The organism is Pandoraea norimbergensis (genome assembly GCF_001465545.3).
GTDB classification, from domain to species: Bacteria; Pseudomonadota; Gammaproteobacteria; order Burkholderiales; family Burkholderiaceae; genus Pandoraea; species Pandoraea norimbergensis.
The window spans coordinates 2,699,804-2,757,474 of sequence record NZ_CP013480.3; the positions used below are offsets into that span (position 1 = coordinate 2,699,804).

General features: G+C 62.2%; 54 protein-coding genes (2 of these 54 running past the window's edge). 37 read left to right on the forward strand and 17 right to left on the reverse strand.

All coding sequences use genetic code 11. From position 1 onward, the window contains the following. From AT302_RS11870 to AT302_RS11880, 3 genes are all read left to right on the forward strand, one after another. On the forward strand, positions 1–1,300 hold the final stretch of the coding sequence (locus tag AT302_RS11870) for a penicillin acylase family protein (protein WP_058378624.1). It extends 1,382 nt beyond the left edge of the window; 1,300 of the gene's 2,682 nt are visible here — the last part of the coding sequence; its start codon lies beyond the left edge, outside the window; its stop codon occupies positions 1,298–1,300. Between the two features lie 123 nt (positions 1,301–1,423). Beyond that, a complete protein-coding gene (locus AT302_RS11875) occupies positions 1,424–2,005 on the forward strand; it encodes a TetR/AcrR family transcriptional regulator (protein WP_058378625.1) in 582 nt (193 codons plus the stop codon). A 50-nt stretch (positions 2,006–2,055) separates the two neighbouring features. Beyond that, positions 2,056–3,012, forward strand: a complete 957-nt coding sequence (locus tag AT302_RS11880) for an alpha/beta hydrolase fold domain-containing protein (protein WP_237172132.1) — start codon at positions 2,056–2,058, stop codon at positions 3,010–3,012. A 16-nt stretch (positions 3,013–3,028) separates the two neighbouring features. On the opposite strand, the gene AT302_RS11885 is transcribed toward AT302_RS11880, so the two are convergent. After that, on the reverse strand, positions 3,029–3,700 hold the full coding sequence (locus AT302_RS11885; RefSeq protein ID WP_058378627.1) for a Crp/Fnr family transcriptional regulator: 672 nt from the start codon (positions 3,698–3,700) through the stop codon (positions 3,029–3,031). 302 nt (positions 3,701–4,002) lie between these two features. Between AT302_RS11885 and AT302_RS11890 the strand changes: the two genes are divergently transcribed. The 7 genes from AT302_RS11890 (at position 4,003) to AT302_RS11920 (ending at position 12,687) form a co-directional block, all read left to right on the forward strand. After that, positions 4,003–5,976, forward strand: a complete 1,974-nt coding sequence (locus AT302_RS11890) for an AMP-dependent synthetase/ligase (protein ID WP_058378628.1) — start codon at positions 4,003–4,005, stop codon at positions 5,974–5,976. Between the two features lie 110 nt (positions 5,977–6,086). After that, the gene (locus AT302_RS11895) at positions 6,087–6,893 is read left to right on the forward strand and encodes an ABC transporter ATP-binding protein (RefSeq protein WP_058378629.1); all 807 of its coding nucleotides are present in this window, start codon (positions 6,087–6,089) and stop codon (positions 6,891–6,893) included. 61 nt (positions 6,894–6,954) lie between these two features. Then, positions 6,955–7,869 (forward strand): branched-chain amino acid ABC transporter permease, encoded by a 915-nt coding sequence (locus tag AT302_RS11900; protein ID WP_058378630.1) that lies wholly within the window; start codon positions 6,955–6,957, stop codon positions 7,867–7,869. A 71-nt stretch (positions 7,870–7,940) separates the two neighbouring features. Next, positions 7,941–9,017: a branched-chain amino acid ABC transporter permease gene (locus AT302_RS11905; RefSeq protein ID WP_058378631.1), complete on the forward strand. Its 1,077-nt coding sequence runs from the start codon at positions 7,941–7,943 to the stop codon at positions 9,015–9,017. Positions 9,018–9,141: 124 nt separating this feature from the next. Further along, positions 9,142–10,437, forward strand: a complete 1,296-nt coding sequence (locus AT302_RS11910) for an ABC transporter substrate-binding protein (protein ID WP_237172183.1) — start codon at positions 9,142–9,144, stop codon at positions 10,435–10,437. A gap of 130 nt (positions 10,438–10,567) precedes the next feature. Then, entirely contained in the window at positions 10,568–11,380 is an 813-nt protein-coding gene (locus AT302_RS11915; protein ID WP_058378633.1) for an ABC transporter ATP-binding protein, read from the forward strand. Positions 11,381–11,448: 68 nt separating this feature from the next. After that, the gene (locus AT302_RS11920; protein WP_058378634.1) at positions 11,449–12,687 is read left to right on the forward strand and encodes a phenylacetate--CoA ligase family protein; all 1,239 of its coding nucleotides are present in this window, start codon (positions 11,449–11,451) and stop codon (positions 12,685–12,687) included. A 55-nt stretch (positions 12,688–12,742) separates the two neighbouring features. Here AT302_RS11920 and AT302_RS11925 read toward each other — a convergent pair whose 3' ends face one another. Further along, positions 12,743–14,083: an aminotransferase-like domain-containing protein gene (locus AT302_RS11925; protein WP_058378635.1), complete on the reverse strand. Its 1,341-nt coding sequence runs from the start codon at positions 14,081–14,083 to the stop codon at positions 12,743–12,745. 80 nt (positions 14,084–14,163) lie between these two features. Between AT302_RS11925 and AT302_RS11930 the strand changes: the two genes are divergently transcribed. The 15 genes from AT302_RS11930 to AT302_RS12000 all read left to right on the forward strand — a co-directional run bounded on the left by AT302_RS11930 (position 14,164) and on the right by AT302_RS12000 (position 29,688). Next, positions 14,164–14,667, forward strand: coding sequence for a PaaI family thioesterase (locus AT302_RS11930; protein WP_058378636.1), 504 nt, complete (start codon positions 14,164–14,166; stop codon positions 14,665–14,667). Between the two features lie 517 nt (positions 14,668–15,184). Further along, positions 15,185–16,690 carry an amidase gene (locus AT302_RS11935; protein WP_058378637.1) on the forward strand — a complete coding sequence of 502 codons (1,506 nt, stop codon included), beginning with the start codon at positions 15,185–15,187 and terminating at the stop codon, positions 16,688–16,690. 57 nt (positions 16,691–16,747) lie between these two features. Then, positions 16,748–18,067 (forward strand): MFS transporter, encoded by a 1,320-nt coding sequence (locus tag AT302_RS11940; RefSeq protein WP_064675074.1) that lies wholly within the window; start codon positions 16,748–16,750, stop codon positions 18,065–18,067. Positions 18,068–18,229: 162 nt separating this feature from the next. Then, positions 18,230–18,961 (forward strand): TenA family transcriptional regulator, encoded by a 732-nt coding sequence (locus AT302_RS11945; RefSeq protein WP_058378638.1) that lies wholly within the window; start codon positions 18,230–18,232, stop codon positions 18,959–18,961. Between the two features lie 67 nt (positions 18,962–19,028). Then, on the forward strand, positions 19,029–20,483 hold the full coding sequence (locus AT302_RS11950; protein WP_058378639.1) for an aldehyde dehydrogenase family protein: 1,455 nt from the start codon (positions 19,029–19,031) through the stop codon (positions 20,481–20,483). Positions 20,484–20,514: 31 nt separating this feature from the next. After that, positions 20,515–20,994, forward strand: coding sequence for a GlcG/HbpS family heme-binding protein (locus tag AT302_RS11955; protein WP_058378640.1), 480 nt, complete (start codon positions 20,515–20,517; stop codon positions 20,992–20,994). Between the two features lie 14 nt (positions 20,995–21,008). After that, positions 21,009–22,052: a 2Fe-2S iron-sulfur cluster-binding protein gene (locus AT302_RS11960; RefSeq protein ID WP_058380280.1), complete on the forward strand. Its 1,044-nt coding sequence runs from the start codon at positions 21,009–21,011 to the stop codon at positions 22,050–22,052. Positions 22,053–22,140: 88 nt separating this feature from the next. Continuing rightward, entirely contained in the window at positions 22,141–22,452 is a 312-nt protein-coding gene (locus AT302_RS11965; protein WP_058378641.1) for a 2Fe-2S iron-sulfur cluster-binding protein, read from the forward strand. A 357-nt stretch (positions 22,453–22,809) separates the two neighbouring features. Beyond that, positions 22,810–23,085: a 2Fe-2S iron-sulfur cluster-binding protein gene (locus tag AT302_RS11970; protein ID WP_058380281.1), complete on the forward strand. Its 276-nt coding sequence runs from the start codon at positions 22,810–22,812 to the stop codon at positions 23,083–23,085. 5 nt (positions 23,086–23,090) lie between these two features. Then, a complete protein-coding gene (locus tag AT302_RS11975; RefSeq protein ID WP_058380282.1) occupies positions 23,091–24,044 on the forward strand; it encodes an alpha/beta hydrolase in 954 nt (317 codons plus the stop codon). A 103-nt stretch (positions 24,045–24,147) separates the two neighbouring features. Next, positions 24,148–24,822 (forward strand): GntR family transcriptional regulator, encoded by a 675-nt coding sequence (locus AT302_RS11980; protein ID WP_058378642.1) that lies wholly within the window; start codon positions 24,148–24,150, stop codon positions 24,820–24,822. Between the two features lie 268 nt (positions 24,823–25,090). Further along, positions 25,091–27,982, forward strand: coding sequence for an autotransporter family protein (locus tag AT302_RS11985; protein ID WP_058378643.1), 2,892 nt, complete (start codon positions 25,091–25,093; stop codon positions 27,980–27,982). An 87-nt stretch (positions 27,983–28,069) separates the two neighbouring features. Continuing rightward, entirely contained in the window at positions 28,070–28,282 is a 213-nt protein-coding gene (locus tag AT302_RS11990) for a DUF4287 domain-containing protein (protein WP_058380283.1), read from the forward strand. Positions 28,283–28,335: 53 nt separating this feature from the next. Next, a complete protein-coding gene (locus tag AT302_RS11995; protein ID WP_058378644.1) occupies positions 28,336–28,818 on the forward strand; it encodes a RidA family protein in 483 nt (160 codons plus the stop codon). Between the two features lie 114 nt (positions 28,819–28,932). Then, positions 28,933–29,688: a sulfite exporter TauE/SafE family protein gene (locus AT302_RS12000; protein ID WP_058378645.1), complete on the forward strand. Its 756-nt coding sequence runs from the start codon at positions 28,933–28,935 to the stop codon at positions 29,686–29,688. Between the two features lie 109 nt (positions 29,689–29,797). Here the strand turns inward: AT302_RS12000 and AT302_RS12005 are convergent, their stop codons facing one another. Beyond that, positions 29,798–30,505 (reverse strand): XRE family transcriptional regulator, encoded by a 708-nt coding sequence (locus AT302_RS12005; RefSeq protein ID WP_058378646.1) that lies wholly within the window; start codon positions 30,503–30,505, stop codon positions 29,798–29,800. A 178-nt stretch (positions 30,506–30,683) separates the two neighbouring features. On the opposite strand from AT302_RS12005, the gene AT302_RS12010 reads away from it, so the two are divergent. The 4 genes from AT302_RS12010 (at position 30,684) to AT302_RS12025 (ending at position 35,023) form a co-directional block, all read left to right on the forward strand. Beyond that, positions 30,684–31,601 carry an ABC transporter substrate-binding protein gene (locus AT302_RS12010; protein ID WP_058378647.1) on the forward strand — a complete coding sequence of 306 codons (918 nt, stop codon included), beginning with the start codon at positions 30,684–30,686 and terminating at the stop codon, positions 31,599–31,601. Positions 31,602–31,633: 32 nt separating this feature from the next. Continuing rightward, entirely contained in the window at positions 31,634–32,782 is a 1,149-nt protein-coding gene (locus AT302_RS12015) for an LLM class flavin-dependent oxidoreductase (RefSeq protein ID WP_058378648.1), read from the forward strand. 33 nt (positions 32,783–32,815) lie between these two features. Beyond that, positions 32,816–33,820, forward strand: a complete 1,005-nt coding sequence (locus AT302_RS12020) for an aliphatic sulfonate ABC transporter substrate-binding protein (RefSeq protein ID WP_084656180.1) — start codon at positions 32,816–32,818, stop codon at positions 33,818–33,820. 102 nt (positions 33,821–33,922) lie between these two features. After that, the gene (locus AT302_RS12025; protein WP_058378649.1) at positions 33,923–35,023 is read left to right on the forward strand and encodes a porin; all 1,101 of its coding nucleotides are present in this window, start codon (positions 33,923–33,925) and stop codon (positions 35,021–35,023) included. Positions 35,024–35,122: 99 nt separating this feature from the next. On the opposite strand, the gene groL is transcribed toward AT302_RS12025, so the two are convergent. The 8 genes from groL to AT302_RS12065 all read right to left on the reverse strand — a co-directional run bounded on the left by groL (position 35,123) and on the right by AT302_RS12065 (position 43,300). Continuing rightward, positions 35,123–36,760 carry a chaperonin GroEL gene (gene groL, locus AT302_RS12030; protein ID WP_058378650.1) on the reverse strand — a complete coding sequence of 546 codons (1,638 nt, stop codon included), beginning with the start codon at positions 36,758–36,760 and terminating at the stop codon, positions 35,123–35,125. A 36-nt stretch (positions 36,761–36,796) separates the two neighbouring features. Continuing rightward, entirely contained in the window at positions 36,797–37,090 is a 294-nt protein-coding gene (locus AT302_RS12035; protein WP_058378651.1) for a co-chaperone GroES, read from the reverse strand. Positions 37,091–37,316: 226 nt separating this feature from the next. Next, a complete protein-coding gene (locus AT302_RS12040) occupies positions 37,317–38,162 on the reverse strand; it encodes a LysR family transcriptional regulator (RefSeq protein WP_058378652.1) in 846 nt (281 codons plus the stop codon). Positions 38,163–38,446: 284 nt separating this feature from the next. Beyond that, a complete protein-coding gene (locus AT302_RS12045; protein ID WP_058378653.1) occupies positions 38,447–40,807 on the reverse strand; it encodes an acetamidase/formamidase family protein in 2,361 nt (786 codons plus the stop codon). 91 nt (positions 40,808–40,898) lie between these two features. Then, a complete protein-coding gene (locus AT302_RS12050) occupies positions 40,899–41,090 on the reverse strand; it encodes a DUF1427 family protein (RefSeq protein WP_058378654.1) in 192 nt (63 codons plus the stop codon). Positions 41,091–41,100: 10 nt separating this feature from the next. After that, complete coding sequence (locus AT302_RS12055) at positions 41,101–41,340, reverse strand: XapX domain-containing protein (RefSeq protein WP_058378655.1); 240 nt, start codon at positions 41,338–41,340, stop codon at positions 41,101–41,103. 12 nt (positions 41,341–41,352) lie between these two features. Next, positions 41,353–42,423, reverse strand: a complete 1,071-nt coding sequence (locus AT302_RS12060; RefSeq protein WP_058378656.1) for an acetamidase/formamidase family protein — start codon at positions 42,421–42,423, stop codon at positions 41,353–41,355. Positions 42,424–42,601: 178 nt separating this feature from the next. Next, on the reverse strand, positions 42,602–43,300 hold the full coding sequence (locus tag AT302_RS12065) for an alpha/beta hydrolase (RefSeq protein WP_058378657.1): 699 nt from the start codon (positions 43,298–43,300) through the stop codon (positions 42,602–42,604). A 296-nt stretch (positions 43,301–43,596) separates the two neighbouring features. Here AT302_RS12065 and AT302_RS12070 point away from each other — a divergent pair, with 296 nt between their 5' ends. The 7 genes from AT302_RS12070 (at position 43,597) to AT302_RS12100 (ending at position 52,642) form a co-directional block, all read left to right on the forward strand. Continuing rightward, positions 43,597–43,926 (forward strand): DUF4148 domain-containing protein, encoded by a 330-nt coding sequence (locus AT302_RS12070; RefSeq protein WP_058378658.1) that lies wholly within the window; start codon positions 43,597–43,599, stop codon positions 43,924–43,926. A 4-nt stretch (positions 43,927–43,930) separates the two neighbouring features. Continuing rightward, entirely contained in the window at positions 43,931–44,461 is a 531-nt protein-coding gene (locus tag AT302_RS12075; RefSeq protein ID WP_058378659.1) for a DUF2846 domain-containing protein, read from the forward strand. A gap of 180 nt (positions 44,462–44,641) precedes the next feature. Continuing rightward, positions 44,642–45,943: a TolC family protein gene (locus AT302_RS12080; protein WP_058378660.1), complete on the forward strand. Its 1,302-nt coding sequence runs from the start codon at positions 44,642–44,644 to the stop codon at positions 45,941–45,943. Positions 45,944–45,952: 9 nt separating this feature from the next. After that, on the forward strand, positions 45,953–47,224 hold the full coding sequence (locus AT302_RS12085; protein ID WP_058378661.1) for an efflux RND transporter periplasmic adaptor subunit: 1,272 nt from the start codon (positions 45,953–45,955) through the stop codon (positions 47,222–47,224). A gap of 17 nt (positions 47,225–47,241) precedes the next feature. After that, positions 47,242–50,466 (forward strand): efflux RND transporter permease subunit, encoded by a 3,225-nt coding sequence (locus AT302_RS12090; protein WP_058378662.1) that lies wholly within the window; start codon positions 47,242–47,244, stop codon positions 50,464–50,466. Positions 50,467–50,492: 26 nt separating this feature from the next. Further along, on the forward strand, positions 50,493–51,176 hold the full coding sequence (locus AT302_RS12095; RefSeq protein ID WP_058378663.1) for a heavy metal response regulator transcription factor: 684 nt from the start codon (positions 50,493–50,495) through the stop codon (positions 51,174–51,176). Continuing rightward, complete coding sequence (locus AT302_RS12100; protein WP_058378664.1) at positions 51,173–52,642, forward strand: heavy metal sensor histidine kinase; 1,470 nt, start codon at positions 51,173–51,175, stop codon at positions 52,640–52,642. The genes AT302_RS12095 and AT302_RS12100 overlap by 4 nt, the downstream gene beginning before the upstream one ends. Here AT302_RS12100 and AT302_RS12105 read toward each other — a convergent pair. From AT302_RS12105 to AT302_RS12125, 5 genes are all read right to left on the reverse strand, one after another. Continuing rightward, positions 52,614–53,312, reverse strand: a complete 699-nt coding sequence (locus AT302_RS12105) for an anti-sigma factor (protein ID WP_058378665.1) — start codon at positions 53,310–53,312, stop codon at positions 52,614–52,616. The genes AT302_RS12100 and AT302_RS12105 overlap by 29 nt on opposite strands. Continuing rightward, on the reverse strand, positions 53,309–53,911 hold the full coding sequence (locus AT302_RS12110) for a sigma-70 family RNA polymerase sigma factor (protein ID WP_237172134.1): 603 nt from the start codon (positions 53,909–53,911) through the stop codon (positions 53,309–53,311). The genes AT302_RS12105 and AT302_RS12110 overlap by 4 nt, the downstream gene beginning before the upstream one ends. A gap of 52 nt (positions 53,912–53,963) precedes the next feature. Then, positions 53,964–54,509, reverse strand: a complete 546-nt coding sequence (locus AT302_RS12115; protein WP_058380285.1) for a DUF3455 domain-containing protein — start codon at positions 54,507–54,509, stop codon at positions 53,964–53,966. Between the two features lie 114 nt (positions 54,510–54,623). Further along, positions 54,624–55,187 carry a chalcone isomerase family protein gene (locus AT302_RS12120; protein WP_237172184.1) on the reverse strand — a complete coding sequence of 188 codons (564 nt, stop codon included), beginning with the start codon at positions 55,185–55,187 and terminating at the stop codon, positions 54,624–54,626. A gap of 6 nt (positions 55,188–55,193) precedes the next feature. Then, positions 55,194–55,790: a lipocalin family protein gene (locus AT302_RS12125; RefSeq protein ID WP_157125775.1), complete on the reverse strand. Its 597-nt coding sequence runs from the start codon at positions 55,788–55,790 to the stop codon at positions 55,194–55,196. Positions 55,791–56,036: 246 nt separating this feature from the next. Here AT302_RS12125 and AT302_RS12130 point away from each other — a divergent pair, with 246 nt between their 5' ends. After that, positions 56,037–56,951 carry an alpha/beta hydrolase gene (locus AT302_RS12130; protein WP_058378667.1) on the forward strand — a complete coding sequence of 305 codons (915 nt, stop codon included), beginning with the start codon at positions 56,037–56,039 and terminating at the stop codon, positions 56,949–56,951. A 67-nt stretch (positions 56,952–57,018) separates the two neighbouring features. Here AT302_RS12130 and AT302_RS12135 read toward each other — a convergent pair whose 3' ends face one another. Then, positions 57,019–57,671: the 3' portion of a DUF1254 domain-containing protein gene (locus tag AT302_RS12135; protein WP_237172135.1), read on the reverse strand. 847 nt of this gene lie beyond the right edge of the window; only the last 653 of its 1,500 coding nucleotides appear in the window; its start codon lies beyond the right edge, outside the window — the gene reads right to left on this strand; the stop codon is at positions 57,019–57,021.

Genomic DNA, 57,671 nt, shown 5'->3' on the forward strand with positions numbered 1-57,671 from the left:
CGACAAGCAACACATCGCCTACGCGAAAGCGCGCGCATGGGATGGCCTTGAAGTGCAGTCGCTGCTCGCGTGGACGCATCAGGCCGAGGCGAAGGACTGGAAGTCATGGACCGCGCAGGCCGCGCGTCATGCACTGACCATCAACTGGTACTACGCCGATACGGCCGGCAATATCGGTTACGTGCATACGGGCGCGTATCCGGACCGCCGCCCGGGCCATGATCCTCGTTTGCCGGTGCCGGGCACCGGGGAATGGGATTGGAAGGGATTGCTGCCGTTCTCGACCAACCCGAAGGTCTACAACCCGAAGCAGGGCTGGATCGCCAACTGGAACAATTCGCCGCAGAAGGGCTATCCGGCAAGCGATCTGTTTGCGTTCGTGTGGGGCGGTGCCGATCGTGTGGTCGAGATTGACGAGCGCATCAAGGCGCACGACAAGCTGAACGTCGACGACATGTGGCAGATCCTGAAGGAGACGAGTGCGGTCGACGTGAATCGTCGCCACTTTCTGCCGTTCATCGAGCGCGCGACGGCCAGCCTTCCCGCCACCGATGCCCGTCGTCAACTGGCTTTGCAATTGGCGAAGTGGGACGGCCTGAATCGTGATCCGCAACACACCGGGCACTACGATACGGCAGGCCCGGCAATCATGGACGCGTGGCTCTCCGCCATGCTCAAGCGCACGCTGGGCGAAGTGGTGCCTGCGCCGTACGACAAATGGTTCCTCGCCAGCGGCTATGCGACACCTCAGGACGGACCGACGGGTTCTGCCAACATCGGTAACGGCAGCAAGGTGCTGTACGAAGGGCTCCGGGGCGACAAGGCCGGTGTGCCGCAGACGTTCGATATCTTCGGCGGCAAGCGGCAGGACGACGTGATTCTCGCCGCGCTGGACGATACCGTCACCGCACTCAAGTCCCGGTTGGGTCCCGACATGACGATGTGGCGCGCGCCGACCGTGCCGTTGACCTTCCGCGCCAACAACTTCTTCGGCGTACCGCAGGCGAACGCCGGAGAAGCGGTTCGCACGCCCGTCTACATGAACCGTGGCACCGAGAACGATCTCATCGTGTTCGGCCCGAACGGCGCACGCGGCAAGATCGCGGCTTACGACGTGGTGGCACCGGGGCAGAGCGGCTTTGTCGCACCGGACGGCACGCCGTCGCCGCACTACGCCGATCAGGTGGAGATGTACACCACGTTCGGGCGCAAGCCGCTCTGGCACTACAACGCGGACGTGAATCGCACCACCAAGTCGGTCGAGCGCCTGCGCATCGTGCCCGAGACCGGTAGCCAGTAAGGCCGAAGTCGGTCGTGGCGATGGATCAAGGCGCCGACGTCGTTGGCGTCTTGATCCGGCACATGAAAACTAATATGATTAGGCAATTGTCTAAATTGGTTAGTTTTCAGTGCGAGAAATCCTATGGTCAGAGCCGGACTGACGGTCGAGCGGTTGGTGGAGGGCGGTGCCGAGCTGGCCGACGAGATTGGCTTCGAGCATTTGACCGGGGCGGCGTTGGCACGCAAGTTCGACGTGCGACTCGCCAGCCTCTATTCGCACGTCAGGAATCTTGACGACCTCAAGTGTCAGATCGCGTTGTTGGCGTTGCGGCAGTTGGCAGACGCCACAGCGCAAGCGATGGCGGGCCGCGCGGGCAAGGACGCCCTGTATGCGCTGGCGAACGCCCATCGTGACTACGCGCGCCGCCATCCGGGGCGCTTTGTTGCCGCTCGGCATCCGTTGCCGTCCGAGTTGGCCGCTGCGAGCGCCGGGCCGCAATTGACCCAACTGATCCGGGCGGTGCTGCATGGCTACGCGGTGCCCGAGGCAGAGCAGGTCCACGCCATTCGCTTTCTCGGCGGCTTCTTCATGGGCTACATCACGTTGGAAGCCGCGTCGGCGTTTGCGCACAGCACACCCGATGCCGACATCTCATGGCTACGCAGTCTTGATGCGCTCGATACGGCGCTCACGCACTGGCCGTCCACCCCCGACACTCATTAGTTCTATTACTCATGACGCATCCCATCGACGGGGTCCGGGTTCCGGCCCGTGTGATTCCTTTTCCCGACAGCATCAGCGCGCAGGCGCAGGCCGCGTTGCGCCGTCTGGTGACTGCCGATGGCGAGCCGTTCAACGCGATGTACACCGCGCCATCGCCCGACGACTTTGACGGCTGGATGCAATTCAAGGCTGATGCCGACGCCCAATACGGCGCGGCGATGGCACAGGTCGCAGGGTTGTTGAAGTCAACGGTGGAAACCGTAGCGATCGGTGACGCCACCGTCCACGTTGCGACGCCGGTCGATCTCGTGGCCGACGACGTCGTCTATATCGACTTGCACGGTGGCGGACTGGTGTTTGGCGGCGGCACCGTCTGCCGTATCGGCGCGCAAATGCAGGCCGACCAGTTGGGCCTGCGCTGCTGGGGCATCGACTATCGCATGCCTCCCGAGCATCCGTATCCCGCCGGATTGGACGACTGTCTGACGGTCTACCGTCGAGTGCTGGAGGCGTACCCAGCGAGTCACGTTGTCATTGGCGGGCGATCTGCTGGCGCGAATTTGGCAGCGGCGATGGTGTTGCGCGCACGCGATGAGGGGCTGCCGTTACCGGCGGCACTGGTGTTGTTATCGCCGGAAGTCGATCTCACGGAATCGGGCGACAGTTTCGAGCTGAATCAGCGCGTGGACGTGCTGCTGCCCAAGTCGCTGATGCCGAATAACGTGTTGTATGCGGGCGGTGCGGATCTCGCCGATCCGTATCTATCGCCACTGTTCGGCGACTTCTCGCAGGGCTTCGTGCCGACGTTCATTCAAAGCGGTACGCGCGATCTGTTCCTGTCGAACGCAGTGCGTATGCATCGCGCACTGCGCCGCGCTGACGTGCCGTGTGAGCTTCATGTGTTCGAAGCCATGCCGCATGGGGGATTCATGGGGGCGCCGGAAGACCGGGAATTGCGCGCCGAGGTGGCGCGATTCGTCCGCGCGCATTTGCCAGCCGCGCGGTAAGCCTTCAGGGCAAACGCTACATCCCGAATTCGCGCAAACCTTCGAGGTCGAGAATGGTCAGGACACCGTAATCGACCTTCACCAACCCGGCCTGTTCCAGCACCTTGAGTGCGAGATTGACGCGCTGGCGCGAGACGCCCGCGAGATAACTGAGTTCTTCCTGCGAAATCTGCACGGTCGTGTCGTCGCTCGGGTAGAGATCAGGATTGAACATCGACGACAGCGAGCGCGCAACACGGGCATCGGTATCGAGCAGACGCTCGTGTTCGACGGCGGCAATGAACTGACCAAGACGTTCGTTGAGTTGCAGCGTCAGGAAGCGATTGAACGGGATGCTCGTGTCGAGAAGCCAGTCGAACGTCGCAATCGGCATATGCGCGAGCACGGAGTCTCGCAAGGCCATCACGTCGTATTTGCGGATCTCGCGCTTCAGTAACGACCCTTCGCCGAACCACGCGCCCGAGGGCACGCCGGTAAAGGTCACCGACTTGCCGCTGGCCGAGGCGGTCGCAATCTTCACGAGCCCGTCGATCACGCCGAACCAGGCGTGCGACGGATCGCCCTTGCGGCAAACGTAGCCGCCACTCTCCACTGGCCGTACCTGAATCTCTGCCGTCACGCGCTCGCGCTGTGCCGGCGTGAGTCCTTGTGCCCATACGCTGCGCTGCAACAGGGTCTCTAACGACATATAGGGACTTTCCCTTGATTGTCATCCGGGTGACAAATCCGTCGTGGGTCATGGGGTATCTTCGCCTTGCCATGCGCAGGGTGAGACAAGCATCCACGGTGTTGCAACACGACGCCGAAGCACAAGTATAGAAGCTGCCTGCCGCGCGGCAAAGCGATCGTCACTGCACTACCCGCCAACGAATAAGCGTCGTGAAAAATGACGCGAGCAGGATGGCGTGCGCCATCGCGCACGCGCCGACCGAGCCACGCCACGCCCCCCCTCGACGGAAGTCGAAGCGTGGCGAGACACAGGAGACAGGCATGCAGGAGCGGACCACTTTCCCGCGTTTGTTGTTGGCACACGCCGCCACACGTGGCGCCAGCACAGCGTACCGGGAAAAAGATCTGGGTATCTGGCAAAGCTGGAGCTGGCAGGACGCTGCGCATGAAGTGCGCATGCTCGCCTGTGCGCTGGCCGCCGCCGGATTCTCACGCGGCGACAATCTCGCCATCATCGGTAATAACCGGGTGCGCCTGTACTGGGCCATGACGGCCGCGCAGGCACTGGGCGGTGTCGCGGTGCCGCTGTATCAGGACGCCGTCGCGGCGGAAATGATTCACGTGCTCGAAGACGCTGAAATCAATTTCGCCATCGTTGAAGATCAGGAGCAGGTCGACAAGCTGCTGGAGCTGCGTGAGAGCGTGCCGCATCTGGCGCACATCATTTACGAAGATCCGCGCGGCCTGCGCAACTACGATGCGCCCGGCCTGCAATCGTATGCCTCGATGGTGGCGCAGGGTCGTGAGTTCGACGCAAAACATCCGCGCTATTTCGACGATGCCGTTGCCGCAGTAGACGCCGACGATACGGCCACCATTCTTTACACCTCCGGCACGACCGGTAAGCCGAAAGGGGTTTGCCATTCTCACGCAGGTTTGATCGGTGCCGCGCATCATGGCAGCCAGTTCGACAAACTCTCGGCCGACGATGAAGTGCTGTCGTACCTGCCGATGGCTTGGGTGGGCGACCATCTGTTTTCCTATGCGCAGGCGCTGGTGACTGGCTTCACGGTGAATTGTCCGGAGTCGCCGGAGACCGTCGCCACCGACATGCGGGAGATCGGCCCGACGTATTACTTCGCGCCGCCGCGCGTGTATGAAAACGTGCTGACGCAGGTGATGATTCGCATGGAAGATGCGAGCGCGATCAAGCGAAAGATGTTCGCGCACTTCATGAATGTCGCGCAGCGTTGCGGCGCTGCCGTACTCGACGCTCAACCGGTGGCGCTGCTCGACCGGCTGCAATACGCACTGGGCAATCTTTGCATCTACGGCCCGCTGCGCAACACGCTCGGCATGAGCCGTATCCGCACGGCTTATACCGCCGGAGAAGCCATCGGGCCGGATCTGTTCCGGTTCTATCGCGCTATCGGTATCAATCTGAAGCAGTTCTACGGACAGACCGAGACGTGTGCCTACGTCTGTCTGCAACCGGACCGTCAGGTGCGCTTCGACAGCGTTGGCCCTGTCGCGCCGGGTATGGAAATCAAGATCGCGGAGAGCGGCGAAGTGCTGGTGCGCGGTGTCGGGTTGCTCAAGGAGTACTACAAGCGCCCTGACGCCACGCGTGAAGCCTTCGACGAGCACGGCTACTTCCGCACGGGCGACGCCGGCATCATCGACGCCGATGGGCACCTGCGTATCGTCGATCGCGCTAAAGACGTCGGCAAGCTGTCCTGCGGCTCGTTGTTCGCGCCCAAGTTCATCGAGAACAAGCTCAAGTTCTTCTCGTACATCAAGGAAGCCGTGGCGTTCGGCGATGGCCGCGACAACGTGTGCGCGTTCATCAACATCGATATGGATGCGGTGGGCAACTGGGCGGAGCGTCATAACCTGGCCTATGCCGGTTACGTCGATCTCGCGGGCAACGAACAGGTCGCCGAGTTGATTTTGGGCTGCATCGAGCAGGTGAACGCCGATCTGGCCAAGGAATCGGCCTTCGCCGCCGCGCAGATTCATCGCTTCATGATCCTGCACAAGGAACTGGACCCCGATGACGACGAGCTGACCCGCACGCGCAAGGTGCGCCGCACGTTCATTGCGCAAAAGTACGACGTGCTGATCGACGCCTTCTATTCGGGCAAGACGGCGCAGTTCATCGAAACCCGGGTGAAGTTCGAAGACGGGCGGGAGGGCAGCGTGAGTGCCACGCTGAAGATTCATCCCGCGCGCGTACTCGGCACCCGCGCGCCCGTCGATGACCCTGCGCCTGTCGGGTTGCGCTGCGCCGCTTAGATGTCGCACGAACGTTTGAACCCATGAATGTGATGTACGCCGCCACGACTACGAGTCGCCGCGTCACCCGACATCCGCCAGATTTCACCGGGCATTCCGCAGGAGCAGGCATGAACGACAAACGCAAGGCCGGCGATGTGTTGATCGATTTGCAGCACATCAGCCTGTCGTTCGGGGGCGTCAAGGCGCTTACCGATATTTCGTTCGACGTCCGCGAACACGAGATACGGGCCATCATCGGCCCGAACGGCGCGGGCAAGAGTTCGATGCTCAACGTCATCAATGGCGTCTATCACCCGCAACAGGGCACGATCGTCTTTCGCGGCCAAGTGCGCCAACGCATGCATCCCACGTCCGCCGCCCGGCAAGGCGTGGCGCGCACCTTCCAGAACATCGCCCTGTTCAAGGGCATGACGGTGCTCGACAACATCATGACGGGCCGCAACACCCGCATGCGCTCCGGCTTGCTGGCCAATGCGCTGTGGTGGGGACCGGCACGCCGTGAAGAGACGATTCATCGCGAGAAGGTCGAAGAGATCATCGACTTTCTCGAAATTCAACACATCCGCAAGACGCCCGTTGGCCGGTTGCCGTATGGCCTGCAAAAGCGTGTCGAGCTGGCGCGGGCGCTGGCGGCCGAGCCTGAGTTGCTGTTGCTCGATGAGCCCATGGCCGGCATGAATCTCGAAGAAAAGCGCGACATGTGCCGCTTCATTCTCGAAGTGAACGAAGAGTTCGGCACGACCATCGTGCTCATCGAACACGATATGGGGGTGGTGATGGACATTTCGGATCGCGTTGTCGTGCTCGACTACGGCAAGAAGATCGGCGACGGACCGCCAGCGGAAGTCAAGCAAGACCCGGAAGTCATCCGCGCCTATCTCGGATCGGCGCACGGCGAGCCCGTCGCGGCCTGAGCGGCACGCGGCCGCGCATCTGCGGATTGCGAATTATCGAATTGTCGAATTGGAGACATCGATGCAGTTCTTTCTGGAAATTCTGATCGGCGGGCTGCTCTCGGGCGTGATGTATTCGCTTGTGGCGCTGGGCTTCGTGCTGATCTTCAAAGCGTCCGGCGTATTCAACTTCGCGCAGGGTGCCATGGTGTACTTCGCGGCGCTGTCGGTCGTCGGACTGATGGAGCGAGGCTTGCCGCTGTGGGCGGCCGCCATCGGCGCATTCGGCGTCATGGTGCTGGTGGGCGCGGCCACTGAGCGGTTTGTGTTGCGCAAGCTGGTGAACCAGTCGCCCATCACGCTGTTCATGGCGACCATCGGTCTGTCGTTCTTTCTCGAAGGACTGGCACCGCTGCTGTGGGGCAATGAAGTTCGTCCGCTGTCGCTGGGCATCGTCGACGAGCCTATCGCTTCGATCATGGACTCGACCGGCCTGCTGGTGAGCAGCTTCGATCTGGCCGCGGCCGGCATTGCGGCAGTCCTCGTCGCGCTGCTCGCGTTGTTCTTCAAGGCCACGAGCATCGGCCGGGCCCTGCGTGCAGTGGCCGACGACCATCAGGCGGCGCTCTCGCTGGGCATTCCGTTACAGCGCATCTGGGTGGTGGTGTGGAGCGTGTCGGGCTTCGTCGCGCTGGTGGCGGGCATGCTCTGGGGCTCGCGCAACGGCGTGCAGTTCGCCCTGACGATGACGGCACTCAAGGCGTTGCCCGTACTGATTCTCGGTGGCTTCACATCGATTCCGGGCGCCATTGTCGGCGGCCTGATCATCGGCGCGGCGGAAAAACTTGCCGAGATCTACCTGCCGCAACTGCTGCAAAGCCAGTTTGGCGGCAACTTCGGGGGTATCGAAGGCTGGTTCCCCTATGTCTTTGCGTTGCTGTTCCTGCTCGTTCGCCCCGAGGGGTTGTTCGGCGAGCGTCATATCGACCGGGTCTAGGGCATGTTCCCCCTAGTCTGGCGATCGATGAACCAGCAAGCACGCACAAGCACTTAACGCAGAGGCCACACATGTTCTATCGCGAAGCGGGTCAGTTCAAGACATCGTACGTAGCCGACAGCCAGATATTCCCGATTCGGCAGGATCGTGTCGCAGTCAGCGCCGTGTTGGTGATCGCCTTCGGCGTGCTGCCGTGGATCGCCTCCGAGTACTGGCTTTCGGCCATTCTGGTGCCGTTCCTCGTATTCTCGCTGGCTGCGCTCGGCCTGAACATTCTGACGGGCTACGCCGGGCAGCTTTCACTGGGGACGGCGGCGTTCATGGCGGTTGGCGCCTATGCGTCGTACAACTTCCAGTTGCGCGTTGAAGGCATACCGATCTTGGCATCTTTCGCGATGGGCGGCGTTTGCGCGGCGCTGGTGGGCATTGCCTTTGGCCTGCCGTCGCTGCGCATCAAGGGCTTCTATCTCGCGGTGGCGACGTTGGCGGCGCAGTTCTTCGTGCTGTGGGTGCTGACCAAATTCCCTTGGCTGTCGAACAACAGTTCATCGGGCGTCATCACCGCACAGAAGATCACGATTCTCGGGCTCGACATTAACACGCCCGTGCGCAAGTACCTGTTTGTGCTCGGCGTCGTGTGCGTGATGGCGCTGGTAGCAAAGAACCTCGTGCGCTCGCACATCGGCCGCGCGTGGATGGCCGTGCGCGACATGGACGTGGCGGCCGAAGTGATCGGCATCCCGCTCATGCGTGTAAAGCTGCTGGCCTTCGCGGTGAGTTCGTTTTACTGCGGTGTGGCCGGGGCGCTTTATGCCTTCTGCTATCTCGGCTCGGTGGAGCCCGACGGCTTCTCCCTCGATCTGTCGTTCCGCATTCTGTTCATGATCATCATTGGCGGCGTGGGCAGCATTCTGGGCAGTTTTCTCGGTGCCGCATTCATTTTGCTGCTGCCGATTCTGCTCGACTACACGTTGCCGCCGATCGCCACGTTTCTCCACCTGCCGTTCACCAACGCGACCGTCTCGCATATCCAGTTGATGCTGTTCGGCGGCCTCATCATCTTTTTCCTGATTGTCGAGCCGCACGGTCTGGCGCGACTTTGGCAGATCACCAAGGAGAAGCTGCGCATCTGGCCGTTCCCGCACTGAGATTCGACTTGAGTTCGATGTATTGACGCACCGGTACACGGGCGTCGGCTGACCACGTATCGCTATCGACAAGACCACAAGGAGACACAGCATGAACACGAAACAACTGGCGGTATCGCTAGGCATGAGTCTGGTGCTCGGCATGGGCTCGGCAGGCACGGCGCTTGCACAGACCAACGATCAGTTCATTGCGCTGGCCGACTATCGCGTGGGGCCGTACGGGGCCAACGGGCAGTCGTTTTACGGCGGCTTCATCGACTATCTGCAATACGTGAACATGAAGAACGGCGGCGTGAACGGCGTCAAGCTGACGTGGGAAGAGTGCGAGACCGAATACAACACCTCCAAGGGCGTGGAGTGCTATGAGCGCCTGAAGGGCCGTAACCCGGTCACCAAGGGTACGGCGTACCACACCATGGCCACGGGCATTTCGTACGCGCTGATCGACAAGACCGCCACCGATCAGGTGCCGCTCGTGATGATGGGGTATGGCCGTACCGATGCCGTGGACGGCACCGTGTTCCCGTGGGCGTTCCCGCTCGTCACCACGTATCAGATGCAGGCCTCGGCCATCATCAAGTTCCTCGCCGACAAGAACGGCGGGTCGCTCAACGGCAAGAAGATCGTGTTCCTGTATCACGACTCGGCTTACGGTAAAGAGCCGATTGTCGCCATGCAGGCGGAATCGAAGATCAACAAGTTCAACCTGATCGAGATTCCGGTGGCACACCCCGGCAATGAGCAGGGCGCGCAATGGCTGCGCATTCGTCAGGAGAACCCCGATTACGTGGTGTTCTGGGGCTGGGGCGTCATGAACCAGACCGCCCTCAAGGCTGCGCAGAAGGTCGGCTATCCGCGCGAGAAGATCGTCGGCAGCTGGTGGGCCGGCTCAGAAGAAGACACCATCCCGGCGGGCCCGGCGGCCAAGGGCTACATGAGCGCGACGTGGAACGTGGCGGGCAAACAGGTGCCGCTGATCGCCGATATCGACAAGGTGGTGTACGGCGCGGGCAAGGGCAACATGCAAGACCCGTCGAAGGTGGGCTCCGTGCTCTATAACCGCGGCGTGTCGGCGGCTGTGGCGACGGTCGAGGCGCTCAACACCGCGCAGAACAAGTTCGGCAAGGGCAAAGTCATGACGCCGGTGCAAGTGCGCTGGGCGTTCGAGAACCTGAATATCGATGGGGCGCGCCTGAAGGCGTTGGGTGCGACCGGCCTGCTGCCCGATATCAAGACGAGCTGCCAGGATCACGAGGGCTCGGGCAAGGTTCGCATTCAGCAGTGGGATGGCACGAAGTGGGTGATGGTGTCCGACTGGATCGAAGGCAACCGCCGCCTGATTCACCCGTTGTTCGAAGCCTCGGCCAAGCAGTACGCCAAGGAAAAGGGTATGACACCGGCCTGCTATCAGCAGATGTAATTGGCAAGATCGGCACGCTCGCCCGCAACGCGAACTGGCGATGTGGGCGAGCGCCGGGCCTTCGACGGCCCGGCAGGCGACATCACTTTGAATCGGTCCCGCAGCACCATCGACTCCGGAGTCACGCGGCATGGAAGCGAGTTTGCGCGTCAACAATATCGAAGTCATCTACGACCACGTCATCCTTGTGTTGAAGGGCGTGTCGCTGGTCGTGCCCGACGGCAAGATCGTGGCGTTGCTCGGCGCGAACGGCGCGGGCAAGAGCACGACGCTCAAGGCCATCTCGAATCTGCTTCAGGCAGAGCGGGGTGAGGTCACCAAGGGCACCATCGACTATCGCGGCGAGCGGGTTGAGAAGCTCACGCCGAACGGGCTGGTCAAGCGCGGCGTCATTCAGGTGATGGAAGGGCGCCACTGCTTCGGGCACTTGACCATTGAAGAGAATCTGCTGACCGGCGCCTATGTCCGGCATGCATCGCGCAGCGCCCAGCAACATGCACTGGAGCGCATCTACGCGTACTTCCCCCGGCTGAAGACGCGCCGTAAATCGCAGGCCGGTTATACATCGGGCGGCGAGCAGCAGATGTGTGCGATCGGGCGGGCCATGATGGCGCAGCCGTCGATGGTGTTGCTCGACGAGCCGTCGATGGGGCTGGCGCCACAGATCGTCGACGAGATTTTCGCGATCGTGCGCGATCTGAACGAACGGGAAAACGTCAGCTTTCTGCTGGCGGAACAGAACACCATGGTGGCCCTGCGCTACGCGGACTATGGCTACATTCTCGAAAACGGGCGTGTGGTGATGGACGGCGACGCGGCGTCGTTGCGCGATAACGAGGACGTCAAGGAGTTTTACCTCGGCATCGCCAAGGATGGCGCGAACAGTGAGGGGAGCTTCCGCAACGTCAAGAGCTACCGGCGGCGCAAACGCTGGATTGCGTGAGCTGCATGGGCTGCATTAGCCGCATGCGCGTTTAGCCGACTGTCAAACATCAACGTCCTACCGTCTCTATGAACGACTACTTCGACGCGCTTGAAACCCGAGCCCCGGAAGCTCGCGAGAAGGCACTGCTGGCGGCGTTGCCGGCGCATGTCTCGCACGCCCGCACGAACGCCTCGTATTTCACCGAGACGCTCGGCGCCTTCGACGCGCGGGGCGTTGACTCACGCACCGCGCTGGCCGAATTGCCCGTGACACGCAAATCCGATCTGGCCGCCTACCAGTTGCGTGTGCCGCCCCTAGGCGGATTGAACGCGACACCGATCGGCGGTCTGGCCCACGTTTATCAATCCCCCGGGCCGATCTACGAACCGGACGGGCGCGGCAGCGACTGGTGGCGTTTCGCCCGCGCGCTGTACGCCGCCGGTCTGCGCTCAGGCGATCTGGTCTACAACACGTACTCATATCACTTCACGCCGGCGGGGATGATGATCGAAACCGGCGCGGCACGGCTGGGGTGCTGTGTGTTCCCGGCGGGCGTCGGACAGACCGCGCTTCAGATCGAGGCGATCCGGCATCTGCAACCGGGCGCTTATGCGGGGACGCCGTCGTTCCTGAAGATCCTGATCGAGAAAGCCGAGTCGATGGGCACCGACATCAGCAGCATCCGGCGGGCGACGTTGTCAGGTGAAGCCTTGCCACCGTCGTTGCGGCAATGGTTCAACTCACGCGGCATCGTTGCGCGCCAGTTGTATGGCACGGCCGATCTGGGACTGATTGCGTTCGAGAGCGATGCTCAAGCAGGGTTGATCGTCGACGAAAACGTGCTGGTGGAAATCGTGGAGCCCGGCGGTACCAAACCGGTGCCGGAAGGCGAGACGGGCGAGGTGGTCGTCACGAATTTCAATGCGGACTACCCGCTGATCCGATTCGCCACCGGGGATCTGTCGGCCGTTGCCGAGGGCATCAGCCCGTGTGGGCGCACGAATATGCGTTTGAAGGGCTGGCTGGGCCGCGCCGATCAGACGGTGAAAGTGCGTGGCATGTTCGTGCATCCGGGCCAGATCGGCGAGATAGGCAAACGGTATCCGGAGCTGGGCCGCATGCGTCTGCGGGTCGAGGGGCGCGTCGGCGATGACCGAATGACGCTCGTTTGCGAGACGACTGCGACGCCGCCAGAAGGACTGGCCGCCCGTTTGCAGGAAACGCTGCGCGATGTGACGCGATTGCGCGCCGAGATCGACTTCGTCACCGCAGGCACGCTGCCGGACGACGGCAAACTGGTGGAAGACGCCCGCGCTTACGATTGATCGATGTCGTTTTGGGGGCTGAGCGGAGGCGGGGGGAATCTCCTCCGCGTCTCGCTCAGATCGGCAGGTGCTCGATGACGTGACGAACCTCCGTCAGCACCGGATGGACTTGTTCCAAAGGCATCGAACTCAAGCCCAGCCGCAACGCGTGGGGCACGTGCTGTGTCGTTGCATATGCCTCGGCTTTCGACGCGGCGATGCCACGGGCTGCCAGCGCGGCAACCACCTGATCCATGCGCAAGCCCTCCGGCAGCGGCAGCCAGAGGAATTGCGACGACGGATGCGCCACCATTCCCATGCCATGAAGTACTTCGCGCGCGAGCGTCTGGCGACGTCGCGCGTCCTCACGCTGAAACTGCTCCTGTTGCGTCACGATGCCGCTGGCGAGCCAACGCGTCGCGATCGCCGTCACCATGCTGGACAAGCTCCAGAAACTGGCGCGTACCACGCGTTTCGTCCTCGCTGCGTGCTCTTGCGGCACCACCACATAGCCGAATCGCAATCCCGTCGCCACACTCTTTGAAAGACTCGACACGTAGATCGTCCGCTCAGGTGCCAGTGTGACGATGGGCCGCGCCGCGCCGTCCACGAGATACGCGTAGGTGGCATCTTCGATAATCAGACAATCGTGGCGGCGAGCGATGTCCACCAGTTGTTTGCGCTGGGCTGCGCTCAGTACCCAGCCGAGTGGGTTGTGCAGTGTCGGCATGACGTAGATGGCACGAACGGCACCGCGACGGCAAAGATCGTCGAGGGCGTTCAAGTCGGGGCCGTTGTTGGCCGACGGCACGGGTCTCAGGGCAAGCTCGCTCAAAGCGGCGGCCATCTTGAAGCCGGGATAGGTCAGGGCGTCGACGGCGACTTCATCATTCGGTCGAAGGAACGTACGTATGGCGACGTCGAGACCTTGCTGCGCACCGCCCACGAGAAACACCTGTTCGGCGGTGGCGCGAATGTTTCGCGCCTGAAGAAGATGATCCGCGACGATCTGCCGCTCGTGAAGCCTCCCACCGGGCGGCTGCTGATGCATCAGCGCGCTCAAGTCGCCTGATGACGCTAACTCCCTGAGCGTGGTGCGCAACAGTTCGCTCTGCCCCGGCCACGTCGGATGGTTGAATGACAAGTCGACCGATTGCGAACTGAGCCGGGCCTCGTCGTCGATATCCCACTCGCGTTGTGCCGGGCGGTCTCGCACGAACGTGCCGCGTCCGACTTCCCCGACGACGAGCCCCATGGCCTGCAAACGGCCATAGACCTTGCTCGCGGACGCAATGGCAATGCCGTACTGCGCCGCCAGCTTGCGGTGCGTCGGCAAGGCAGTGCCGGGCAGCAGCGCGCCGCGCCGGATTTCGCCGGACAGATGCTCCACCGCCGCCGTAACAGGGGATTCGGACATGATTGTACGTAGGACAATTTCTTGATTGTCCGATTCTAGGCAGACAAACTCCCGAGAGCAATCTTTCAATGGGAGCTGTCATGTCCGATGTGTTCGATGGGGCCGGGGAAACGAAACATCTGCCGGTGCTGCATTATCTGCGCCGCCAATTGGCGGGCACGCTTCGCACCGAAGATCAGACACACATGCGCTATCCGACAGCGATTTCCAATCTGCTTGGATTTCGCATCGTCGAGATCGACGCGGCAATGGCGGTTATCGAGCTGGATGCCAATGCGGAGATTCATGGCAATCAGCAAGGCACAGTGCATGGCGGCTTGCTGTGTGAACTGGCCGACGCGGCCATCGGCACAGCGCATTCGACCCTGATGGCGGACGGGGAAACGTTCACGAGCATTGACCTGAAGGCGACGTTTCTGCGCCCGGTCTGGGTGTCCCGGCTGACGGCTCACGCATGGGCGACGCACCAAGGGCGAACCGTGTCTCACTATCTGTGTGAAATCAAACGTGATGACGGCAAAGTGGTCGCCCGGGTGGATAGCGCTGTGATGACGTTACGAGGCGAGCATGCGAGGGGCAGGTGACGGTTGGCCGGTTTAAACGGCCGATTGAGTTCCTTAACCTATCTTGTCAGCATTTTTTCAGACCCGAAGACACTACAATCTTTATCGACGTGCATGGTTTAACAAACAATCTTATAAACACCATACTCACATGTCGAATACTCAATGGGTCATGCGCATTGCAGTAATCATAATGCTGCTAATAGGTGTCTGGGCTCGAAGGCAGCATCGAATTACCGACCTCCGCACGCCCAAGAAAGAACCTCGCATATCGGTGCGCAACATGAGGCTTTTGGGCTATGCGACTGGCCTGATGTTGTCTGGGGGATTTTTTTATTACAACTACACCATCGGGGCATTGCGCCCGCTCTGTGCGGCGCTTGGGGTGTCAAGTTGCAGCTAGAAACTCACGCGAGCGGGTAATCCGCGCCAGACGTGCATTTGCCGGGCATTAAGCACAAACCCTTATCATCAGGTCCCTTGACAGGGCAAATTTGTCGTCGGATGGTATACAGAATACTGAAAAGGGTATTCCACGATGACAGATTCCACGGTCGACGCTCGCAGCGCCGGTACGCCTTCAGGATCGGGGGCCACGGATGCGCAGTGGCACCACGCCTCGATTTCCGCCGCTCAGGCAGCACTGGCGCGGCAAGACACCACATCAACGGTGCTCGTCGCGGCCTGCGAAGCCGCATGGCATCGCGACCATCCGCGCCTGAACGCGGTGGTTGTCAGCGACTTCGACCGCGCGCACGCCGTGGCACGCGAGCGCGACGCCGAACGCCGCGCTGGCAACGTACGCGGGCCACTGCATGGCGTGCCGTTCACGATCAAGGAGTCGTTCGACGTTGCGGGCTGGCCCACTACCGTCGGCGACCCGGCATTTACGGGCAACGTCGCAACGCGTCACGCGACGGTGGTTCAGCGTCTAGAAGACGCTGGCGCCATCTTGCTCGGCAAGACCAATGTGCCGATCTGGCTGCGCGACTGGCAGAGCTACAACGAGGTATACGGCACGACGCGCAACCCGCACGACCTCACGCGCACGCCGGGCGGTTCGTCGGGTGGCAGCGCCGCAGCGGTCTGTTCAGGCATGTCTTTCTTCGATGTGGGCTCGGATATCGGCTCCTCGATCCGTAACCCCGCGCATTACTGCGGCATCTTCTCGCACAAGAGCACGCACGGTCTCGTACCCCTTGATGGGCATGGCTTACCGGGCGGCGCTACGTTTCCCGACATCAACGTGGCCGGTCCGCTCGCCCGCAGCGCGGACGACCTGCAATCGGTGCTCTCGGCCATTGCGGGCCCCACGGCCGACGCGGCCTGCGCCGTGCGTTTCGAGTTGCCGCGCTCCCACGCCAAAGACCTCAGCGAGATTCGTTTCGGCATTCTGCCCAACCACCCGGTCGCAGAGGTCGACACCGACGTGGAGCAATGCATCGTGGCGCTCGGCAAAGACCTGGAACGACGCGGCGCACACGTGCAGTGGAATGCCAAACCGTCGCTGGACGCCGCCGAGTTGCTGCGCGTCTATATGTTGCTGCTGCGCGCGGCCACCAGCGGTTATCTCGGGGAAGACGCGTTTGCCGCCTCCGTTTCGTCCGCTGCCGAGGCGTCTGCCGACGATCTGAGCTATGCCTCGCTCCAGCATGTGGGCGCTGTCATGCGGCATCGCGACTGGCTCAAGCTCCAACCGCTGCGTGAGAGCTTCGCCGCCGCGTGGCGCGCGCTGTTCGAACAGGTCGACGTGTTGCTCTGCCCGGTGGCCGCGACGGCCGCGTTCCCGCTGAACGAACAGGGGGCGCCATGGCAGCGCACGCTTGAGGTGAACGGACGCGCACAGCCTCTCACCACACAGCTTTTCTGGGCCGGGCACTCCGGCCTGTGCGGCTTGCCCTCGACCGTCGCCCCCGCAGGGCGCACGGCACAGGGGCTGCCAGTGGGCGTTCAGATCGTGGCTCCGCTGTATCACGACCTGCGCTCGATTCACGTAGCCAGATTGCTTGAAGCCGCCGGCTACACCTTTCAACCACCGACCTGATGCACCGGAAATCTCACCCACTCCACAAAACCCAAGACACCTAAGGAGGACACCGCTATGTCCTGGCTGAACTCACTGTCGAAGAACGAGAAGCGTGCCTTCGCGGGCACCTTCATCGGCCACACGGTCGACGTCTACGACTTCATGATTTACTCGTTTCTCATCCCGGTGCTGCTGACGACCTGGAGCATGAGCAAGGCGACGGCGGGCAGTATCGTCACCTACACGCTGATTGCTTCGCTGGTCGGGGCCGTCGGGGCAGGGCTGCTCGCCGACCGTTACGGCCGCGTGCGCATCCTGCGCTGGACCATCGCCTTGTTTGCGCTTGCCTGTTTTGCCTGCGGTCTCACCAACTCGCCCACGCAGTTGGCCGTGTTCCGCATCATTCAGGGGCTGGGCTTCGGCGGGGAGTCGTCGTTGTGCATGGTGCTCGTCATGGAGACCATTCGTAACCCGGCCCATCGCGGCAAGTTCTCGGGCTTCACCGCCAGCAGCTATTCGTTCGGCTGGGCGCTCGCGGCCATCGCCTACAGCGTTATCTTCAATTGGCTGTCGCCGGAATGGGCATGGCGCGTGTGTCTGTTCATCGGCGTGGCACCCGCACTGCTGGTGTTCTGGCTGCGTCGCAATCTCGAAGAACCGGAGGCCTTTACCCGCACGCTCGAAGCACGTAGCAAGACAAGCCCGCTCAAGACGCTGCGTGGCGTGTTCAGCGGCCCACTGCTGGGGCGTACTTTCCTGTGCAGCCTGCTCTCAGGGGGCATGCTCGGCGCTTATTACGCCATTGCTACGTGGATGCCGACTTGGCTCAAGACGGAGCGGGGTCTCTCGGTGACCGGCACCGGCATGTGGCTGGCGATCACCATCGTGGGCTCCATTGTGGGTTACGCCGTGGGCGCGTGGTGCACGGACAAGCTTGGCCGCCGGCCGACCTACATCCTGTTCGCGCTCGGGGCATTTGTGATGAGCATCGCGTACATGCTGATTCCGGCGCCCATGCCCGTCATGATGGTGCTCGGCTTCCTGATGGGCGTATTGATGCAGGGCACCTTCGCGGGGGTGGCAGCAACGATTTCAGAGACGTATCCCCACGAAATTCGCGCGACCGGCTATGGCGTGGCTTATAACGCAGGACGTGTCATCGGCTCGTTCTTCCCCTTCATGGCAGGTTGGCTTGCCACGGGGCATACGACGCTCACACTGGCGATTCCGATTGTTGCCGCAGTGGGTTACGGCATGGTGATCGTCGCTGCGTGGCTGCTGCCTGAGACGAACGGTATTGCGCTTGACGCGATCGAACCTGCTTACACCGGCACGGCAGACACGGCCAGCGCCACGTCGACGCCCATGGCCCACGTTGTCCGTAACCGGACATAAGGCGGCCGTCTGATTTCCATCGTTAGCGCGGGATAGCCCCCGCACAGGTAATTCATTGGATTGGCATTTTTCCAAAAACTGTATACAGTGTACCAAATGGCAATTCGAAGCCCGGCATCGCCTGATGCGAAGGCTTATCCACTTGAAACCAAGGAGTCTGAAATGGCAGAGCTGATGGACCGCGAGACTTTCCGTGCGGCACTCGAAGAAGCAATCAAGGGCAAGAGCGCGAACAAGGCACCGTTCAGCGTGGCGTGGGCGAGCGGCAAGCTCTCGCGTGCGCACCTCGCCCGCTGGGCAGAAAACCATTACCACTACGTGGGGCCGTTCGCCGATTACCTCGGCTATCTGTATGCCCGCACGCCGGACCACATGACCGAGGCGAAGGACTTCCTGCTCGCCAACATGTACGAGGAGGAAATCGGGGGCGATCGCCACACCGACTTGCTGATCCGCTTTGCCGAAGCTTGCGGCACGACCCGTGAACGTGTGGTGAATCCCGACAACATGTCGCCGACCACGCGTGGCCTGCAAAGCTGGTGCTACGCGGTTGCCATGCGCGAAGACCCGGTGGTTGCCGTTGCCGGGCTGGTCGTCGGCCTCGAATCGCAGGTGCCGTCCATTTATCGCAAACAGACGCCCACGTTGCGCGACACGTACAAGTTCACCGACGAGGAAGTCGAGTTCTTCGACCTGCACATCGTCTCGGACGAAATTCACGGCGAGCGCGGTTACCAAATCGTGCTGGAGAACGCGAACACGCCGGAATTGCAGCAGCGCTGCCTGAAGATTTGCGAAATCGGTGCGCAAATGCGTCTGCTCTATACGACGGCGCTGTACTACGACTACGTCGAAAACGAGATTCCGCTGCCCGAGCTTGGGCTTGCGGCCTGATCGACATCCGGCGACCCGCGCCATAGCGGCGCGGGTTTTTCAGCCCTTTTGCAGGACCGTTGCCTTCATGACTACCGTTCCAACGTTTCTGAATTACATCGACGGCGAATGGTGTGCGAGCCGCTCGGGCGCCACCTTCGAGAACGTCAATCCGGCCGACACGCGCGACGTGGTCGGTCAGTTTCAATCCTCGGGCGAGGCTGACGCACAAGCCGCCGTGCGCGCTGCTGCCGCCGCGTTCGCCAGTTGGAAACGCCTCTCGACGGGAGCCCGCGCCAAGATGCTGTTGAGCGCCAGTGCCTATCTGGAACAGCACGCCGCCCGCTTCGGCGAAGAACTCACGCGTGAGGAGGGCAAGCAGAAGAGCCTCGCAATCGATGAATTCATGCGCGCCGCCCAGACCATTCGGTATTACGCGATCGAAGCGCAGTCGTATGGCGGCGAGACCTTTCCTAACGATGACGCCGACATGACGGTCTATACCGTGCGCGAGCCGTTGGGTGTGGTCACCGTCATCTCGCCATGGAACTTCCCCGTGTCGATTCCGGCGCGAAAGATTGCTCCGGCGCTGATCTGCGGTAACACCGTCGTATTCAAACCGGCTTCTGACGCCCCGTTGAGCGGGCTGCGCCTGACCGAAGCCTTCGTGCAGGCCGGTATTCCCAAGGGGGTACTGAATTTCGTCACCGGCAGTGCCAGCGCGGTGGGGCCGGTACTGGTCGGTGCGCGAGAAGTGAAAGCGATCTCGTTCACTGGATCGACCTCCGCTGGCGAACAAATCCACCGTGCGGCGTCGATGTCGACGCGTACCCAGATGGAACTCGGCGGGAAGAACCCGCTGATCGTGCTCGATGCGCAAGACATCGACCGTGCCGTCGATCTCACGGTCAAGGGCGGCTTCTCTCTCTCCGGTCAGGCATGCACCGGCACGAGCCGCGTGCTTGTAGCCCGGGAGATTCGTGCTGCGTTTGTCGAACGCCTGGTTACTCGAACCGCTGCGCTCAAGATCGGCAACGGGCTGCAACCCGGCATCGATATCGGTCCGCTGGCCACGGCAGGGCAGTTGCGCACGGTGCTCGACTACATCGAGATCGGCAAGCGCGAAGCCACACTGGTCTGCGGTGGTGAGCAACTCATGCATGACACCTACGCGCACGGCTATTTCGTCGCGCCGGCCATCTTCACCGACGTGCCGCGCGACGCCCGTATTGCAAGGGAAGAGATTTTCGGCCCTGTCATCTCGGTGATCGATGTCGACGGTTACGACGACGCCCTCGCGGTCGCCAACGATAGCGACTACGGGCTCGCGGCCTCGCTGGTGACTCAAGACGTCCGCCTGATGCATCGCTTCGCCAACGATATCGAAGCCGGCACTGTGAAGATCAATCGCACGACGACCGGCAATCTCGTCAATGCGCCGTTTGGCGGTCTCAAGCAGTCGAGCACGGCCACGTTCCGCGAATCGGGGCGTGACGGCCTTGAGTTCTATCAGCAGATCAAAACGGTCTATCGCGGCGTCTGACGCCCATTTTCTACGACATTTCTCATCAGCCATGAAGCCATTTTTCAAACTCGAACTTGCCGAAGCCCGGCACATGATTGCGGCAGCCGTTGCCCGCTCGCAGAACATCGGCGTGCTCGAATCGATCTGCGTGGTCGATGAAGGCGGGTTCCCGCTGGCACTGGAGCGCATGGACGGCGGACGTATTACCGGGCCACAGATCGCATGGAACAAAGCCTTTACGGCTGCCGGCCACAAGCGCTCGACGCACCTGTTCACCACGCCGCCCAACGGGCCCGCACTGCCGGGCAATGAGGCGTTCGGCATTCAATGGAGCTTCGAAGGGAAGTTTGCCGCCTTCGTCGGGGGATTCCCGATCGTGGTCGACAACCAGGTGGTGGGCGGCATCGGCCTGTCAGGTGGTAATGGCGAACAGGACACACAGGCCGGGCTCGCAGGCCTCGAAGCATTGCAGGATCTGCTGCGCCAGAGCGGGCGGGAAGTGCTTGTTCAGGCCGATATCAAGCTTTGACGCAGGGGGCGCGCGTGAGCTATCGAATCACATGGATCGAAGCGCAGCAAAGCTTCGAGGCGACGCCGGACGAAACCGTACTTGAAGCGGCCCGGCGTGCAGGGGTTGTGCTGCCGTCCGAGTGCGAGTTTGGCGGTTGCGGCACCTGCCGCGTCAATGTGCGGCAGGGGCAAGTGCATTACGACGAACATCCACCCGCGTTGTCGCAAGAGGAAGCTGACGCCGGTGACGCGCTCTTGTGTCAGGCGCATGCGCGCTCCGACCTCGCGATCAGTACCGAGCGCGTGCTCGCGGCGCCCGAACCGGCGCGCCGACGCAAGGCGAGGGTGCTGCACAAGGAATCGTTGACAGAGGACGTGACCCGTCTGGTGCTGACCTTCGCCGACGATACGCCGTGGGGGTTCCGCCCCGGGCAGTACCTCAACGTGTTGCCGGGCGATACTGGGCCCCGGAGTTTTTCGATCGCGTCAGCGCTCGATGCCACCCTGACAGACGGCGCCGGCGCAGCGACCTCTCTGGAGCTGCATATCCGCAAGATCGAAGGCGGCCACTTTACCCAAACGCGCCTGAGCGCGCTTCGCCCCGGCGACACGCTCGATGTCGAAGCGCCGCTAGGCGGGTTCGGGTATCACGAGGACGACTACCGGCCCATCGTGATGGTCGCGACCGGCACGGGCATCGCACCGCTGCGCAGCATGCTCGCCGGTATGCTGGCCAGCGGCGATACGCCACCGATTGATTTGTATTGGGGCGGCCGGACGCAGTCGGCGCTTTTTTTGCATGAAGAGCTGACGCAACTCGCCGAACAACACGAAGACTTCCGCTATGTACCGGTGCTGTCGCGCCCGGATAGTGCGTGGCAGGGCGCCCGCGGGTATGTGCAGGATGCCGTGCTGTCAGATCATCCCGATCTGTCCGAGCACGCGCTGTACCTGTGTGGTTCGCCCGTCATGATTGACGACGCGCGTCGTGCATTCATCGCTCAAGGGGCAAGCGTCCGGTATGTCTATGTCGACAGTTTCACGTTCCAGCATGTGCCGGTTGACGTCGCTGCGTGAGTGCATCGGGCAGGCAACGTTATGTTGTAAAGTCATTATATAAACGGTATACAGTATACGTAATGACGTTTGAGTCTCAGGAGGATGCATGCCAGTCGTCGTGTTTCGCCGGAACGGGCAAACGTACCGGGAAGAAGTGAAGGCCAATACCAACCTTGTCGTGCGCGCGGGCATCAAGCAGTTCCCGTTCCCGCATTTGCGCTACGAGTGCGGCATGGGCAAATGTGCTCGCTGCGCCTGCCGGGTTTTGTCTGGTGAAGAACATTTGCCGGCGCCCAACTGGAAAGAGAAGAAGCAATTAGGCGATCGGCTCGACGCGGGTTTCCGGCTTGTCTGCCAGCTTTGGATCGAGCACGACATTGAACTGGAGCAGGCCGACGACCTGCCGGCGGCGCTCTGAGCGCGGCCCGGAGCCGCGTATCTGCAACGAGGAAAGCGAATGTACATCGTATTGACGAGCCGGCCGGGCGAGTATCGCAGCGAGCCGACTACGGGCATCACACCGGTCGAAACCCATGACTACTTCTACGGCACGCGCCACGTCGCGGCGTTTGTCGTCGCAAAGCTTGACGGACAGGCGCGCGTGAGGATCGTCGAGGAAGCCCCGCCCCACGGCGCCAATCTGGTGCCGACCAAGTTCTACGAGAAGTTTGAAAGCGTGTCCGATGCCCTGACCTCGCTCGAAGCGCTGGTCGGGCACGATCACGCGCAAGCACGGCTCAGTCGCCGGGAGCCGGCGCCACCGGTTGCTGCCACGGTGCAGATTACGTTTCTGAGCAATGGCAGCAAGTGCGTTGAGGCGCCGCCAAACAGCAATCTGTTGCGTGTGTCTTTGCGCGAGAAGGGCGGCATTCCGTTCAAGTGCGGCGGCGGGCTGTGCGGCACGTGCCGTTGCCGGGTCGAGACCGGCCGCGAACATACGGATGAAGTCAAACAGAAGGAGCGACGCCATCTCAGCCCCGAAGACCTTGAGAACGGCTACCGGATGGCTTGCCAGACCTTTATCAACGGCGATGTGAGCGTGTCATGGTGAGTGAGATGATCCGTGTGACCGAACCCTTCGGAGCATTGCCGCGTGAGCAACAACGCCAGATGCTGGACTTGGGGCCACGTTGGAACGACGACATCATTGCGCACCGCAAGGCCGTCATCGACTGCTATTCGCCGTTACTTGCCTTAGCGCCGAAGAGTCCTCATGTGGAACGGGATCTCGCTTACGGCACGCATCCCCGGCAAGTGCTCGATGTCTTTGCGCCGGTCGACGGGGAGCGGGCGAGCGACGCCGAGGGCTTGCGTGAGGCCGTGCTGTTCGTGCACGGCGGCGCGTTTGTGCGCGGTAACAAGAGCGTGAATGGTGAAATCTACGACAACGTCTGTCACTGGTTTGCCCGCCAAGGGTTTGTCGCCATTAACGTGGAATATCGGCTGGCCGACGACGCGCCTTGGCCGGGCGGCGCAGAAGATACGGCACAAGCGCTCGCGTGGGTACGTGAACACGCGGCGGCCTGGCGCATCGATCCCGCGCGTATTTTCCTCATCGGCCATTCAGCGGGCGGTACTCACGCGGCAGGGTGTCTGTTTGATCCTGCGCTGACGTCGGCGTGCAGCGAGCGGGCGCCAGACGTGGCGGGGCTTGTGCTGATCAGTGCGCGCTTGTTCGCCGACGTCGATCCACGCAACCCCAATGCGAGCCCGGTGCGTGCGTATTTCGGTGCAGACGAGACCCGATACGTCGAGCGGTCGCCGCTCACGCATGCCGCACGCCACCCGGTGCCAACGATGATCGCCGTTGCCGAGTATGAAAACCGGTTTCTCGACGACTACGGCGCGGCATTCTTCCAACGGCTTTTGCGAGCGCGCGGCGTCGCACCACGGTTCGTGCAACTGCGCGGACATAACCACACGTCGATCGTGGCCCACTTCAATTCCGGCGAGGACTGGCTGGGACGCGAGATGCTGGCGTTCATGGCATCGGTACCACGCCGCACCTGAGTCCACAGGCCGACCCCGTATCGTGTACAGTCTACAAAATGCCGTGCGCTGCTAGAATGCTGCGCAATATCGTCGTAACGACAGGTTTGTGGAGATTGGAATTATGGTGCGGGGAGCCACAGGGGCAAACGGACGCGAGCCGATCATGCATCAGCAGTTGTCGGATCTGGTGATCAGTCGTTTGCGCGCATCGATTACCTCGGGGGAGTACAAACCGGGTGACCGGCTGGTCGAAGGCCGGATTGCCGAGGAGCTGGATGTCTCGCGTGTCCCCGTGAGAGAGGCGCTGCGTGCGTTGGCCGTAGAAGGACTTGTCGAGGTGCGACCACGCCACGGGGCGGTGGTCGCCTCGTTCGATCCTGCCTCAGCGCGCGAGCTTGTGCAGATTCGCGCCACCCTCGAAGGGCTCAATGCTCGTCTGGCCGCGGAGCGTTGCACGCCGGAATTGGTCAAGAAGATCGAAAAAGTCTTGCAGGAAGGCAACGCCAAAGTTGCCGCAGGAGAGACGGCCAGTCTGCTGGAGCTCAATGCCCGCTTTCACGATCTGCTGTACACCGCGGGCGCCAACTCGATGCTCGCCGACCTGATGCGCTCGATGCGCGACCGCTCGCGCATGCTCTTTGTGAATGCCAACGACGAAGAAGTGCGCATCACATGGGAAGAGCACGCCGCAATCCTTCGGGCAGTGCAGTCCGGAGACGCAGCATTTGCGGCGTTGCTTGCCGAGCGCCACGTCACGCGAGCGGCTCAGTACTATCTCGATCACATGGCACGTTGATTGCCGATATCCGAAAAATAGAATTAAAAGATATTTTCGGTAATTTAAATTATCTCTTCGCCTGCGAATGGCAGAAACACTTGCCATTCAAAACAACGGCAACCTAGAATCGGCAATGCCCTCAAGGCGCCAATGGCTTTCTATTAGTTAGAGGTATTAATTAATAAGCCATGTCGGGCGCGTCTTTCATCTTGGTTTTTGTCTCGCCACGTGTATGGTCATGCGTGGTTTTGTTTTGCGAGATTCCAGGTATCAGGGAGACACCGTCATGCTCGTACGCGTGTGCAGCCTGTCCACGGGGTGGCCGTCCAAACCGTCCGTCATCACGCTAGCAAGTCTCTTGTGTGTGAGTCTCGCCGCAGGGAGCGCCAAAGCGCAGACATTGCCTGCGACTGCGCTAAGCGTCGGTAACGGCAAGACCCTGACGTACACCGACGGCAGCATGAACGTATCCACTGCCGTGCGCATTTCCGCGTCTGGTGGCAATCAGGCCTCTCTGACCTTCGCGCCGGCCAGTGCAATGTCGGTCACTAGCCCGACGAATACGGCAATTCAGGTCAGTGCGTCGGGAGCGGGCTCGGTGGCGAGCTTCGTCATCAACTCGTCCAGTGGATACGGTGTCGCCATTGCCGGCGTCGGTAACTTCTCCTATGGCGTTGTCGTCAGTGGAACCACGGGCGGACAAGCGAGCGCGGATCTTGGTTCGGGTACAACCATCACCACGGGTGGCGGACAGAGCGGTGCCGGGCTTTGGGCGACCACTGGCGGAACGATCAACGGCAATGCGGTCACGATCAACGCGTCCGGACCCTTTGCACAGGGCGCCGGTGCGGTTGGCGGCGGCGCCATATCGCTGACCAATTCATCCATTACGACGACCGGTATTAGTGGCTACGGATTATTGAACCGGGCGAGTCACGGGGCCTATGAAGGCACAGCAGCCTTGTCGTATCGCAACGGTACGATCACCACCAGCGGTGCTTCTGCGCACGGCGTGGATGCCGAGGGCAATGGCGGCACCGTGCTGCATAACACGACGATCGCCACGAGCGGCAATGGCGCGTACGGGATTCGACTGGTCGACTCCGACTTCGGCAGCGTGTCGACCGGCAGCCCCGAAGTCACCATCACGTCCGATGCGGGAGGCACACCGTCGACGGTCACAACCTCCGGGGCTAACGCGCATGCGGCGATGCTCGTCAATCTCTTTGCGGGCGATACGGCCCGTCTGAGCGCGTCGGGCACCACGTTCCATGCACAAGGTGCGGGTGCCTATGGCATGTATCTCACCGGCGTGCCGGGATCTGACGAAATCGTGTCGTTGGCCGGTTCGGTGGTTCGCAGCGACCAGTCGGATGCCATTCACGTCACCGGACCGACGGGCACGATTTCGCTGACATCAGGCGCATCGCTGATCGCAGGCCCCGGCGCTGCGGCACTCAACGTGAACGCAGACGGCACGTCTGCCGGCAACGTGGCGTTGTCATCCGACGCATCGACGCTCACCGGAACGATCCTCGTCGACACGGTGAGTACGGCCCAAGTGGCACTGCGAAACGGCACGGTCTGGAACGTGACCGGCAACTCCAACATGACCACGCTCGAGAACACGGCGAGCACGATCAACGTGTTGCCGACAGCGGCGCAGGCGAGCGCCCCGACATCGGCGTCGTCGTACACAAGCGTCAGCACCTCGGGCAACTACACCGGTAACAACGGCACGCTGGCGCTCAACACTTACCTCAATGCAGGGGGCGCGCTATCCAATCAGTTCACCGACCGTCTGTTGATCGGCGGCAATGCAACTGGCACGACGTTGGTCGATGTTCGCCCGGTCGATGCCAGCCCCGGTCCTGTCGCGACCTATCAGGCCCATCTGACCCGAGGCTTGCTCGGCGCGCCGACCGCGCATCTGTTCTCTGCGACCGATGGCATCTCGCTCATTCAGGTCGCGGGAATCTCCACGCCGAACGCGTTTGTGCTGAAGAACGGCTATGTGACGGCGGAGAATCTGCCGTTCCAGTACCACCTGTACGCTTATGGTCCGGGCTCGGAATATGGTGCGGCCAGCCCGGGACAGTCGCTGGTTGGCGCGACGGGGTCGTTCTGGGATTACCGGCTTCAGGGCGCCTTTGTCGATCCGGGCGGTGAGGTTGATCCGATTGATCCGGGTGTGCCGGAGCCAATTCCGCCCAACGCCCGCCCCGAGGTCGTGCCGCAGGTGGCGGCCTACTTGAGCGCGCCCGTGGCGCTGCTGTATGCGGGACTGGTGGATATCGATACGCTGCACCGCCGGCTAGGGGAGATTCGCGACGACCGCGATCTCGGGCGTGACAGCGGCGATGGGGAAGCCTTCGTCCGTGTCTATGGCGGGCACTTCAACTACCGCAGCAACCGCACGTTTCAGCAGTACGGCTACAACGCCGACGGGGATTACAGTGCGGTGCAATTCGGCGGAAACCTGTTCAAACGCCGCAACGAGGACGGGCTCTGGCGCTTCGGGCTGGCGGGCGCCATTGGCTGGCTGCATTTCGAACCTGATGCGGTCGATGGATACAGCAGCGGGTCAGGCAACACCTATCGGGTGTCGGGCTACGCGACCTACCAAAGCACGCAGGGGTGGTATGTCGACAACGTGCTGTCGTTTGGCTGGTTCGACGGGCGGGTGAGTACGAAAGCCTATGCCACCGCGTCAAACCTGAAGGGACGCGATGTCGCGTTGTCCGTCGAAGCCGGCTATCCGGTGGGTATCGGTGCCGGGTTGCAGCTTGAGCCGCAGGTGCAACTGGTTGGCCAGCACGTCGGGTTCAACAATCAGGTCGATGCCGACGATCTCGCCGTCAACATCGGAAGCCAGAATCAATTGCTGGGGCGCATCGGTATGCGGTTGACGCGCGCCTTCGAGGTGGGCAAAGGGCGGGTGACGCCCTATGTCGGCGTCGACTATCTGCACGCGTTTTCCGACGGGACGCATGTGACTGTCGGTGGCGTCGATTTCACCAGCGGCAAGCTGGGTGATGCGTTGCGTTTTTCGATCGGTGCTAACGCCACCATGTCCGAGACGATGTCGCTGTATGGGCGTGCGTCATGGTCCAAAGATATTGGCAATGCGGGCGTGCGCGGCTGGCTGCTCAACGTCGGCGCGCGGTTTCTGTTCTGAGCGCCGGGGGGAATTTGATCAGGCATGCAAATTGTTGCCAGGATCGTTAAGCTTGCCTGTCTGCAAGACGATCAGGAGACAATCAACATGACGACCGAAAAAGTAAAAGGCCCCGCATCCTACTTTCCTTCCATCGAGAAGACGTACGGCAAACCGATCAGCCATTGGTTGGCGATTCTGGACGAGATGAAAGGTGTAAAGCATATGGAACAGGTTGCCCGGCTCAAGTCGGAGCACGGATTAGGCCACGGACATGCCAATGCGCTGGTGGCTTATCAACGGGCACAAGCCGCGTCGTGAGTTGATCCATTAATATCAGCGCTTACCGATCAACACACGAGGCGAGGAAAGGCATGAACCGAGATAATCAGTGGCGGCGGGTTGCCGATCGATTCGGATTTCCGGTCGACGACGAGATCAAGGTCGGCGGGAAATACACGCCGGTGCTTATCGATGGCGATATGGCGTATGTCGCCGGACAGATCCCGAGAATCGGCGAAACGGTGCATTTCGTTGGCTGCGCGGGCGACACAATTTCGCTGGAAGAGGCGCGGCAGGCGGCCGGGGTTTCTGCGCTGCGGGCGCTTTCATTGATCCACCGTGCGTGCGGCAGCCTCGACGCGGTCGTCTCGGTACCCCGCATCAGCGTCTTCGTGCGAAGCGCGCCAGACTTCACGCTGCAAAGTGAAGTGGCCGATGGGGCTTCGGATGTCCTTTTTGAAGTCCTTGGAGAGTCGGGTGTGCACACGCGCACCTCGGTCGGCGTGCTTCAATTGCCCAAAGGCGCTGTCGCCGAAGTCGACTTCATCTTCAGAATCCGCCCGCCGGGCAATTAAGCATGCCTGTCGGATGCTATAAGCAAATCCGTATCGGCACATAGCGAAGTGCGATCGGCACGGCACGCCGTCACGCCCAGAATGCAATCACGAAGAGCGCAGACGGGGACGACGATGGATTCGGTGTATCTGGTGGTGATTCTGGGCACCATCGTGGCGGGTTTCATTCAGGGTTTGTCGGGCTTTGCCTTCGGGCTCGCCGCGATGTCCTTCTGGGCTTGGGTGCTCGATCCACGGCTCGCCGCCACGCTGGCCGTCTTTGGCGCGCTCTCAGGACAGATTCTCGCCGCCGTCACCATGCGGCGCGGCGTGGATTTCAAGCGGCTGCTGCCGTTCGTGCTGGGTGGCTTGCTCGGGATTCCACTGGGCGTAGCGTTGCTCCCGCGACTCGATATGGATTGGTTCAAGGCCATCCTCGGGACGCTGCTGGTGATCTGGTGTCCGACGATGTTGTTTGCCAGAAACTTGCCGCGGATCTCGTCGGGCGGGCGCGCGGCGGATGCGCTGGTGGGGATGGCGGGCGGGGTACTTGGCGGCGTTGGTGGGTTTGCTGGCACGCTGCCGACGCTGTGGTGCACTCTGCGAGGTGTCGACAAAGACGTACAGCGCGCCGTGATTCAGAACTTCAACCTGTCGATGCTGCTGGTGACGATGGGCACTTATCTGGCCACCGGTATCGTGACGCGCGACATGCTGCCGTTCTTCGGTATCGTTGCGCTTGCCATGCCCATCCCCACGCTGCTCGGCGCGAAACTCTACATCGGCATCAGCGAAGCCCGCTTTCGTCAGGTGGTGCTGGGTCTGCTGACGGCGTCGGGGGTGACGTTGCTGGCGTCGTCACTGCCGACGTTGTTTGAGCGGGGGCTATAGCGATGCCAAAGCACAAGAATTTGGTAATTAACGGCAGAAATCGAGCGTAAGAACCAAAATTTTGGGTCTTATCGAGATCAGTCTGCGAAACCGGTTAGCGCCATTCACCTCACAGCAATGCCCCGCGCCAGATCACTCGCCCTACGATGTCGAGACTCTCGAGCGGTGCCTGTATCGGTGCGTATTGCGCGTTGTCCGACGTGAGCGACACGACACCGCCCAACTGCCGCTGAAGCCGTTTGATGAGCAGGTCGCTGCCGTCGCGCAGCACATAGACTTCGCCATCGGCGACGTTCGCCACCTGACGGTCTACGACCAGCGTGTCGCCCGCTCGAAAGGTCGGCGACATGGCATTGCCTTCGACGCGCATGGTGGCCAGATGTACCGGATCGTAACCGTGTCTTGCCAGCCACTCCTGACAGAACGCCAGTTGAACCAGCTTTTCCGGTGAGGACGCCGGCACCGGGCAATCCGGCTCGCCGCCACGATAGAGCGGCAACAGCGTCAGATGGTTGTCAGGCCAAACATCTCGAACCACCGTCTCCATCGGGCCGCGCCCCGTCAACAGCCATTCCAGTGTCACGCCCCCCGCTTGTGACAGGGCAATGAGCACGCGCCTCGAAGGCTCGGCACCGTTCAGGTACTTCTGAAATCCACTCGCTGAAATACCCGCCTGCCGCACCAGTGCGCTCGCATTCCCGGCACGTGCCACCAGCAAACGCAGGCGTCCGATGAAATCGTCATCGGTCTCATGCACCGAGGCCACGACTGCCGTCTCGTCGATCTCCGCCTTCTGCACTTTCTCCGCTTTTGTCATGTGCCTCTCCCGTCGCAGTGCAGCGCTGGTATCCCGCCGCGACGATAACCATAGTGAAAAATATCATTAAGAACGTTCGCTATCAGGCAATAGAATCACCCCATAGCGAATTTCGCGTTGCATGATGATAGCGCAATGCGGATGTTTCAACACACTCGGTTGATGAAGGAGAGCACCAATGGCCGCATTGCGTATCGGCGTCCATCCCAACAATCTGCACCTGCAACTGGCCGCGCTGACGTGGCCGCTGCGCTGGCCCGAAACGCTCCTCACGCCGGACGGATTGCCTGCCGTGCAGTTCGTGGCCTACGGGGAAGGGCGCGACACGGGCCGGTTGATTGCGGACGACGTTATCGACGTCGGCGGTACCGGATCGACGCCCCCCGTGCTGGCCCAGCACGACGGTGTGCCGCTCGTCTATGTCGCAGCGTCTGCGCCGAGAGGCGCCAACGGGGCCCTCGTCGTACGGGCGGAAGACGGCCCCGGTGATGTACCCGGCCTCGCTGGCCGTCGCGTCGCACTGCTCGACGGGTCCTTTCACACATCGTTTCTTGCCGCCGTCCTTGAGCGAGAAGGCCTGTCGTTGCGTGACGTCGAACGTGTGGAGCTGGCACCTGCCGATGCCTACCGTGCACTGAGCGATGGTCAGGTCGACGCGTGGATCGCCATGGCGCCTTGGCTTGAGCGCGTGCGCAGCGAGGCGTCGCGGTGGCGTGTGCTGACGGATATCGGCCCCTACGTGCCCAACCGCTCCGTGTTCTGGGCACGCCGTGAGGCATTTCGTCAGCACACGGCGGCGCTCGATGCGGTGTTTTCCGCCCTGACGGCATTGGGCCGCGACGTCGCTGACGATCCCGCTCCCTATGCCGAGCGCCTGGCAGCGGCGGGTATTTCAGGGGCTGGCGCAACGTCATGGCACGCCGCACTTGCCGCGCGCGATTGGCAATTGCTGCCCTGCGATGCAGCGTTCTACGCCGAACAGCAAGGCGAAGCCGATCTGCTGCATCGACATGGCGACTTGTCGCACACCATCGATATCCGGCAGTCCGCCTCTGCGGCACCGCTGAATTTTTCAAGCGCTACCCACGCGCGCTGATTCTCCCAACACCTTGCTTCACGAGTCTTGCAATGAATGTCTACTGGTATCTCACAGCCCCCGACGGACACGCGCCGTGGACGACCGACGGCGCACGTACGATCAACTACCGTTACCTCCAGCAACTGGCGCGCGGCTACGACCACCTCGGCTTTACCGGCGCGCTATTTGCCACCGGGGCTCACGACGTCTGGGTGCTCGGCAGTTCACTGCTTCCCTACACAGAGGACATGAACTTTCTGCTGGCGATTCATCCCGGGCTCATCCAACCGACGTTGCTCGCCAAAATGGCGGCGACGTTTCAGGAATTCTCAAAAGGGCGGTTGCTGCTCAACGTCGTCTCGGGTGACGCCAAAATGCTGGGCGCCTACGGTATGAAGATTCCGCATGACGAGCGCTATCTGATGGCCGACGAGTACCTGACGATTTTCAAGCGTTTGTTCGCGGGCGAAACGGTGACGTACGAAGGCAAATACTTCAGCGTCGAGGGCGCAAAGCTGGCGTTGCCCGCCGGTAAGTCGATCCCGATCCCGCCGCTGTGGTTCGGCGGTTCGTCCGAACCGGCCATCGAAGTCGCGGCCAAGCATGTTGATACCTATTTGTCATGGGGAGAAACACCGGACGAGATCGAACAGCGCGTGAAACACGTCAACGCACGTGCGGCGCATTACGGCCGCCGCTTGTCGCACGGTGTTCGGTTGTACGTGATCTTGCGAGACACCGATGAGGCCGCATGGGCTGAGGCAGATCGCTTGCTCAGTTTGATGGATGACGATGCCATTGCCGCGAATCAGCGATTTGTCGGCGGCAGCGACTCCGTCGGGCAACGGCGCATGAGTGCGCTGCATCAGGGCAAACGTCCTGCGCGCGCCCGCGATCTCGAAATCGCGCCCAATCTCTGGTCGGGCCTCGGTCTGGTGCGCCCGGGCCCGGGCACAGCCATCGTCGGTTCGCCCGCGACCGTTATCAAGACGCTCAACGATTACGCCTCCCGGGGCATTGAGACATTCATCCTGTCTGGCATGCCGCTGCTCGAAGAGTCGTACCGCTTCGCCGAACAAGTGCTGCCGCATCTTCCCGTGCGACGTCGTGAAGTCGCCGAGAAGACATTCACGTGGTCGACGTTGTTCGATCGCGATCCCTCCACGCTCTCCACCGCCTCCGTGCCGCCACAGGCCTGAGCATTGCCGCGTTCATTTCCATCGGAATCCACTATGAATTTCACTTTCGACGTGCGCCGGACTTTCCGGCGCACGGGAGGGCGTCTTGCCTTCGCGGCCACCCTCATCGCATCGGCGCTTGCCGTCGCGGCGCTCCCGGTCAGTGCGCAAACCCGTGCCGACAGCATCACGTTACGCATCGCTTATCTCAAAGGCACCTCCGATCTGACGCTGGCGAAAGCCAAGGGCTCGCTCGATAAGGCATTGGCCGGGCAGGGCGTCAAAGTCGTCTGGGCCGGGCCATTCCCTGCGGCGGCACCGGCGTTTGAAGCGCTCAACGCCAATGCCGTCGATCTGACGAGCGGCAGCTCCACCTCGTTCGTGACATCGATTGCTGCCGGCGTGCCGATGGCAATCTTCGGCTATCAACCCATGACGGCGCGCAACGAAGCCATCGTGGTGCCGCGGGATTCGGCCATTCGTTCGCTGGCCGATCTGGCGGGCAAACAGGTCGCGGTCAACAAGGGCGGCACCGGCGAATACCTGCTCGTGCGCGCGCTGGTCAAGCACGGCATTGCGCCGGAGACGGTTAAGCGCCGTTATCTGTCGCCAAGCGATACCGGCAGCGCCTTCGTCGGTGGTGGCGTGGACGCATGGGCCACCTGGGACCCGTTCCTCTCCATCGCGCAGAACAACTACAACGCCCGCGTGCTGGCGGACGGTGCGGCCATCGGTTCGGACAACGCCGTGGGCTACTTCGTCCGGCAGGACTACCTCAAGGCGCACCCAGACGTGGTGAAGACGGTATTGCGCGTGCTGCGCGCAGAGAACGTGTGGACCGCAGCGCATCCGCGTGAGGCCGGACGCATCTGGGCGACGGAACTGAATCTCCCGGCGTCGCTCGCCGACAGACTCGGCGAGAACAACGTGTCGCCACTGCGGGCCGTGCTCCCTGAGGACGCCACACGCATCGAGAAGGTCGCCCACTGGTACGTGGACAACCGGATCATCCCTGCCTTGCCCGACGTACGCGCCCATGTCTCGACGGTGGCTGACTGAGTTGAACTGACTTCCTCGGAATGATTCCGTCGGACTGATTTCGTCGAACTAACGTCGACGTCCTCGCAATAGCACAAGCCGGCACTGATCGGCTCACTCAACATGACTACGCAAAACTACACGCTCGCATCCTCGCAGGCGGGGCCGGCCTCGCCCGTTCAAAACAAACGCCCGGTATCTGCGGCAATCGCTACACTCGCACTCGCGACCGGGTTGGCGCTGCCAACCGCCGCGCATGCCCAATCAAGCGTGACGCTCTACGGTCTGCTCGATCTCTCGCTCGACTGGTCGCACTCGGGAAACCAAAGCACGTACCGCATGCTCTCCGGTGCGCAAACCGGGTCTCGCTTCGGTTTGAAGGGGTCTGAGGATATCGGCGGCGGCAACCGCATCAACTTCACGCTCGAGAATGGCTTCAACCTGAACAACGGCACCGCCAGCGATTCCACGTCGATCTTCAACCGGCAAGCGTGGGTCGGCGCATCCGGTCGATGGGGCGAGGTCCGCTTCGGACGTCAGAACTCGCCGTTGTACGTGCCGCTGGAAGGAAAGTTCGACGCCACCGGCGCGTCAACGATCGCGTCTGGCCTGAACAGCTTCGCGACGTTGTCGGTGCGTGCAAGCAATGCCATCTACTACGGCACGCCCGATATTGCGGGCTTTTCGGCGCAGGCGATGCTCGGTTTGCGTGACAGCACGACGACACCGCGCAGCGGCATCAACAACTATCACCTCACGGCGTCTTACACACGCGGTCCGGTAGACCTGGGGGTCGGCTATCAATCGGTGGACAGCGCCACGAATGCGAGCACGCTCAAAGCGTTCTTTGGCGGCGGCTCGTATGACTTCGGCACGGTGCGGCTGTACGCGGGCTTTCACCACGCCCAGCAAAGCGATGGCTCGGTGGACAAGAACGTTTATACGGTTTCCGGTGCGTACCGCTTCAACCCGGCGTCGACACTGGCGCTCGTGTACAGCCACCTCGATGACCGCACGCCCGCCGCGCGCAACGCCGATCACGTGGGCCTGATGTATGCCTATTGGCTGTCGAAGCGCACGTGGCTTTATGCGAGCGGGGCAGTGCTGCTCAACAAGGGCACGTCGGCCTATGCGCTGGCTGGGTCGACCACGCCCGGCGTTGCCGTCGCCTACCCGGGTGCCGATGCGCAAGGCGTGCAGATCGGCGTCCAACATCGGTTCTGAGATCCGGGGGCAATCCCCTGACAGTAACGGGCCCCATGCCTTGACGGATGGGGCCCGTTGTCTTTACGGCTGACCGTTTTCAGGCGGGCTCAGTTTGGGTTAGAAACCGAAATCAGCCCCGCCCGCGCCGCCTGCGCCGGGTAGCGCCGGTGCGCTTGCCTTCGGCGCTTCGACGATAGTCGCGTCGGTGGTGAGCAGCAAGCCAGCGACGGAAGCCGCGTTCTGCAACGCCGTGCGCGTGACCTTGGTCGGATCGAGCACCCCCAGTTCCACCAGATCGCCGTATTCGCCAATTGCGGCGTTGTAGCCGAAATTGCCGCTGCCTTGTGCCACCTTCGCGACGACGACGCTCGGCTCATCGCCCGCGTTAGCGACGATCTGACGCAACGGCTCTTCCAGCGCACGCAGCACAATTTTGATGCCCGCGTCCTGATCGGCGTTATCGCCGCGCACTTCCCGCACCTTGTCGCGCACGCGAATCAACGCCACGCCACCGCCCGGCACAATGCCTTCTTCCACCGCCGCCCGCGTGGCGTGCAGGGCGTCGTCAACGCGATCTTTCTTCTCCTTGACCTCGATTTCGGTAGCACCGCCCACTTTGATGACGGCCACGCCACCCGCCAGCTTGGCCACGCGCTCCTGCAACTTTTCGCGATCGTAGTCGGACGAGGCTTCTTCAATCTGCACGCGAATCTGTTTGACGCGCGCCTGAATGTTGACGGCCTCACCGGCGCCGTCGATGACAGTCGTGTTTTCTTTGCCGACTTCGATACGTTTGGCTTGTCCCAACTCGGCAAGCGTTGCCTTCTCCAGTGACAGGCCGGTTTCCTCGGCGATCACCTGACCGCCTGTGAGGATGGCGATGTCTTCGAGCAACGCCCGGCGGCGGTCACCGAAGCCCGGCGCCTTGACGGCAACCGTCTTGAGAATGCCGCGAATGTTGTTCACGACCAGCGTGGCGAGTGCTTCGCCTTCCACGTCTTCCGCGATGATGAGCAGCGGACGGCCGGCCTTGGCGACTTGCTCCAGCAGCGGCAGCAGATCGCGAATGTTGCTGATCTTCTTGTCGTGCAGTAGCACGAACGGCGATTCCAGCGCAGCAATCTGCTTGTCGGGGTCGTTGACGAAGTAGGGCGACAGATAACCGCGATCAAACTGGAGCCCTTCGACCACGTCCAGTTCGTCAGCGAGCGTCTTGCCATCTTCGACTGTGATCACACCTTCCTTGCCCACGCGATCAATCGCTTCGGCGATGCGCTGACCGATCGACTCTTCGCCGTTGGCCGAAATCGTGGCGACCTGCGCGATTTCTTTGCTGGTCGTCGTGGGCTTGCTGATGGCGCGCAAGGCGTCGACCGCCACGCCGACCGCACGGTCGATACCGCGCTTCAGATCCAGCGGGTTGAGCCCGGCGGCCACGTATTTCTGGCCCTCGCGAACGATGGCTTGTGCCAGTACCGTGGCGGTCGTGGTGCCGTCGCCCGCGAGATCGCTGGTCTTCGACGCAACTTCCTTGACGAGCTGCGCGCCGATGTTCTGAAGCTTGTCGGCAAGCTCGATGTCCTTCGCGACGGATACGCCGTCCTTGGTGACGACCGGTGCGCCGAAACTGCGTTCGAGCACGACGTTGCGTCCCTTCGGACCGAGCGTGACCTTCACGGCGTCGGCGAGAATGTTCACGCCTTCCACGAGCTTCGCGCGTGCGGCGTCGCGCAATACGATGTCTTTGGCTGCCATGGGTTGCGCCTTTTAAATATCAGAATGAATGGAGGATTAGTGGGCGGTGACGACAGCGATGATGTCTTCTTCGCGCAATACGAGCAGTTCGTTGCCGTCGACCTTGACGACCTGACCGCCGTATTTGCCGAACAACACGCGCTCGCCAATCTTGACGTCCAGCTCGATATGACGGCCATCCTTGTCGCGGCGGCCGGGACCCACGGCGAGGACTTCGCCTTGATCCGGTTTCTCTGCGGCGCTATCGGGCAACACGATGCCCGAGCTGGTCTTGGTCTCTTGATCGAGACGCTTGACGATGACGCGATCCTGTAAGGGACGAAGGCTCATGACGTTTCCTTTGGCTTCTGTTTGATCGTGGAGAGAGATAGGAAGTCGGTAGCGATTGGCACTCTCGATCACCGAGTGCCAGACTGATTTGCAGTATAAAAATGACAGTGCGCTGCAATCCAATAACCGATTCTCGGATCGATATCTCTACGAAGCATTAGCACGTCAAAAGCACGTCAAAAGCAGGTCAGTAGCGGGGCATCTCCCTTCACCGCTTCGGCTTCACTCAGGCCGTTCGCAACGCCGCGCTCAGCGTCTGAAGCGTGCGTCTGGCCTGCGCATCGGTGAGCCCGGTATGCAGCACCACGTCCCGCACGGGTAATGGGGGAAGGCCAAGACGCTGGCCCACGTCGACAGTGCCGGCCGGGGCTACCCGGTGCGCGAGTGCGGCGACGGCCAGCCCGGCAGTCACGGCTGCCCCGATGGTGCCGACACCACCGCCCACGAAGACCTCGTGCCACGGCACACCCGCCGCGTCCAGTGCGCTCACGGCCATCGCGCGCACGCTGCACGGCTTGGCTTGCGTCGCGAGGGGCAGGCCGCCGTTGGCACTCGGTTCGAAGTCGGTCGCCGCCATCCAGCCGAACGATTGCGCCATGATGCGTTCGCCGTCCAGACGCCGCGTGTCGTGGCGCAACACGATGCACGCGTCGATCTCCGTCGCGTCGTAGCATTCGAGCAATTCGCGTGACGGTGCAATGCGAAGCTCGACGATCACGCCGGGGTCCGCGTCGTGCATGCGTCGTATCAACAAGGGGAGATTGGCGCCGACCAGATGGTGGCTGATGCCGATGGTCAACCGCCGGGTCTGGGCGCTGAATGCCTGTAGCGCCGTTTCATGGGCACTGACGAGCGCGCGGGCGGGCGCCAGAAAGGCGAGTCCGCTAGCCGACAGCCGCACCTGACGCGGCGTGCGATCCAGCAGCCGATGCCCGAGCGTCGCCTCCAGCCGCTTGATCTTGACGCTGACCGCCGACTGGGTGGAGTTCAGCACCTCGGCCGCCCGGGTGAAGCTCTTGAGTTCGACCGTGAGCACAAAGGCCCGCACGGCATCGATATCTAACGCATTCATGATCAGTCATTCGAATTTGTCATCATTGAAATATCCTGCCATGCACTGTTCGAATGGTCGAGCGCTAATTACGATGGCTCCATCAAAGGAGCTACGTCATGCCTCAATATCAGATCGACCCGCCGCGGGAGCCTCGGCACGGCCATTCAACCGGAGAGTCCCCAGTATCGGCAAACGCGTTTGTGATGGCGCATGTGGCCAGCGTGGCGGGCGTCGCACTCGCTGTCGCCCTGCTGACGGCCGCCGTGGTAGCGGTGTGGCGATAGCCGTTCAGGACAGAAGTATCAGGACGGAAACAGGCACTTCCGGATGATGGCGTGTACGCCCCAATTGCCGTTCACCACTTGGGTGACCCCGAAGTCGACGCCGACGGAGAGAATCGCGTTCGCCTCGTCTTCGGTCAGCCCGTTCACCTGCATCAGAAACCGGCGCGCCTTGTAAAAGGCATCTCGCAGGGCGCTGTCCAGTGTCGACTTCAGGTAGATCTGGCTCTGCGCCTTCTGCCCCAACTCGGCGAGATGATTCGGCGAACTGAAGCCGTGGACGATCCACTCCTTTGCGGTCTCCACCAGCGGATACGTGAGGTCCGCAAACGGCGCATTGGCGGGGATCGCCGCCTTCTTGTGCAAGATCAACTGGATCTTGCCGGTGAGCGAACATTCGATGGCCGTGCCACCCAGCTCGGCATCGCCTTGCGACGCGTGCGGGTCGCCGATCGACAGTAGCGCGTCAGGCACTGCCACTTTCAGGAACACGCTGGCCCCGCGCGTGACACGCCAGTTGTCCAGATTGCCGGCATAGCTCGACGGCGGAATCGAGTCGATCAGGCCGTCTTGCGCGGGCGCAACGGCGAGTACGCCGAAGTGCGGCCGCAGCGGGATCTCCACATCCTTCAGCGCGCGATGATTCTTCGTGATCTTCGTGTGGTCGACGGGCACGCCGGGGTAGTCGATGGTCGTGTGCACCACACCGAACGGATCGCGCTGTGGTGTCCATCGGAAGCTGTAGAGTGCGCGGGCGACGCCATCGTTACGTTCGCAGTCGATCTCGAAGACGGTGACCACCTCGCGCTCACGCGGGGCCGTCAGCATGTCCTGATAATGAAATCCCCACCACGCCGACGCGTGCGCGCCGAAGGCCTTGCCTGCATAGGCCGGATTGGCGCTGGGGCGCGGCTGCAACTCGAGAATGCGCACTTCCAGCACATCGCCCGGCATGGCGTCCCTGACGGCGATCGGGCCCGTGCAGATATGCACGCCGAAGCCTTCTCCGGCGCCACGCCCGTAGACAGACGCATCCATTGGGCCAGCGCCACGCCGGTCGACGTTCTTCTGTGTCGCTGTCCAGTGAAAGACGCTCTCGGCGCCCGGGTCGCCTTGCACCATGCGTTCCCAGTCGTCGGTGGCGTGCTGGGTCAGCGTCTCGATCGTGACGGTATCGCCGGAATCGACCGTCAGCACCGGTGGCAGATCGTGGCTCAGATAGCCCCAGTGCACCGACTCGCGTGTTGCGCGCAGATAGTGATGCTGTCCCGCCTCGTGAGGCAAATCGGTATGCGCTGCGTTACCGTCATGGCCTTCGGCAGGGGAACGGTGCGCAGTGCGTAGCGCATCTGCCGCCAATCCGGCAGCCCGTTGTAACGTCGCGGAGGGAAAGTCGGGATGCCCCCGGGAGATGCGTGCACGGGCGGGCAGGGTGCGCGCCTTCACGCTTTGCTCGCGATAGGCCTTCGGCGACACGCCGAATCGCTCGCGAAACGCCTGACTGAAATACGACGGGTCGTTGAAGCCCCATCGGTAGCAGATATCGGACACCGATAACTGGTCGTAGACCGGATTCGCGAGATCCGCGTGACATCGTTCCAGACGGCTATTGCGCAGATACGTGGAAAAGCTCTGCCCCGAGTCTTCGAACAGCTTGCGCAGATAGCGGTCCGAGATGTGCTCGTCGTTGGCAATCGCCGACAACGAAAGGTCAGGCTCCGCAAGCCGCGCCTGAACACGGTGGCAAATGCGCGCGAACATGGCTGAACGCGAGGATGAAAGCCCCGACGTCGCATGAGGTTTGGCCGCCACCAGCGCCGACGCCAGCAACTCGAGCAAGACGCCTTCGACAGGTTCGAGGGCCTGCGCATCGGGCTCGGCCATGGCGTCGAGTTGATCGGCGATGGTCCGGAGCAGACTGCCGAAGAGCCCGCCGACCGACGGCGGCAGTTTGCACGTGCCGGCGAGCGGCGCGCTAGCCAGTCGCGGCGCGATCAGCGCGTGCCGAATATGCAGCGTGACGATGCGAAAAGGCGTCCGCGCCACAAAATCAACGCTTTCCATCGCCGGAATGCAGGCAATGTCGCCCGTCGCCAGCGGCTCGTCGATCACGCTTCCCGTGAGTTCTGCCTGCCCGTCGAGCAACATGATGAGCAGGTAGCCACGCTCGCCGCCCGCGCGGGCAGACACGACTTGCGGCGTGGCAGCAATGACGGACACCTCGATGCCTGCGGGCGTGCGATGCGAGAGCAGGGTGCCGTGCAGCGGTTGCTCAGGCGCAGGCGAGCGAAAATGCAGCCGCGCGTCGAGCAACCGGGCTTGCCAGGCGGGACCCCGCTGGTCATGAGCGTAGGACTCGGTTGAAAAGTGCGCGCGATCCAAGACCAATCTCCTGCATGGGTGACGTGGACACCGGGCCGGGGCAACCTGCGCTGCCAACGGCCCGGGAATTGCCGTCAATGATGCAATCCGTCTAGCCGAAGTGCAATTGGCCTCGCATCGCGGCGACGATCACAAAGCCGACAAACGTACCGAAGATGGCGAAAATGCCGCCGAGCACGTTTGGCGCGGGAATCGGTGCCCGCACGCTTGTGTAGACGATGCCGGTGACCAGACCGACGGCGGCCGCCTGAAGTTCGGTGGCGCCCAGCGTGAGTTCTACCATGGCGTTCTCCTCAGGATGACCGGACCGGTCGTGCGTGCGGCACGTCTTCGGCGGGCGGGCGGCCGAACGTCACCGAGCGGCGCCACGCCTGAACAATGAGATAGCCAAGGTAGGTGAACACGATGGCAAAAATGCCCCCGGCGACGTTTGGGGCCGGAATCGGCAGGTTGAGCCACGAGTACAGCGTGCCCGTGACCAGCCCGACCAGCAGGGCGACGATTTCGTTGCGCCCGATGTAGACGTATTGCATGGCGTGGGTTCCTTACGGTTTTTTCGACTGGCTTGTCGATTGCCGGGCCGCCGTCATCGCGTCCGTCTCTCCGGGCGGGAAGATGCTGCGCGGCATCGTGCAATGGATACCCTGCGTGCCGTCGACCACCTGCGTGACACCGAAGTCGGCGGCAACGCTCATGAGCGAGTACGCGTCGTCGCGCGAGAGACCTTGCTGCTCGGTGAGCAGTTGGACCATGTCGCGGCCGGCGTTCTTGCCGGCCTCGTCGAGGTCGGGATGGAAGCCGTGGACGATCCAGCAGTCCGGTGTCTCAAGCAGGGGCGACGGGAAGTGGAAGTCCTTGCGCAGCACGATCTGGAACAGCACATTGAGCGAGGCTTCAATGGCAGTGCCGCTGATCTCGCCATCGCCTTGTGAAATATGCGGGTCGCCGATCGAGAAGAGGGCCCCGTCAACCTGCACCGGGTAGTACATCGTGGCACCGGCACCGATGCGCCAGTTGTCGATGTTGCCGCCGTGCAGTCCGGGTTCGACCGTGGTCACGCGCCCTTTGGCATCCGGGGCAACACCGGCGGTGCCCAAGTGCGGGCGCACGGGGACGCGCACCCCTGCCAGTGCCGGTTGTTTGCAGCACTCGCGGTGGTCGACGATCTTTCCCGGGGTGGTGAGCTTGCCCGGGTAGTCGAACGCGAAGAGGGCGTGAGCGGTGTTCGAGCGGTTATCCAACTCGTAGATGGTGACGCGCTCTTTCTTGAAATCGTCGTACAGCTGTCCCCAGTGGGCGGCCACGTTAGCGCCGTAACGGAAGCGGGGAATCATCTGAAGATAGCGAACTTCGAGCATGTCGCCCGGTTTCGCGTCTTCGACAAAGATCGGGCCGGTCATGATGTGCACGCCGGGGTTGCGGTCTTCGTGGGGAATCGTGTCGTAGATGGCACGCACGGCGGCGTCCATCATCAGATCGGGGGCGTCGCCGGCGTGATGCGTGACGGCTTCGGCGCGAATCAGATCGCCGCTTTTCACCGTCAGTGCGGGTCGCTGGGTCGCGTCGAAGTAGCCCCAATGCACGGTTTCGGGCCGGGCGGGAAGGTCGTGAAGCATGCCATGTCTCCTGATTTTTCGTTTTAGGGTGAAGTCATGGTAGTGCCCGACAAAACCCGACGATTAGGAGCGTTTGACACGTTCTCTGTTGCTGGGAGGAACTAACGTTAACCCCGGTTAGTCCCCCCCGTTAGCCTCCTTAGCCCCCGTTATCCGGGGGTGCCCGTCATTGGAAGCCTCAGGCGTTGGCAAGCGTTGATGCCGCCTCGTCGATGAGCGCGGCGACGTCGACCGGCTTCGACGCCAGCGACGCGTGACTTGCCGCCAGCGTGATCACCTTCCTGGCGTTGAGCCGCGCCGACATCATCGCCTCGTTCTCCGGCGCGATCATCCGGTCTTCGCTGGAGATCTGATACCACGACGGCTTTTTCTTCCACGCCGGGGCCGTAATGGTGTCGCCGAACGTCGACGCGAGGGGAGCCTTCTGCGTCACCGCCATCACGAGCCCTTCTTCCGGCGTCAGATCCTGACAGAAACTCTCGTGAAACTTATCGGCTTTGATCCACAGATAGCCATCGCTGTCCGGCGCCAGATTCGGTACCGCAACAGGCGGATGCTGCTCGGTGATGCCGCCGGGGCTTTCCCCTGCGTCGGGCGCGAACGCGGCGATGTAGACAAGCCCGATCACATTGGGTTGATCGCCGGCCTCGGTGATCACGGCGCCGCCATACGAGTGGCCGACGAGCAGGACAGGACCTTTCTGCTGCGCGATCATCTTGCGCGTACGCTCCGCATCGTCGGCGAGCGACGTGAGCGGCATTTCAACCGCGTGAATCGAGGTATAGCCTTTGCGCGTCAATTCGACAATGACCTTCGCCCAATGGGCCGCACCTCCCCAGAAACCGTGAACCAGAATGACGGTCGGTTTATCGCTCATGCTCTGCTCCTAGTCGATACTGCTCGCCAGCAAGTTGTCGAGGCATAGCCTGCCGGCGCAAGGGGGCTATCCGGCGCTACCGGAGTAACGACTATAGGTCATGATTTCGCCCGGTGTGAGCATCGATTGATGCGTCATGCGATGGACATCCTAGGCTTGTCGTTCCTTGTCATCTTCATGACAAATAAGTAATCCCCGGTTCATCTTGCTGTTTGCCGCCGCTGCTTACGATGGTACCCAACAGTTCCACAGGGACTGACGTCTTTCCGAGTCATCTCAACCCAAGGGGTACCACCATGATCAAACGCATCGTCCTCATCTCCTCCCTCAGTGCCTGCGCTTTGCTGTCGATGTCTGTGCAGGCCACCGCACGCTACGACAACAACGTGCCGCCGTTCGCAGCCGACACCGGCTCGGCCGTTGCGCGTGACGACGTGACGAAGCAACTGAAGGACGCGCATGCCAATGGCGTGCCGGTTGCGTCGAACCTCAAGGCACTGCAAGGCACGCAGTCAACGTCGAAGATGACCCGCGAGCAAGTGCAAAAAGAGCTGGAAGCGGCGGCTGAACAGGGCCTGCTCAATCAGCCCGATTCGGTGTATCCGAAACTGCCGCTGGTTGAGTGACGTCATGCGTCGGCGTCTCCTCTCTTTTTTTCCGGTCGCGACGCTCGTGGCTGTCGCGCTGGCAGCGACCGTACAAAGCGCGCAGGCCGAAGCCTTCGTCCCGTGTCGCTGGTTGGGCAAGCCATCGCAGTGTGTCTCGGTGCCGATGGAGAGCCGCGACGCCGATGGGCAAGCCAAGACGTTCGCGCCGCCCCCACCCGAAGTCGCTCGCGTTTATCTCGTACGCTCGCGCACGACCGACCCTCGGCGCGCGACGCCGGTCGACGTGGGCAATACCCATGCCGGTGATCTCGCGCCCATGACCTATCTCGTACTCGACCTTCCACCGGGCGAACATGAGTTCACGGGGCAGGCAGACGGCACGTTCGGGCGCAGTCTTCGTCTTGAAGGCGGTCAGGTGTACTTCGCCGAACTCCGTCTGACGCAATGGCTGAACACCATGTACGGTGCCATCGACCCGATACCGGCAGAGGCAGGCCAACGCGCCGTTGCCGGTGCGCGCCTCGCTCGGGCGGACGGCAGCGAGCATCCCTGACGGCCGCCGTCGTCTGAAGATGACAAAAATGTAATCCCCGTTTCATGTTGGTGATCGCGGCGGGTGCTTACGATGCCCGCTGTCCGGTCCCTCACGTCCGGGCTCTCCTTTCCCTGTCCGTGCGCGCTCGCCGATCCGCCATGATCGATTCCCGCCTGCGCGCCGGCTCTCTCTGCGCCCATGAAGACCACCCTCTACGCGACGTGTGTTGCCGTGCTGTTGCTCGGCATCGCCCCGGCAAATGCACAGCCCGCCGCCAGCGCACCCGGCGCCGTCACCTCGCTCACGCTGGCACAAGCCATGCAGCGCGCACTCGAGAACAACATCGGCCTGAAAGTCGCGCGACGCGAAATCGATGCGCAGTCGAGCGCGCTTATTCAAGCCGGTGCGCGACCGAATCCCTCGCTGTCGATCCTTCAGGAGGACTTTCGCAGCACCGCGCGCACGACGACGACACAACTCACGCAGCCGATCGAACTCGGTGGACAGCGCCAATGGCGTGTCGAGGCTGGGTCAGCCGCGCAGCGTGCGGCCGAGCTGGACGCGCAGGCGAGCGAAGCCTCGGTACGCAGCGAAGTTGTCGTGCGCTATTTCGAGACGCTGGCAAGCACTGAGCTGGTCGAGCTGGCCACGCAGACGGCCAGCATCGCGCAGGAAACTTTCGTTGCCGTGCAGCGCCGCGTGAAAGCGGGCAAGGTCTCGCCCGTCGATGAAGGGCGCGCACAAATCGCCGCCAACAACGCACAGATCGAATTGGCCAGCGCGAACGCCGCACGCGATCGCGCTCGCGCACGGCTCGCTCAGGTACTTAGCGTGGGCGAGGGGCAGTTACCCGGCACATTGTCTGGCAGTCTGGAGTCGCTGCCGATGCTGCCCGAATGGTCGCGTCTCGCGGCGGCGCTCGACACCACGCCTGCGGTGCGATCGGCAAGCGAGGAAATCCAGCGTCGTGACGCGCTCGCAAAACTGGAGCGCGCGCAACGCATCCCCGATTTGAGCGTCACCCTCGGTCTGAAACGTGTGACCGACGGCGCACGCACAGACAATCAGGCGGTCGTTGGGCTCTCGATTCCCTTGCCGATCTTCGACACCCGGCGCGGCGCCACGCTGGAGGCCGCACAACGCGCCGACATCGCACGTGACGCCTACCTCGGCGTTCGCCAGCAACAGCAGCAGACGCTCACGAGCGCCTACGCGGAGTTCACGGCGGCGCGCGAAGCCGCCCGCAGGCTCCGAGAGGACATCCTGCCTCAAGCCCAGAGCGCCTACGACGCTACGCGGCGCGGCTTCCTGCTCGGGAAGTTCGGTTTTCTCGACGTGCTGGATGCGCAACGCACGCTCGCGATGGCCCGCTCTCAGTACATCACCTCTGTCGCTAGCGCGTACAGCGCCTACGCCACCGTCGGTCAGGCCGTCGGTGGCAGCGTCGACGGCGTTTCGCTCCTGTCGGCCGATCGTCTGACCCAACCGCAATATCAGTGAGGAATCCTCGTGCAACGAGCAAAGAAGTGGATCGTTTTTGGCGGCATCGCCGCACTGTGTGTGGGTATCGGTGTCAGCGTCATTCGTGCCGACGGGCGTCAATCGCCGTCAACGCCCGACTCGAAGGCCGCCAACGCGGCGAAGCAGGATGCGCATGCCGATCATGACGACGCGAAGGCGTCGGGCGCTGCCCACGGTGAGGGCGATGACGATCATGACGACCATGCCGACGAGGCCAAGGCTGGTGGCGACGAGCGTGTGACGCTGACCGACGCGCAACAGTCGGCTGCGGGCATCGAGATCAAGACAGCGGGGGCGGCTCAGATTTCCGAGCAAATGGAATTGCCCGGCGAAGTTCGCTTCAACGAGGACCGGACGGCGCACGTGGTGCCGCGCGTGCCGGGCGTGGTCGAGCGGGTCAACGTGAGTCTCGGGCAGCAGGTCAAGCGCGGTGACGTGCTCGCGGTGCTGTTCAGCACACAAGTGTCGGAGCAACGGGCGGAACTGCTCACCGCGCAGGAGCGCAGAGCCGGTGCGCTCAAGACGTACGAGCGCGAAAAGATGTTGTGGGAAGAAAAGATCTCGGCAGAACAAGACTTCATCGCCGCACAACAGGTCTTGCGGGAAGCGGACATTGCAGTGCGCAATGCCCGGCAAAAGCTGAGTGCCGTGGGCGCGAGCGCTGCGTCCGGTGACGGGTTGAACCGGATTGAACTGCGTGCGCCGTTCGACGGCACCGTCGTGGAGAAGCACGCTGCGCTGGGCGAAGCCGTCACGGAGACGGCCAACCTGTTCACGCTGTCCGATATGGGCACTGTGTGGGCCGAGATCGCCGTACCGTCCCAATCGCTTGGTGCGGTGCGCGTGGGCACCCCCGTGACCGTGCGCTCGACCGCCTTCGATTCACAGGCGAAGGGCACCGTGGCCTACGTCGGCTCGCTGCTGGGCGAACAGACTCGCACGGCCAAGGCGCGGGTGTCGCTTGAGAACCCGGACCGCATGTGGCGTCCCGGCGTGTTCGTGAATGTCTTCATCGGTACGAGTCAGGTCAATGTGCCGGTGGCGGTTGCCGAGGCAGCGATTCAGACCGTCGAGGGCCGCACGGTCGTCTTCGTCAAGACGGCGCAGGGGTTTGTCGCCACGCCGGTGAAGACCGGTCGCCGCGACGACACGCACGTCGAAATCGTCAGCGGACTGGCACCCGACACCCCCTACGTGGCCGCCAACAGCTTCGTGCTCAAAGCCGAACTCGGCAAGAGCACGGCTGAGCACAGCCACTGAGCCCCGGAGCCAGACGCATGTTCGAACGCATTATTCAGTTCTCGATTGCGCACCGCTGGCTGGTGCTGATCGTCACGCTCGCCGTCGCCATTGCCGGTGTCTTCGCCTATCAGCGACTGCCCATCGATGCGGTGCCCGACATCACCAACGTGCAGGTGCAGATCAACACGAATGTGCCCGGATACTCACCGCTCGAAGCGGAGCAGCGCGTCACGTATCCGATCGAGACCGCGATGTCGGGCCTGCCGGGGCTTGAGCAAACGCGCTCGATGTCGCGCTATGGCTTGTCGCAGGTCACGGTCATCTTCAAGGACGGCACCGACATCTATTTTGCCCGCCAACTCGTGGGCGAACGCATCGCACAGGCGCGCGAGAAATTGCCCGCCGGCATCAACCCGGAGATGGGCCCGATCTCCACCGGGCTAGGGGAAATCTATCTCTGGACGGTCGAGGCTTCGCCCGACGCGCGCAAGCCCGACAACACCCCCTACACGTCGACCGATCTGCGCGAAGTGCAGGACTGGATCATCAAGCCGCAGCTTCGTAGCGTGCCCGGTGTCACCGAGATCAATACGATCGGCGGCTTTGCCAAGGAGTATCAGATTGCGCCGGACCCGGCGCGGCTGATCGCTTACGGGCTGACGTTTACCGACGTCGTGCGCGCATTGGAGCGCAACAACGCCAACGTGGGGGCGGGTTACATCGAGCGGCGCGGGGAGCAGTATCTGGTTCGCGTGCCTGCACAAGTCGAAAGCGCGGAGGACATCGGCAACGTCGTCCTCAACAACGTGAACGGTGTTCCGGTACGGGTGAAGGACGTTGCAGAGGTCTCACTCGGGCGTGAACTGCGCACCGGCGCCGCGACTGAGAACGGCCGCGAGGTCGTGCTCGGCACGGTGTTCATGCTGATCGGCGAGAACAGCCGCACCGTGTCGCGTGCCGTGTCGGAAAAGATGATCTCGATCAACAAGAGCCTGCCGCCCGGCGTCTCCGCCATTCCGGTGTACGACCGCACCGTGCTGGTGGAAAAGGCGATTGCGACCGTCAAGAAGAACCTGCTTGAAGGCGCGGCGCTGGTGATCGCCATTCTTTTCCTGTTCCTCGGCAATCTGCGTGCCGCGCTGATCACCGCGCTCGTGATTCCGTTGTCCATGCTGATGACCTTTACCGGCATGGCGGCCGGCCGGGTCAGCGCCAATTTGATGAGCCTCGGCGCACTCGACTTCGGCATCATCGTCGACGGGGCGGTCGTGATCGTCGAGAACTGCGTGTTGCGGCTCGCGCATGCGCAGCGGGCGCATGGCCGCCCGCTCACCATGCAGGAGCGCTTGCATGAGGTCTACGCCGCAGCGCGTGAAGCCAGACGCCCGTTGCTGTTCGGTCAAGCCATCATCATGGTGGTCTATCTGCCGATCTTTGCCCTCACAGGTGTTGAAGGGAAGATGTTCCACCCGATGGCAATCACCGTAGTCATGGCGTTGGGCGCGGCAATGGTGCTCTCGGTCACGTTCATTCCTGCGGCGGTGGCGGCCTTTATCGGCAACCGGGTGGAGGAGAAAGAGAACCGCGTCATGGGGGCCGCGCGCCGTCTATATGAACCCGCGCTTGACTGGGCTTTCGGAAACGCTCGCGTCGTGCTGGCCGGTGCCGTCATCGCCGTGCTCATGACATTCGGCCTGGCAACCCGGCTGGGCAGCGAATTCATGCCGAATCTCAATGAAGGCGATCTCTCGATTCAGGCGTTACGCATTCCGGGCACCAGTCTCACGCAGTCGGTGCAGATGCAGCAGCAGTTGGAAAAGGCGTTGATCTCGCAATTGCCGGAAGTCGAGCGCGTGTTTGCGCGAACCGGCACCGCAGAGGTCGCTTCGGACCCGATGCCGCCAAACATTTCCGACGGCTACATCATGCTCAAGCCGAAGAGCGCATGGCCCGATCCGAACAAGACGCGCGAGCAACTGATTGAAGAGGTCACTCGTGTCGCGCAATCGATTCCGGGCAGCAACTACGAGTTCTCGCAGCCGATCCAGCTTCGCTTCAACGAGTTGATTTCCGGCGTGCGCAGCGATGTGGGCGTGAAGATATTCGGCGACGACATGAACGTGCTGAACGAAGTGGCTGGCCGCATGAGCGCGCGATTGCAAGCGATTCCGGGCGCGACGGAAGTCAAGGTCGAGCAGACATCCGGGCTGCCGATGCTGACGATCAACATCGACCGGGCGAAGATTGCACGTTACGGCATCAACGTTGCGGATGTGCAGGACACGGTCGCCGCCGCGCTTGGCGGGCAGACGGCGGGCACGTTGTTTCAGGGGGATCGCCGGTTCAGCATCGTCGTGCGCCTGTCGGATAACGTGCGCGAGAACCTCGATGCGATCCGGCGCTTGCCGATCTCGCTCCCCGCTGCGAGTGCGGCAACGCCACGCGGCGACGGTGTCGTGGGCGACCCGGCAATGCAACGTGCCGCGTTCATTCCGCTGTCCGAAGTCGCCACGCTGGATCTGAGCCCCGGCCCGAACCAGATCAGTCGCGAGAACGGCAAACGCCGAATCGTGGTGAGCGCGAATGTGCGGGGCCGCGATCTGGGATCGTTTGTCGAAGACGCGCGCGTCGAGATCGAGAAAGTTGCGCTGCCTGCCGGGTACTGGACGGCTTGGGGCGGCCAGTTCGAGCAGTTGCAGTCGGCGTCCGACCGGTTGAAGATCGTCGTGCCGGTGGCGTTGTTGCTGGTGTTTGCGCTGCTGTTCGCCATGTTCAACAACGTGCGCGACGGTCTGATCGTGTTCACGGGCATTCCGTTTGCCCTGAGCGGCGGGTTGGTCGCGCTGTGGTTGCGTGGCATTCCGCTCTCCATCACGGCGGCGGTAGGCTTTATCGCGCTTTCAGGCGTGGCGGTGCTCAACGGTCTGGTGCTGATATCCTTCATCCGGAATCTCCGAGACGGCGGAAGCCCGTTGGACGTGGCCGTTCGGGAAGGCGCGCTGACGCGCCTGCGCCCGGTGCTGATGACGGCACTGGTCGCGTCGCTCGGTTTTGTGCCCATGGCGATTGCCACGGGCACGGGTGCTGAGGTGCAGCGCCCGCTGGCGACCGTTGTCATTGGTGGCATTCTGTCTTCCACCATGCTGACCTTGCTGGTGCTGCCTGTGCTCTATCGTGCCGTATGCCGGCGCGAGGCGCAGGGCGGGACGGCCAATCGTTGGGTTGCCCGGATGGGACGTAAATTCCGCCGGCAGAGTTAGTGGTTCAACGTCAACTTAGGAACGAAATGCGCATTCTTGTCGTCGAGGACGAGCACAAGACGGGGCAGTACCTGAAGAAGGGGCTGACGGAGGCTGGCTATGTCGTCGACCTCGCCGTCGACGGCGTGGACGGTCTGCACATGGCCACCACACTCGCGTACGACCTTGTTGTCCTCGACGTCATGCTGCCGGGCAAGGACGGCTGGCAGGTGCTGGCCGAACTCCGGGCGCGCCGCCACACGCCGGTGCTGTTTCTGACCGCGCGTGACGATCTCGACGAGCGCATCAAGGGACTCGATCTCGGCGCTGACGATTACATGACGAAACCGTTCGCGTTTGCCGAGTTGCTGGCGCGCGTGCGGACCATCTTGCGCCGTGGGCGCACGCGTGAGCCCGACGTCTTGCAGATCGGCGATCTCGAATTGAATCTGCTCGGTCACAAGGCAGTGCGCCAAGGCACGAGCATTACGCTGACGGCGAAGGAATTCCTGCTGCTGGCCTTGTTGATGCGACGCCACGGCGAGATATTGCCGAGAAGCCTGATTGCCTCGCAGGTCTGGGACGTCAACTTCGACAGCGATACCAATATTGTCGATGTGACGATGCGACGCCTTCGCGCCAAGATCGATGATCCGTTTGCCACGAAGATGATTCATACCGTCCGAGGCATGGGCTACGTGCTGGAACTTCGCGAGCCTCGCGAATCATGACGAACGCTGCCGAACCGCTACGGCATGCCCGGTCGATGCGCGCCAGACTCACGCTGTTTATCGCTGGCTGCATGTTCACTGTGCTGGCGCTCATGGGCTTGTATCTCTACTTCGCACTGGCAGAACAACTGCGTGCACGCGCCCATCAGGACCTTCTCGGCACTGTCAGTTCGTTGCGCTCGGAGCTCAGAGGCATCACTGACAAGTCGGAGATCGGTGCCAATCCGCGCCGATGGTACGACGCGACGCACGGGCATCAGAATCTGGACTTCGCCGTGCTGGATGCCAGCGGGAAGACGTTGATCGCGAGTCGTGGCTACCGTGCCCCCGCAACGGCGCTGACGTACGTCGACAGCCACAACATTCCGCATGAGCGCCACGTTCAGAAGATCGCTAACGCTGAGTTAGGCGTCCGGCTGCGTTATGTCGCGGCCGACGACGTCATCGGACAAGGCGGCGAGCACGTCATGATCGTGGTGCAACTCGATCCGCGAGAGCAGGTCAACGTGCTGGCCAGTTTCGCGCTCACGGCAGTGGTGGCGTTGATTGTGGGCACGTTGCTGGTGGCGGCCATGGCGTACTGGTTGGTGACCCTCGGATTAAAACCCTTGCGCACGCTCACACAGGCCGCCGAGCAGGTATCGAGCGAACGGCTTGGCCAGCCGCTGGCGGACGACGACACCCCGGCAGAGCTGCGCGACCTCTCGCACGCGTTCAATCGCATGCTCGCCCGGCTGAACGATTCCTTTACGCGGCTTTCGCAGTTCTCGTCCGATCTGGCGCATGACCTGCGCACGCCGCTATCGAACCTGATGGGTGAGTCACAGGTCGCCCTTTCACGGGAGCGCACGCCAGCGGAGTACAAGGCAATTCTCGCGTCGAACATCGAGGAATGCGAGCGGCTGTCGCACATGATCACGTCGATGCTGTTTCTGGCGCGTGCCGATGCCGCCCACGCGAAATTGCAACGGGAACCCACGGCATTGCACGAGCTTGCGGCGTCGATTGCCGAGGACTTCGCGCCGATGGCGGAGGAGGGTGGTCTGACGATGCAGGTCAGCGGCGATGCCGTCTGCGTCGTCGATCGAGGGTTGGTGCGCCGTGCGCTCGCCAACTTGCTGACCAATGCGATTCGCCATTCACGCCCGGGCAGCACGATATCGATACGTTGCTCGGCATTCCCCGACGGTGCTGAAATTGCCGTCCACAATCAGGGCGACGTGATCCCCGAAATACATCTGCCGAGAATCTTCGACCGCCTGTACCGCGTGGACCCGTCGCGCCATAACGACGGCAGCACACGAACCACAGGTACCGGCTTGGGGCTCGCCATCGTCAAATCGATCATGGAACTGCATGCCGGCTCAGTGACCGCGACAAGCGACGCCACTGCCGGGACAGAGTTTCGCCTGCATTTTCCGGCGAAGGCGGGTGGCCTCACGTCGTCGGTACCGCGCGCCCTATAGACAGGATGGGCCCCGTCGGACGCCCGATCGGCGACCCGTTGGGCGGCTCAAGCGTGATCTCGAACAGTTGATTGGGTTGCATCGGCGGCAGGCGATCGAGTGAAATTTCCAACGATTCGCCCGCTTGTACCAGACCCAACGACATCGGCGCGGACCAGCCATCGGCCTTGGTCCAGAACTGCAACGCCTTGGCGGGCTGCACTTCCTGCGACTTCAGCGGTATCAGGCGCAGTTTCCGGTTCGCGCCGACTTGCACCAGCCACGCCGGTGTCTTGTCCTGCGGCGACATGAGCACGACGACAAATTGCGGCACCGGTGCCGGTGTACGAAGCTGGACGCCGAGCACCACCGCAAGCACCACCGTTGCAAACGACGCGGCAAGGGCGCCGGTACGCCAGAATCGAACGCTGTTCCACCAGCGCCCCCATCCTTGGGCGCCTGTGGTTGACGTGCTTCTGCGGATTCTCGGCCAAAGCTGTTTTGAAGGCGGCAAGGGCGCCACGGTGTCGGCCAGTGGCTGGAGTCGCGCTTCCCACTCGGCGACTTTGGCGGTCAACACGGGTTCGTGGCGCAGACGCGCCTGCACGGCTTGCCGTTGCGCCCATGGCAGGGTGCCGACGACGTATTCGCCCGCAAGATCGTCGAGCGCGTTAAGTTCTTCTGGCGTCATCCCATGCACTCACGTAGCGATTGCAGACCGCGTCGCACCCACGCTTTGACACTGCCGAGGGGCGAGCGGAGCCGCTCGGCGATTTCGCTGTGGGTATAGCCGTCGAGATAAGCGTGAAGAATGCTGGCACGTGGCGACGCGTCGAGCCGTTCCAGACATTCGCCGAGGCGGCCCAGCATTAGCGGATCGACCGAAAATGAATTCGAAGCCGCTTCATGCACGGCATCGGTACTCACATGGGCATCAAGGGTTTCGTCGTCCATATCGACCTCACGCTGACGCCCCCGGATGGCATTCAAGGCCTGATGCCGGACGATGCTGAAAATCCAGCCACGCCCCGAGCCACGGGCGGCGTCGAAGCTGGCCGCGTTGGTCCACAGGCTGACGAAGGCATCGTGCAGGACGTCTTCGGCCAATTGCCGGTCGCGCACAATGCGCTGGGCCACGCCGAGAAGGTAGGCGCCATCGCGCTCATAAAGCCGCTGTAGCGCCCGACGATCCTTGCTGCCACACGCGGCAATCAATGATTCGTAGTCAAAATCATCCTTCTCGTCGTGCACGGGCACCTCTCGGAAGTCATCGGCGATATGTCTTGGCACGCAATACAGATCGACTACGTCTTCCGCAAAATGCCCGTGGCTCAGACATGTGTCAAGCGGCTTTCCAGAAAATGTAGTCGGCCTGGTACTTCACCTTCTCCTTGGCGCCCTTCGTTGCCGTAGCGCAAGCGGACGTCGGCGCCACGCCACCTTGTGTGGCGAGCCGCTGGATATAGGTGACACCCTGCATGGCGCCCGGGCCGGAGGCCGGGTTTGCCTTGACCAATTGCAACGGGATGCTGCCTGCACCGGCGGGCGATATCGCGACCTGTGTGGCAGTGACCTTGGAACCGTCATTGGATTCCCACGTCGCGGGCGGGCCGTAGTACTTGCCGACGGCATTGCCGCTGCGGTCCATCAACACCGCGTCCGGGCCGATGAAAGTCCATTCCCACTGGCCTGCGGTGTCTTTCTTTTCCCGGCATTCGTAAAGAATTTCGCCTTTGCCGACGGTTTGCAGAGCAATCGTGTGACCGTCGGGGACATTGACCGCTGCTGCCACCGGGGCTGGCGTACCTGACGTGCCGGCCATCGGCACGTTCTGAGCGCAAGCGGCGAGCAGGGTGGAGGCGGCGAGGCTGACTGAGACTATGCGCATCATGGCAAAACTCCTGTGTCGGATCGAGTCGTTTGGCGCCCTGAATATCGGGTCGCTACCTTCTCTACACACGAGATGCCGATCTGGATGCAGATGAATGCAAATTTTTCGAAATCAGTTGCCGCCGAGCAATTGCTTGCGAAGCGACGGCGCGCGGGTGCGTGGGTCGAGCCAGATACCGAAGAACGCCTGCGCGAAGGCCGGATCGTCAATTTCCGCCGATACGTTCCCGTTGAGATAGAACCGCGCCCCACGCCCCGGTAGATAGACGCCGCAAAGCTCGTCTCCGCGAGACACATCACCGAAGGCGCGTCGCATCGCGTCGCGCCATGCTGATAGCGTTGCGTCAGCAATCGGCTGTGTCGCCAGTCGCTGAATCTCGTCAATGCCTGTTGAGACGATGCGCGCACCGCTGAGGCTGCGCTCGTACGTCAACGACAGCGCAAACGGGATATCGGAAGACAGCGGTGCAATGGAGGCCTTGGGGGCCCAAAGCTCAGCCCGGTAAAGGCAGAAGCCCAGCACGCAAAATTCTCCCGCACCGATGTGGCGAGCCCCGGCGATGTCGTCGCGGCACCCGGCCCGTGCGTTGGAAACCGAGCCGGCAGCGATCAGGGAGACCGCGCACACCCAAGAGATGGCGAGGCGGCGGGTGGTCAACAGGGGGGAGGTCAGGATCACCTGTCAGTCCTTTTCGCCGGGCGAAGCGAAGCCCGGCTGCCCAAGTTGCCCGCTCACCTGCGGCACCCGTCGAAAACGGGACGTGTCGTAACCCATCGCCTCAAAGCGCGCCAGCAGCCCGCGATAGGTGGCCTCATCCATCATGGGTTCGCGCGAGAAGACCCAGCCAAGCGACTTGTCGGGGTAACCGAGCAAGGTATAGCGATAATCCGGGTCGACATACAAGGTGAGTTGCGAGACGTAAATCGGCCAGAAGAGTCGAACGCTCCAGCGCCCACCGCCGCTGCCGGGCACCACGCTGTCGAGGAATTGATAGTGACGTTCCGGTTGGTCGAAGCCGTCATTGCGTCCATAAAAGTGATCGTCGATCCGGCCGTCTTCGCGCAGATACCACTCGGCGCGGCTGCCCACGAAGTCTCGTTCGGCAAAGTACGGGATATTGGCTATCACGTACCAGCGGCCCATATAGCGGGGCAAATCGACAGGCACCACCTGTAGCGGGGTATTCGCCAGGGGATTCGGGTTGGCGGGCGCGCCCGAGCAGGCGCTCAGCAGCAGGCCAGCGATCGCAGTGAATACCAGCAAGGCGTTTCGCAGCATAGGGTCTCCGGCATCGAACAGGGGCGATGGGGGCAATGTGTGCGTATACGAGTGGCGCGGCCCATCGGATGCAGATGTCGTCAAGAAAATGGACATTTTTTTGTTCATCCTGCATCCGGAAGCCGATCTGGCACGTATTCGAACCTGTGCGCCCGTTGCCGTGGCTATCGGCAATGCCACCACATGGGCGCGCACGCGCATCGTTGTTCAATTCGCACGAGATCAACCAAAGTCATGGGAGCCACAATGTCGGGCACCTTGCTCAGCAAGCTGCTGTTGGTCGCCTCAGCCGGGGCGGCCCTTACCGCGTGCAGTCCCGCCTATCTGGTGAATGCGCTGACGCCACGATCCACCTACGAGGCGTCGACCGACCTCGCCTACGGGGAGTCGGCTCGTCAGCGGCTCGACGTTTATGTGCCAACGCAGCGCGCGACCTCACCGGCAGGCACGCCGGTCGTGGTGTTCTTCTACGGAGGAAGCTGGCAGAACGGGGAGCGCGCCGACTATCGGTTTGTGGGCGAGGCGCTGGCGTCGCGGGGATTTCTGGTGATCGTGCCGGACTACCGGACGTATCCGGAGGTGATATTTCCGGGCTTCATGGAAGACGCGGCGCTGGCGGTCCGTTGGGCGAAGGATCATGCGCAGGCATACGGCGGCGATACCCGGCGGCTGATTTTGATGGGCCATTCGGCGGGCGCGCAGATTGTCGCGCTGTTGGCGACCGATCCACGTTATCTATGCGCACAAGGGATGGTGCAGAGCGAGATTGCGGGCGTAGTCGGTCTTGCCGGCCCCTACGACTTTCTGCCGTTGGAAAGCGATGTTCTGCGCAAGATATTCCCCGAACCGGTACGCACGGCAAGCCAGCCGATCAATTTCGTGTCGGGGCACGAGCCGCCGATGTGGCTAGGGGTTGGGGACAGTGATAGCGTGGTCGATCCGGGCAACACAGAGCGCTTCGCGCAACGGCTGCGCGCCGCAGGCGACGACGTGGATGTCCGTCACTACAATTTGGGACACGTATTGCTGGTGGGAGCGCTCGGCATACCGGTCAGGCAGTTCTCGCCGGTACTGGACGATATCGCGGCCTATGTGTCCGCGCTCCGATCGAGTGAACGGGTGGCTGGCAACCATACCCAGTGCCCGAGCCCGGACCAGTGAGGCGCAAAAGCGATGGACGATCTCGCGCTCGCTAGTCCGGGTCAAACGATCAATTTCAAACGCTACGTCAGTTCACTTCCTTGACCGCGGGCGGCAACCACGTGCCATCAAGCGCTGCTGATGTCGGCCAGTAGGAACGTATGTAGAGCGAAAAATCGCCGTCACGCGGTGCCGGTAACCAGTTGCTTTCCTTATCGCCACCCGGCGACGTTGCCTGCACGTACAAAGTCAGCGAACCGTCGGCGTCGTACTTGAGCGTCCTGTTTTTTGTGCCAAGCGAATAGCGGTTCAGCGGGTTCTGCACGAAGAAGTGACGATCGTTGTACAGCGTGAGCGACCAAAACCCGTAGTTGGGAGGCGTGGCCCCCTTGGCGAACGTGATCGTATAGCGACGCTTCCCGTTCAGGCGCTGACCGCGCTCATCGAGGTCTTGATAGAAGTACTTCGTCTCGTTGGGTGCATTCACGAAAATGTTCGATCTGGCGACCGCTGTCCGAGTGAAATAATCAGTTCCAAATGCCGCCGTGTTGTTGGTCGTACTCCAATGATGCGGAAGCTGTATGCCATAATTTCGGAACTCGAACAACGGCTTAACCAACTCAACATCGGCCTTTGCCGCCTCGTCATTGATTGCCTTGCGGAGCGCAGGATCCGCTTTGGCGGCCGCGATGACGGCCAACACTTGCGCATAACGTGCCTCCTCGCCGGGGCGGGGAGGCG

Bases quoted from the DNA above. Each gene is read 5' to 3' on its own strand.
- AT302_RS11875 (WP_058378625.1), top strand. From the start codon at position 1,424: ATGGTCAGAGCCGGACTGACGGTCGAGCGGTTGGTGGAGGGCGGTGCC.
- AT302_RS11885 (WP_058378627.1), bottom strand. From the start codon at position 3,700: ATGTCGTTAGAGACCCTGTTGCAGCGCAGCGTATGGGCACAAGGACTC.
- AT302_RS11890 (WP_058378628.1), top strand. From the start codon at position 4,003: ATGCAGGAGCGGACCACTTTCCCGCGTTTGTTGTTGGCACACGCCGCC.
- AT302_RS11895 (WP_058378629.1), top strand. From the start codon at position 6,087: ATGAACGACAAACGCAAGGCCGGCGATGTGTTGATCGATTTGCAGCAC.
- AT302_RS11900 (WP_058378630.1), top strand. From the start codon at position 6,955: ATGCAGTTCTTTCTGGAAATTCTGATCGGCGGGCTGCTCTCGGGCGTG.
- AT302_RS11905 (WP_058378631.1), top strand. From the start codon at position 7,941: ATGTTCTATCGCGAAGCGGGTCAGTTCAAGACATCGTACGTAGCCGAC.
- AT302_RS11910 (WP_237172183.1), top strand. From the start codon at position 9,142: ATGAGTCTGGTGCTCGGCATGGGCTCGGCAGGCACGGCGCTTGCACAG.
- AT302_RS11915 (WP_058378633.1), top strand. From the start codon at position 10,568: ATGGAAGCGAGTTTGCGCGTCAACAATATCGAAGTCATCTACGACCAC.
- AT302_RS11920 (WP_058378634.1), top strand. From the start codon at position 11,449: ATGAACGACTACTTCGACGCGCTTGAAACCCGAGCCCCGGAAGCTCGC.
- AT302_RS11925 (WP_058378635.1), bottom strand. From the start codon at position 14,083: ATGTCCGAATCCCCTGTTACGGCGGCGGTGGAGCATCTGTCCGGCGAA.
- AT302_RS11930 (WP_058378636.1), top strand. From the start codon at position 14,164: ATGTCCGATGTGTTCGATGGGGCCGGGGAAACGAAACATCTGCCGGTG.
- AT302_RS11935 (WP_058378637.1), top strand. From the start codon at position 15,185: ATGACAGATTCCACGGTCGACGCTCGCAGCGCCGGTACGCCTTCAGGA.
- AT302_RS11940 (WP_064675074.1), top strand. From the start codon at position 16,748: ATGTCCTGGCTGAACTCACTGTCGAAGAACGAGAAGCGTGCCTTCGCG.
- AT302_RS11945 (WP_058378638.1), top strand. From the start codon at position 18,230: ATGGCAGAGCTGATGGACCGCGAGACTTTCCGTGCGGCACTCGAAGAA.
- AT302_RS11950 (WP_058378639.1), top strand. From the start codon at position 19,029: ATGACTACCGTTCCAACGTTTCTGAATTACATCGACGGCGAATGGTGT.
- AT302_RS11955 (WP_058378640.1), top strand. From the start codon at position 20,515: ATGAAGCCATTTTTCAAACTCGAACTTGCCGAAGCCCGGCACATGATT.
- AT302_RS11965 (WP_058378641.1), top strand. From the start codon at position 22,141: ATGCCAGTCGTCGTGTTTCGCCGGAACGGGCAAACGTACCGGGAAGAA.
- AT302_RS11975 (WP_058380282.1), top strand. From the start codon at position 23,091: ATGATCCGTGTGACCGAACCCTTCGGAGCATTGCCGCGTGAGCAACAA.
- AT302_RS11980 (WP_058378642.1), top strand. From the start codon at position 24,148: ATGGTGCGGGGAGCCACAGGGGCAAACGGACGCGAGCCGATCATGCAT.
- AT302_RS11985 (WP_058378643.1), top strand. From the start codon at position 25,091: ATGCTCGTACGCGTGTGCAGCCTGTCCACGGGGTGGCCGTCCAAACCG.
- AT302_RS11990 (WP_058380283.1), top strand. From the start codon at position 28,070: ATGACGACCGAAAAAGTAAAAGGCCCCGCATCCTACTTTCCTTCCATC.
- AT302_RS11995 (WP_058378644.1), top strand. From the start codon at position 28,336: ATGAACCGAGATAATCAGTGGCGGCGGGTTGCCGATCGATTCGGATTT.
- AT302_RS12000 (WP_058378645.1), top strand. From the start codon at position 28,933: ATGGATTCGGTGTATCTGGTGGTGATTCTGGGCACCATCGTGGCGGGT.
- AT302_RS12005 (WP_058378646.1), bottom strand. From the start codon at position 30,505: ATGACAAAAGCGGAGAAAGTGCAGAAGGCGGAGATCGACGAGACGGCA.
- AT302_RS12010 (WP_058378647.1), top strand. From the start codon at position 30,684: ATGGCCGCATTGCGTATCGGCGTCCATCCCAACAATCTGCACCTGCAA.
- AT302_RS12015 (WP_058378648.1), top strand. From the start codon at position 31,634: ATGAATGTCTACTGGTATCTCACAGCCCCCGACGGACACGCGCCGTGG.
- AT302_RS12020 (WP_084656180.1), top strand. From the start codon at position 32,816: ATGAATTTCACTTTCGACGTGCGCCGGACTTTCCGGCGCACGGGAGGG.
- AT302_RS12025 (WP_058378649.1), top strand. From the start codon at position 33,923: ATGACTACGCAAAACTACACGCTCGCATCCTCGCAGGCGGGGCCGGCC.
- groL (WP_058378650.1), bottom strand. From the start codon at position 36,760: ATGGCAGCCAAAGACATCGTATTGCGCGACGCCGCACGCGCGAAGCTC.
- AT302_RS12035 (WP_058378651.1), bottom strand. From the start codon at position 37,090: ATGAGCCTTCGTCCCTTACAGGATCGCGTCATCGTCAAGCGTCTCGAT.
- AT302_RS12040 (WP_058378652.1), bottom strand. From the start codon at position 38,162: ATGAATGCGTTAGATATCGATGCCGTGCGGGCCTTTGTGCTCACGGTC.
- AT302_RS12050 (WP_058378654.1), bottom strand. From the start codon at position 41,090: ATGGTAGAACTCACGCTGGGCGCCACCGAACTTCAGGCGGCCGCCGTC.
- AT302_RS12055 (WP_058378655.1), bottom strand. From the start codon at position 41,340: ATGCAATACGTCTACATCGGGCGCAACGAAATCGTCGCCCTGCTGGTC.
- AT302_RS12060 (WP_058378656.1), bottom strand. From the start codon at position 42,423: ATGCTTCACGACCTTCCCGCCCGGCCCGAAACCGTGCATTGGGGCTAC.
- AT302_RS12065 (WP_058378657.1), bottom strand. From the start codon at position 43,300: ATGAGCGATAAACCGACCGTCATTCTGGTTCACGGTTTCTGGGGAGGT.
- AT302_RS12070 (WP_058378658.1), top strand. From the start codon at position 43,597: ATGATCAAACGCATCGTCCTCATCTCCTCCCTCAGTGCCTGCGCTTTG.
- AT302_RS12075 (WP_058378659.1), top strand. From the start codon at position 43,931: ATGCGTCGGCGTCTCCTCTCTTTTTTTCCGGTCGCGACGCTCGTGGCT.
- AT302_RS12080 (WP_058378660.1), top strand. From the start codon at position 44,642: ATGAAGACCACCCTCTACGCGACGTGTGTTGCCGTGCTGTTGCTCGGC.
- AT302_RS12090 (WP_058378662.1), top strand. From the start codon at position 47,242: ATGTTCGAACGCATTATTCAGTTCTCGATTGCGCACCGCTGGCTGGTG.
- AT302_RS12095 (WP_058378663.1), top strand. From the start codon at position 50,493: ATGCGCATTCTTGTCGTCGAGGACGAGCACAAGACGGGGCAGTACCTG.
- AT302_RS12100 (WP_058378664.1), top strand. From the start codon at position 51,173: ATGACGAACGCTGCCGAACCGCTACGGCATGCCCGGTCGATGCGCGCC.
- AT302_RS12105 (WP_058378665.1), bottom strand. From the start codon at position 53,312: ATGACGCCAGAAGAACTTAACGCGCTCGACGATCTTGCGGGCGAATAC.
- AT302_RS12115 (WP_058380285.1), bottom strand. From the start codon at position 54,509: ATGCGCATAGTCTCAGTCAGCCTCGCCGCCTCCACCCTGCTCGCCGCT.
- AT302_RS12125 (WP_157125775.1), bottom strand. From the start codon at position 55,790: ATGCTGCGAAACGCCTTGCTGGTATTCACTGCGATCGCTGGCCTGCTG.
- AT302_RS12130 (WP_058378667.1), top strand. From the start codon at position 56,037: ATGTCGGGCACCTTGCTCAGCAAGCTGCTGTTGGTCGCCTCAGCCGGG.